Origin of the sequence: Pseudoalteromonas sp. BSi20429 (genome assembly GCF_000238895.1) — a bacterium.
GTDB lineage: Bacteria > Pseudomonadota > Gammaproteobacteria > Enterobacterales > Alteromonadaceae > Pseudoalteromonas > Pseudoalteromonas arctica.
In genome coordinates this window covers 1-57,671 of record NZ_BADV01000004.1, presented here as the reverse complement: position 1 = coordinate 57,671, position 57,671 = coordinate 1, and the positions used below count along the sequence as shown (strand labels likewise).

Sequence of the window (57,671 nt, the reverse complement as noted above, 5' to 3'; positions counted from 1 at the left end):
TGACACAGGCTATGTAATAAACGACGTAACCACCGAAATTTTAGTTAAACAAGCACTCTCGCATGCAGAAGCGGGCGCTGATGTAATTGCCCCTTCGGACATGATGGATGGCCGTATTGCTGCAATTCGTGAAGCACTTGAAGCTGATGGGTTTGTGCATACCCGTATTATGGCCTACTCAGCTAAATATGCATCTAGCTACTATGGCCCATTTAGAGACGCAATAGGTTCTGCTGGGAACTTAAAAGGTGCCGATAAAAAAACCTACCAAATGGACCCAGCAAACTCTGATGAAGCAATACGTGAAGTCGCATTAGACTTACAAGAAGGCGCTGATATGGTCATGGTTAAGCCTGGCATGCCTTATTTAGATATTGTACGTCGTGTTAAAGACGAGTTTGGTGTACCTACTTTCGCATATCAGGTAAGTGGCGAGTATGCAATGCACAAAGCAGCTATTGATAACGGTTGGTTAAGTGAGGAAGCTACTATAATGGAGTCTTTACTTGCATTTAAGCGTGCAGGCGCTGATGGAATATTGACCTATTTTGCTAAGCAAGCCGCACAATACCTAGCTAAAAAGTAAGGTTTTTATAAAAAGGCGGTTAAACCGCCTTTTATTTACATTCGTTTACATTTTTGTATTATTTTCGTCATATTTATTCTCTAAACTGGTGTCCCATTTTGGGATTAATACACGGGAATAATAAAAAAATGTTTAAAACAAAAATAACACCACTCGCACTTGTTATAGCAAGTCTCAGTGCGCCAGCCTCCGCAGATCTAATCATTTCAGAATACATAGAGGGAAGCAGTAATAATAAAGCAATTGAGCTTTATAATAACTCGTCATCTCCACTAACTCTTGATCAGTACTCACTAAGTTTGTATGTAAATGGCAAAACTACAATTCAATCAACTCTTGATTTGTCTGGTACTTTGGCAGCTAACAGTACCTTTGTTGTTGTTAATTCAAGTTCAAATGATGCACTAAAAGAAAAAGCCGATTTAGAACATGGTGTTGCTAACTTTAATGGTGATGATGCATTAGTCCTAATGCAAGGTAGCACTGTAGTCGATAGCTTTGGCCAGCGCGGTGTAGATCCCGGTTCGTTTTGGTCTGAGGGCGCAGTACAAACACAAAATAAAACACTTCGTAGAAAAGATAGTATTACCGCAGGAAGAACAACACCTGACGCAGAGTTTAACCCAAGTGAAGAATGGGTACAGTTTGACCAAGATGACTTTGATGGCTTAGGTTCACATGCAGGTAATGGTGGGACAACACCTGAACCAATTCCAGAACCAGAACCACTTGAACCACTTGTTTGTGGCGCAGAAAAAGTACTAATTAACGCTATACAAGGCGATAGCTCTGCAAGCCCGCTTGTTGATACTTTAGTAGAGTTTGAGGGGATTGTAACCGCAGACTTCCAAGATGATGATCAATTAAAAGGCTTTTTTGTTAGCTCACTTGCTGCTGACATAGATGCAAATCCTCTCACCTCTGAAGGTGTATTTGTTTATTTTGCAGATATTGACGTAAACGTAGGCGACCATGTACGTGTACAAGGTACTGTAGAAGAATATTTTGATGCAACACAAATCGGCAGTGTTAGCCAAGTTGCCATATGTGGCACTGGTTTAGCTGCAGCAGCTACAAAAATCACTTTACCTTTAGCTGATACAACTGATTTAGAAGCTTTTGAAGGTATGTTAGTTACATTAGAACAACCATTAGTAGTAACTAATAACTTTGGCCTTGGTCGATATGGTGAAGTTGAATTAGCAACAGAACGCTTGTATCAAGGTACCCAAGTTGCATTACCTGGAGATGCAGCTAATGCAGTTGAAACTGAAAATCTACTTAAAAAGATTTTACTAGATGATGGCTCTACAGTACAAAACTTAGACCCTACAGCCTACCCAACTCCAGGCTTATCAGCAGAAAATACATTACGTACTGGCGATACAGTTAATACGGTTACGGGGGCACTTGCTTATAGCTTTAGCCTTTACAGAATCCACCCAACGGTAGCACCTTCGTTTATTGCAACAAATGCACGTGAAAATGCGCCTGAACTTAATGCTGAAGCAGATTTACGTGTAGCTAGCTTTAACGTACTTAATTACTTTAATGGTGATGGCCAAGGCGGAGGGTTCCCTACAGCCCGAGGTGCAGATTCAGAAGCTGAATTTACTCGCCAAGAAGCTAAAATTGTAAGTGCCATTAGCGCTATCCAGGCCGATGTTGTTGGTTTAATGGAAATTGAAAATGATGGTTTTGGCGAATTTAGTGCAATTGCAAGCTTAGTAGATGCATTAAATGACGCTGATAGTGCTAACAACTATACATTTGTTGATTTTAACGTAGATCAAATTGGTACCGATGCAATTACTACCGCACTTATCTATCGTGCTAACAAAGTAGAAGAAGTAGGTACTGCTGCTATTACGACTGAGGCTCCATTTGATTTTAGTAACCGTGCTCCAATTGCACAAAGCTTTAAATCATTAGAAACTGATGAAGTATTTACTGTTGCTGTGTCACACCTTAAATCTAAAAGCTGTGGTAGTGCTTCTGGAAACAATGCAGATTCAGGTGATGGACAAGGCTGTTGGAATGAAATACGCACAGAAGGTGCTAATGCATTCGCAAATTGGCTTGATAGCAAACCAACCGGTGTTGACGACGAAGATACTATTTTAGTCGGCGATATGAATGCTTACGCAATGGAAGATCCTATACGTGCATTTGCTGATAAAGGCTACAAAAATGTAGTTGCAGAAATTGATGGTGATACGCTTGGTTATTCTTACAGCTTTTCTGGTCGCGCTGGTAGTTTAGATCATGCAGTAGCTACCCAATCACTACTTAGCAAAATTGTCGCAGCAACAGATTGGCACATCAACGCAGATGAACCTATTTCTCTTGATTACAATGTAGAGTTTAAAAGCGAAGGTCAACAATCTAGTTTGTACTCTGAAAGTGCATACCGCGCATCAGATCACGACCCTGTAATTATTGATATTAAATCTGAAATCACTTTAACACCTGAAGAGCAAACGCCAGTTATTAAAGCTGATCAAGTTTTTGCAGTCGATGAAAACAGCGCAATTGGAACAATTATCGGCACACTCGATTTTAGTGATCCAAATGCCGATGAATCACCAGTTGTTAAATTTATTACATCTGATAATGACAGCGTTTCTATTAACAATCAGGGGCAGCTAATTGTTGCTGGAGAGATTGATTACGAATTTGAAAATCGTATTACTTTAACAGTGCAAGCTCAGGATAGCGTGGGTAACTTATCTAACGTTGAAAAAGTAGCCGTGAAAGTAAATAACTTACGCTCAGATGATGATAATGATGCAGGTTCATTATTATGGTTATCACTTCTTTTAGCACCACTATCAATAGTGCGTCGATTTAAAAAGAAATAACTACGTTAAATCTAAACATTTAAAAGCCGCTCTTGCGGCTTTTTTATTTTATACAAATGTAATTCAGACAAGCTTCATTAAACCCCCCGTAATATGTTCAGACGATCTGTGAATCTTCTAGTAATTAATCAGTAACAACTACATACATTTGAGTTAATTTTACACAACAAAACCTCAGTGAATTATGTATATAAATATTACCTATTGAAAAATATGAACTTTTATTAAGGTTTAAATTTTGCTCTAAGTTATTTAGAAGATACTTACAAAATAAAATCAATATTTACCCTAAACGTAAAAATAAGTCGTGTTTTTATAAAGGAATGAGAATGAAACAACTAACCCAAAATCTGCCTAAATGGCAAAAGAAGTCAGCACCACTACTGGGTCTACTTATTATTTTTTCGACTTGGGGCAATAGCAACCAAGCGATTGCTGCAACCGTTGATGTAGCAATCCCACAAAGTAGCTTATTTGACGTAATTAGCGCCCGCGCTAAAAAGTTAGCAAGCGAAGAATACGTGGCGCCTAAAAACATTGAGCTTGAAGCACTTAACAATATTGATTATCAAGATTACCGTTCAATTCGATTTAAAAAAGACAAAGCAGTATGGAAAGATGAAGGCCTGTACGAGCTGCAATTATTCCATCCTGGTTTTTTATATAAAACACCTGTGACAATAAATACCGTTGATAGCGACTCTAAACGCAGTCGCTTACCTTTCAGTACTGACTTTTACCAATACGATGGCACTGCTGCACCACTACAAGAAGAAATAGCTAAAAGTGTTGCGGATACTCAACTAGGTCATGCTGGATTTCGCTTACATTACCCGTTAAATACTAACGAGTATAAAGACGAAGTAATGGTATTTCAGGGAGCATCGTATTTTAGAGTTGTTGGCCCTCAGCAAGTTTATGGATTATCAGCTAGAGGCCTTGCCATTGATACTGCAGAAAATTCAGGTGAAGAATTTCCAATGTTCAAAGAGTTTTGGTTAGTTAAACCAAAGGCCGACCAAACACAAATTACCATTTTTGCATTATTAGATAGCCCATCTATATCGGGTGCATACAAGTTTAATGTTGACCCTACAACTAATATGCTAGTTGATGTTGATATGCAGATATTTGCACGTAAAGACATTAAAAAGCTCGGCGTAGCTCCATTAACGAGTATGTTTTACCACGGTGAAAACAGTACCAAATTTTTTGATGACTATCGCCCTGAAGTTCATGACTCGGATGGCCTATTAACTCAATCTGCTGATGATAAATGGGTATGGCGCCCTCTTAACAACCCTTCACAGCTAAGTGTAACTTCGTTTTCATACAATAATCCAAAAGGTTTTGGGTTAGCTCAACGAGATCGAGATTTTAATAACTATCTGGACACAGAAGCACATTACCACAACCGCCCTAGTCTATGGATTGAACCACAAGGTGAATGGGGAAATGGCCGTGTAGAGCTTGTAGAGATACCTACTGACACAGAAACTAACGACAATATCGTCAGTTACTGGGTACCAGAAAAGCCAATGAAAGCCGGTGATTCGTTAAAGCTAAGCTACAAAATGACGACCTTTAATGCAGCTTTAACTCAGCACGAAAAAGCGAGAGTACTGCGCACAAGGATCGGTAGCGCCGCTTTACCAGGTGAAGACAACCCTCCACCAAAAAGCCATCGCCAATTTACTGTTGATTTTACTGGGTCAGAAATAAATCAACTCTCTGAACAGTTAAAGCTAGATGCCGACATTCAACTTACAACAGGCGAAGTAACCGACGTGAATGTACAAAAACTGCCTGATTCACGCGGATGGCGTGTAGCCTTTAAAATTGCACCACAGGACGATCAACCCGTTGATATGCGTTTATCGTTAAAACTACGTGATAAAGAAATTAGCGAGGTATGGAGTTATGTTTGGTACCCAAATGACATCAAGTAATAAAGGTAAGGGCACTCCAATGCCATTCAAAACATTAAGAGTTTGGCTATTTGCTATTGCAGCGCTTAGCACATCTGGCTACGGCATATCTATTATGTTTGAGATTTTAAGCTCAAACGGTATGACATTACTTGAGTATGCTCTTTTAGTATTATTCTCAATCACTTTTGCCTGGATTGTAACGGCATTTTGTAGTGGAACAATCGGCTTTGTATTACAGCTATTACGAATTGACCCACTTACGCTAAAGCGTATTAAACCAATTGAGTTCAATAGTGAGGCAATTAACGCCCAAAAAACCGCCGTTGTAATGCCTATTTACAACGAAGACACCCACCGTGTTATCGCGGGCTTTGAAGTTAGTCTGCAATCGTTAAAAGAAACAGGTCAACTTGCAAACTTCGATTTTTATCTATTAAGCGACACGCAAGACCCAGAAATAGCTAAAAACGAGCTAAGTGCATGGCATGCATTGTGTGAACGTTTAGGTGATACGGCTAAAAACGTTTTTTATCGTCGTCGCGAAGATAACAAACACCGTAAAGTAGGTAACCTAACCGACTTTTGTGAGCGCTGGGGCAGCCAGTACGACCATATGATTGTGCTTGATGCAGATAGCGTAATGACCGGGAAATGTATGTTAGAGCTTACTACAAGTATGCTCAACAACCCACAAGCAGGCCTGATCCAAACTATTCCGATCCCTGTTCGTCAAGATACCTTTTTTGGCCGCTTTTTACAGTTTGCGTCAGTGCTATATAGCCCAATGCTCGCTACTGGCTCAGCTTTTTGGCAAACTGATAAAGCCAACTACTGGGGTCATAATGCAATCATTAGAGTTGAAGCATTTATAACGTGCTGTGGCTTGCCAACACTAAAAGGTAATGCACCTTTTGGCGGCGAAATTTTAAGTCATGACTTTGTAGAAGCTTCACTACTTCACAGTGCTGGTTGGGATGTATTGTTGCTATCAGATATTGAAGGTAGCTATGAAGAAGTACCAAGTAACATTCTAGACTACGCTGTACGCGATAGACGCTGGGTGCAAGGTAATATTCAGCACTTAGGTTTACTATCGTCATCCAAATTAAAATTAATGAGTAAGCTACACTTTTTACTCGGTGCCACAGCCTATATTTCATCACTAATTTGGCTCTCAATGCTAGCGCTAAGTACTATTGACGCAGTAACGCGCGCATTAAATAGTGATGTGTACTTTAACCGTGTTTATCAATTATTCCCTACATGGCAAATAGCTAAAACCGATCTGATTGATTCACTCTTGTATTTAACTATTGTTATTTTATTAATGCCTAAACTAATGGGCATAATAGTCACCTTAATACATAGAAACAAACGCTTTGGTGGTTCAATTAAGCTCATACTAGGCTCAATCATTGAAACCGTATTTGCTATTATTGTTGCCCCATTAATGATGGTATTTCATGCTTACTTTGTACTTTGTGTGTTTTTAGGTAAAAAAGTGAAGTGGGATGCGCAACCGCGCGAAGGTCGTATGGTTCCGTGGAAAGAGGCGTTTGGTTATACGTTATTCTCAACTATTGTGGCTATTGCATGGGGTTGTACGGCTTACTACTTCACACCAGTATTCTTTTGGTGGTTATCACCTATATTGCTGGGCTTAGTATTAGGCGCTCCGATTATCCGTTATACCAGTAGCATTAAACTCGGTGTACAACTAAGAAAGTTAGGTATATTTATTTGCCCTAGTGAAGTTGATAACGACTCAACTCTAGAAGCACTTAAAATACATCTAAAAGAAATTTCGGTACCAAAGGAAGGTGCTTATCCACAAACAATACCGGCACTACCACAAGAGCAGTTGGTAACAATGCCTATCCAGTCTTTTAAGAAGCCACGCAGGCTAAAGATGAAAGCGCTAAAAGCTAAGGCTATAAAAAAGTTTAATTAGCGCGTTATAAAATACAAAAACAAAAAAGGAGCGATTAATCGCTCCTTTTTGCTATCTAAATTAAAGATCAAGCATTGCATTTATCGCTAATATTTTCAATTTTGTTAGCTAACTTATTGCAGTACATTTTAGAAATAGCTGATTGCGTTTCATCATCAAGTTGCCAGTTATAAAAATGGAACGTTTTACCATTATCTAACTCCACCTTAAAAATGGTGAAAAGAAAAAACGAACTAAATGATACGCAACTAATTTCCTCGCTATTGATATAACGCTTTGTGCATAAACGCGTATAACAAATGCCTGCTTTATAACAATGTAAAAAACGAAGATGAAGAATATTAAAAGTAGTAATAATCAGTAGAGCTGGCATTACAGTGAGAAAAACAATTTTTAGGTTCACAGAAAATATAATATGAATTAAAAATATTAAGCTGAATGCTAAAACGCATTTTGTAAATTGTAGCCACCAGTTTGGTGCTAATTTAATAGATTTCATGATTGTTACGTCTTATATAGAATTAATAGCAAACGTCTCTGCTGCGGAGACTTCCTTATCTGACTTTAGAGCTCTAGTCTAAAAGTGCTAGTATTCTACATTACGTATATAGATGCATCAACAGAAGTTCTTAAAATTCATGTGGTTACATTTACTTTACAATTAACCTCTTATAAACCAACCAATTAAGTAATTGAGGTAAATAAATTGCTCTCTAGTACCTTTTTATTAATTAGTAACATAGGACTAATTAATAATAAAAAGTAGTTATAAACAACTAAAAAAATAAAACCAAATTATAGGCAATAAAAAACCCGCAACATGTGCGGGTTTTTTTAAAGAGTTAAAGAGCTAATTACTTAGCAGCTTTTTTCTCTTTTTCTGCAGCGATTACTGTATCAGCAACGTTTTGCGGACATGCAGCGTAGTGTGAGAACTCCATAGAGAACTGACCACGACCAGATGTCATTGTACGTAGTGTACCGATGTAACCGAACATTTCTGATAACGGTACGTCAGCTTTAATACGGCTGCCTGTTAAACCAGCTTCTTGGTCTTTCATCATGCCACGACGACGGTTAAGGTCACCGATTACGTCACCAACGTGATCTTCTGGAGTGAACACGTCAACATTCATGATTGGCTCAAGAAGTTGTGCGCCCGCTTTAGGGATCGATTGACGGAAAGCGCCTTTAGCAGCGATTTCGAACGCGATTGCAGATGAATCCACGGCATGGAAACCACCGTCGAAAAGTTCAATTTCAACGTCAAGTACAGGGAAGCCAGCTAGAACACCAGTACCCATCATTGACTTGAAGCCTTTCTCAACTGCAGGCCAGAATTCTTTAGGTACGTTACCACCAACAACAGATGATTTAAACGTGAAACCTGAAGCAACTTCGCCTGGCTTGATGCGGTAGTCGATTTTACCGAACTGACCAGAACCACCAGATTGTTTCTTATGCGTGTAGCTATCTTCAATTTCTTTAGTGATAGTTTCACGGTAAGCAACTTGTGGTTGACCAACAATAAGGTCTACGCCGTAAGTACGCTTAAGAATATCTACTTTGATATCTAAGTGAAGCTCACCCATACCTTTAAGGATAGTCTCGCCTGAATCTTCATCAGTCTCAACTTGGAAAGATGGATCTTCTGCAACCATTTTACCGATAGCAACACCCATTTTCTCATTACCGCCTTTATCTTTAGGCTGTACAGCAATCGAGATTACTGGAGTTGGGAATACCATTGGCTCAAGTGTTACTGGGTGCTTAGGATCACATAGAGTGTGACCAGTTTGCACGTTTTTCATACCTACGATAGCAATGATGTCACCAGCTTGTGCGCTAGTTAATTCGTTACGATCATCTGCTTGCATCTCAACCATACGGCCAACACGCTCAGTTTTACCAGTAAACGAGTTAAGGATAGTGTCACCCTTGTTTAGTTTACCTGAGTAAATACGTACGAATGTTAATGCACCAAAACGGTCATCCATTATTTTGAATGCTAACGCTTTGAAAGGTTCATCTGCAGAAACGATTGCAAATTCGCCATTTTCGTTACCTTCTTCATCCATAAGAGGTTGAGGATCAACTTCTGTAGGAGCTGGTAAGTAATCAACAACAGCGTCAAGAATAAGCTGCATACCTTTGTTCTTAAACGCAGAACCACAGTATGTAGGGAAGAAAGCAAGGTCACGAGTACCTTTACGGATACAACGTTTGATGTCTTCTTCAGAAGGTGCTTCACCTTCCATGTAAGCTTCAAGTAGTTCATCGTCTTGCTCAAGGGCAGTTTCAACAAGCATTTCATAATACTCGTCAGTTTTTTCTACCATGTCTGCAGGAACGTCTGTGATTTCGTAGTTTTCAGGAAGACCAGTGTCATCCCAAACGTATGCTTTTTTAGTTAAAACATCTACAACACCAACAAATTCATCTTCAATACCAATTGGTAAAGTCATGATTAGTGGTACAGCACCAAGTACTTTACGTACTTGCTCAGTTACACGGTAAAAATCAGCACCCATACGGTCTAATTTGTTAACGAAGATAATACGTGCAACTTCTGAGTCATTAGCATAACGCCAGTTAGTTTCTGATTGTGGTTCAACACCACCAGAACCACAGAACACACCAACACCGCCATCAAGTACTTTAAGCGAACGGTAAACTTCAACTGTGAAGTCAACGTGTCCAGGAGTATCGATAACGTTAAAACGGTGATCTTTCCAGAAACAGCTTACAGCCGCAGACTGAATAGTAATACCGCGCTCAGCTTCTTGTTCCATGAAGTCAGTAGTAGATTCACCATCATGAACCTCACCTGTTTTATGGATTTGACCAGTAAGCTTTAGGATACGCTCAGTAGTCGTGGTTTTACCCGCATCAACGTGCGCGAAAATACCAATGTTTCTGTACTTCGATAAATCTGCCATTAATTTTACTCTTAATAAAGTCGATAAATTATTCGGCAGGAGTATAACATCACTTAAAGCGAACATCACCATACAAGCCGCTTAAAATGCAATCAATTCAACATATTTTTTTTATCGTCAGTATCTATTAAATATCAAACATAACAAAATAAACGCAAAGCATTGAAATATATAGAATTTAAGATTTAATCATCAGATACACAAAGTTACTTCGCTATTTTATAGCAACGTTCAGGGCGGCCAATACTGCCATAACTTTGATCCGCTGTTAACTTACCTGATTCAAGTAAATACTCTAAGTAACGGCGTGCTGTAGAGCGACTAACACCGACCAAATCGCCTATTTGCTGAGCGGTAAATTCCGTAGTTGCGTGCTTTATAAAAGCATAGTGTATTTTGCAAAGTAAAATGTGTGCCGAGCAATAAGACAAACAGCAAAGCCATTTTTAGAGATAATTAAATACCTTTATGCTTTCATTGTATTTATAACCTATGCATATAAATAATAAGCTAAATTGAGCTGAACTTATTCATTATCATAATTATAGATATAAATATGTGGATGGATTCTATTAACATCTCATTGTCAAAAAAGCCTAAATTTGGTACATTATTCCTTCAATAGTATTTATAAAAACAACTATAAGACCCTACAATGAAATGGAACTTCCTTCGACTCAGCTCTTGGCTAATTGCACTTACCTTATTAATTTTCTCTCATAGTATTTTTGCGCAGCAATATAAAATAGATAAACCAGCTAATTGGGTTAATACACATATTATTGAGCAACCCAAGCATTCCGACATAACCAAAGTACGTGACGGCACACTTTATTTGTTACTCGATAACCAATCCTATATACCGAGCAGACAAAAACAGCAACGCTATACGCGTTTGGTTATGAAAGCTTTAAATCAAAGTGGTGTTGATTATATAAGCCAGCTTAATCTTGATTTTGATCCAAGTTATGAGTCACTAACACTAAACAGCTTAACGATTATTAGAAATAATGAGCGTATTGATAAGCTTGGCAGCGCGAGAATGACGGTTATACAAGGTGAATCTGAGTTAGCTGATCGTATTTATAATGGTAGCTTATCACTCAACATTATTATTGATGATATGCGCAGTGGCGACATACTTGATTACAGCTACACAGTGGCAGGTAGCAACCCTATATATGCTAATAAATTTAGTACAAGACGCACGCTAAACTGGTCGGTACCCGTAGTGCAACAAAATATGCGTGTACTTTGGGGTAAACAAACGCCTTTACATATTAATACAATAAACGGCACAGCAGATATTCAAGAAACGCTTAACAAATATGGCAAAGATTATTCTATAACTCTTTTTGAAGAACCCTTACTCGAGCAAAATTCTCAAACCCCAACGTGGTACGACCCATATACACAAGTTTACTTTTCTGAGTTTGACGATTGGGGTCAGGTAGTTAACTGGGCATATCCACTTTATCAGTCAGCCATAGAAACCCCAAACAGCATTTTGGATGTAGCTGAAGAAATAAAAGCAAAACACACAAAAACATCAGACAAAATTGCAGCAGCACTGCGCTTTAGCCAAGACGAAGTTCGATATTTAGGGCTTGAAATGGGCACTAACTCGCATCAACCAACGTCAGCTTCAGAAACGCTTTCGCTACGATATGGCGATTGCAAAGATAAAACAGTACTGCTTATCTCGTTATTAAAAGCGATGGATATAGAGGCCTTCCCTGCGCTAGTTGATACAGAGGAAACCAAACGTTTAAAAGAACTTCCACCTTCTGCAAGTGTATTTAATCACGTAATTGTTACGCTTAAACAAAACGGAAAACGCTACTGGCTCGATCCTACGGTTAGCTACCAACGAGGTACTCTCGAATATTTAGCACAGCCTGATTATGGCTATGCCCTAATTATTGATAAAGGTGAAACCACTTTAACTTCAATGGCGCAAAAACCTGTACATACAAATGTATCTGTAGAAGATAACTTTTTTATTGCTGAAAAAGTATCTGAGCCATCACGTTTTGAAACCCAGTACACTTATGCTGAATTTGAAGCTATTAACCGAAGAAGCAGTATAGCCAGCAGTGGTCTAAATAGCGTTGCTAAATCTTATTTCGAGTATTACCAAGGCTTTTTAAATGGTCTATCAATCAATGAAGCAATGACTATTAGTGAACAAGAACAAACGGGTAAACTAATAACCAAAGAATCGTATTTAATTAGTGAATTTTGGGAAAAAACAGACGAAGGCTACGAAGCTAGTTTTTACGCGAATGAAATACAAAATAGCGTTTACGAACCAAAGCAGGTAAATCGCACCGACCCACTCTACTTTGGCTACCCCAATATAATTAACACCACAATAAAACTGTATTTTGCAGAAAAAGGTTGGGGATTTGATAGCGATCAAGAAGAAATTGATAACGACTACTTCAACTTAAAAACAACTACTGAATTTAATGATAATGTTTTAACACTGAGTTATGACTATTACGCAAAACAAGATCATATTAAAGCCGCTCAAATAGATGATTATTTAGCACAGCGTAAAAAGTTAATATCAGCAACCCATTACCCTATTCTAAAATACGCGGAAACGACCGAAACACCTCAAACAGCAGCTGATGTGCTAGATAGCTTTGGTTATAGTTGGCTTAAATATGTGTTGGCTGGCTATATTTTAGTACTCATATTCTTTTTTGCCGATTGGCGATTAGAGTCAGCAAAAAAAGTGAAATTTGAAGATAGTCCATTTTATGCAGTATCTGTAAGTAAGTTTATTATTTACAGTATTTTAAGTTTAGGCATATTTGTTAACTACTGGAGTTATCGTAATTTTAAAGCCATTAAAGAGCGCGATAACTCAAGTATTATGCCTATTGCTCGAGGTATATTTGCATTTTTATGGTATTACCCTTTGTATCTCGCACTTGCAGAGCACAGCCAACAACAGTTAAACAAAAATAGAGTAATGCCTAACTGGACTGCCTTAACACTCTGGCTAATGGTACTCGCCAGCGTCTTTGCTTATCGTATGGACGAATACGCAACCATAGTGATTTGTATAATGCCATTTTTATGGTTGCCTCTAGTTAGTTACATTGAACAAACCGATACAAGTAAAGAAGCCCTACATTACAACTCGTACTGGCGAATTAGACAGTATTTAATCTCGCTTGCGTTTGCACCTCTATTATTTTTAGGCGTACTTCAAGAAGTAAATATTTTACCCAATGCCGCAATTATAAAAGGCGATAGTTTATGGTCTTACCAAGTACACTTTTTAAAACGTAATCGCCTAACACCTGAAAACGAAGAAATACTTTATTTTTATAGCGATGCAGTATTTGATTACCGAGAAGACGGTAACGGAATAACCGAGAACTATATTTTTAGTTACTACAAAAACGATGACGGCAGGCTTGAATCGGATCTTAGTCACTTTAAAGACATAGAAAAAATAGAAACCACCTACGGTAAAACCAAACTTGATAACACAAGCATTAAAGTAATAAAAACTGACGGTAGTGATTTCTTGCTCATTGTAGGGCGTCTAAACAAGCAGGATAAAGTACTAGTGGAGCAGATTAATTTACGTATAACAGCAAATAAAGTGCGTTAGTGGCTTAAAATATCCAATTAAGTACGAATATTTTTAGCCACTAATTAAAGGCTGTTGATCTTTGGGGGTTAAGATTTTATAAGAGACTATTTTATTTGATATCAAAGCAGTCGCTGTCTTGGAAGGCGATAAAATCATTCCTAGCTTGAATTTATTTTAACTTCGAAAGATCAATACTTTTATAATAAAAATTCATATCAAATTATTCAATAAGTATTAAACATCTATTTTTTATTCTTAATTGTTCAGCCAAGATAAGCATTTTTATGAAATGGCAGTGCTAACTAGCCGATTTATATATGAATAAAAAACAAGCGCTACAATAATAAGAATTATTTGCATTTAGGTGTTGACAGATAATTAGATCTAACTGATAATCAATATCAACAAGACGGATTGCATACCACTTGTTAAGGAATGAATTGATTTGTTTCTCGACCCTGAAACAACGTGTGGCGCACGTAAACAGCTATGGTTACTTGTTATGAACCGCAACGCCCCTTGATGTTGATGATGAGTAACCGCCCTACTATTTTACTTGCTACATTGCTCATATCGGTGACGGTAGATATGAAACTAAAAAAGCCCTTACGGGCTTTTTTTATGTCTGTAATTTAATAAAACTAAATCACTTTAATTAAATAACCTGAACTCTGGTTAAATATTAACGACGGTTTTTACGAGCTCTTGCCCGGCGTTGAAGCTTCTCTTCTTCTTTAGCTGCTTTTTTAGCTTCTGCAGCGGCGCGTAAACCAGCAACCATTACTTCTTCTTCCTCACGCATCTGCGGAGTTTCCATAGTAATACGGCCAATAATACCGTCGCGTAATTCGTTGATTAGTATTTCAGACATTTTATATGTGTCTATTTGATTACCACCACGAATACAGCCGCGTTTTTTACCCGCCATTTCAACAAACTCCCAATCACTTTCAGGTAGTTCGGCAATTTTATAACGTGCTTTTAAAAGCTCAGGGTATGCACGCAATAAGTACTCAGCGGTGTAACTTGCTACTTCTTCATACTCAAGCGCCGTATCACGAATGGCACCTGTAGCGCCTAAACGATAACCTGAGTTTTCATTCTCTACTTTTGGCCACAACATACCTGGCGTATCGTAAAGCATAATACCGTCTTCAAGCTTAATGCGTTGTTGTGCTTTGGTTACCGCAGGTTCATTACCTGTTTTTGCAACTATACGTCCAGCCAGTACATTAATTAACGTAGATTTACCCACGTTAGGAATACCCATTATCATGGCTTTAATTTGCTTATCTGCACCCACTTTATGCGGCACTAACTTTTTACAAAGCTCATTTATACGACTTACTTCAGCTGCTTTATCATGTCCAAAAGAAATCGCTTTAACACCATTTTCTTGCTCAAAATAATCTTTCCAGATTTGAGTCATTTTAGGATCAGCTAAATCAGCTTTGTTCAAAATTTTGATGACCGGCTTACCTTCACGCAAGGTTGCCACCATCGGGTTTTCACTACTGTAGGGAATGCGCGCATCAAGCACTTCAATGATCACATCCATTTGTGGCATTATTTCTTTAATTTCATTGCGGGCTTTATTCATATGCCCAGGGAACCACTGGATAGCCATTTTTAACTCCTAACGTATAATTAACCGCTATTTTAACTGGCAATTCATTTAATTGCGCTATACTGACGCAAATTTTTTCAGATTAGTTGTTATGGCTCTTAAATCCACCATTATGAAAGTGCAGTTATCGCTTAGCGATATGGACCGCCACGTTTATCAAGATTTTAATTTAACCTTGGCTCAACACCCTTCAGAAACAGATCAGCGGTTGATGATTCGCTTACTCGCTTTTGCGCTAAATAGCTGTGATGGTTTAGAATTTACTAAAGGATTAAGCGCTGATGATGAGCCTGAACTTTGGCATGTAAGCTATAGTGAAGAAATAGAACTATGGATTGAACTTGGCTTACCAGATGAAAAACGCCTTAAAAAAGCCTGTAATAAATCTAAAAAAGTGGTGCTATATACTTATGGTGAAAACAATCAAGCAATTTGGTGGCAAAAACACCAACCTAAATTGTATGAATTTAAAAATCTAAGTGTTTTTAGCCTTGATTATGCAGCAACACAAGCACTTGCTGCTTTGGTTGATCGTGGAATTAAGCTCGCCATTACCATTCAAGATGGTGAAGTATGGGTAAATACCGATACAACCAATATTGAAATAAAACCGCTGCAATTAATGTAATTACGGTAGTTATACCAATTGCATTAAATTAGTTATCTATTATAGCGACAAGGAAATAAGTCGATAGCAAGGCGAAAATTATGACATATAGTTGTTCTATATAAATAATTTTTAACGCAGGTAGCGGGTTATTTAATACGCTAGAATGATCATGTCTTTAATAAAATTGGTATTAGGGAGCATATGAAAGTTAAACACGTTATTGTTTTACATGGCTTGTATATGTCTGGCTTTGTTATGCGCCCACTTTGTTCACGACTTGAAGAATCGGGTATGACGGTATTAAACATTACCTATAATACGCTCGACCCTCACCGCGATACCATATTTGCACAAATTGATGAGTGTATTTCTAACGAACCTGCAGCGCTTGTATGCCACTCAATGGGAGGGCTGATTGCACGTGCTTACCTAGAGGCAAACTCTCCTGCTAGCCAGAATATTACGAAGGTAATTACACTGGGTACTCCACATAAAGGCAGCCATATAGCGCAAAAAATGAAGCAAAAAGGCTTTGAATCATTTTTAAAAAATAGTGTTGAATTTTTACTCACTAAAAATGGTAATTGGCCTTTTAAAGCTAAGCTTTACAGTATTGCGGGCGATTTACCTATTGGGCTTATGCCCTTAATAGTCAAAGGTAGCCAGTCAGATGGCACTGTATTACTAGATGAAACCAAACTTAAAGGTATGGCCGAACATAAAGTGTTTCATTTAAGCCATACCAGTATGATTTACTCGCGCCAAGTACTCGATTACATTTTAAAGTGCTTAAACGGGAAAGATTAATCCTCAGCATTGGCTGCTATTTTATAACTAATTAAAAATACCACTGCCAATATAAGCGGAATCGGCGCCGCAATGTAGCCAAAAAAATCTGAGTTCGCAAAGCTTGCACCCGCTAAGTGCGCTACTAACCCAAGTACAAATGCGATGACTGCAATTCCTACCACTATTAACTCTGCTTTATTTTGTTTCGCTGTTTTTGCATGCATGTTATCTCTCCTAATTATTTCGACAACATTATTATGCGCCGTTAGGGTGGATGATTTTTGACCTGCATCAATAAAAAAATAGCTAAGTTATTACCTTGAATAAAGTTTGTTTTAGATCATGATTTATATACTTTTGAGGTTTATTTACTTTTGAGGGGTAGTATTTTTATTAATCAGACCCACTTCTATTAATAGTCTAAAGTGAATATAGGTATCAAAAACAGATAATAGGTTAAAACTATTAATTAGATACATTTAAACGATTTTACTAATTTATCGAAATTAGTAATACTTATCACAAGTTCACAAACAAACGGTTATTCAGGAGCAAGTTATGTCACATGTAAACGCAATTGGTCTAAACAGCGCAAAAAGCGAAGACATCATAAAGTCACTCAATACATTATTGAGTAGCTACCAGATTCAATACATGAATGCGCGTGGCTTTCACTGGAATATTAAAGGCCGTAACTTTTTTGAACTACACGTTAAGTTTGAAGAAATTTATAACTTACTACTTCTAAAAGTAGATGAAGTTGCAGAACGTATTTTAACGTTAGATGGCGCACCTCTACATGCATTTTCTGATTACCTTGAAGTAAGTAAAATCAAAGAAGCTAAAGGTATTAGTGATGGCGTTACAGCCGTAGAAAACCTACTTGCTGGTTACAGCACATTAATTCACATGCAGCGTGATATTTTAAGCCAAGCTGGTGATGCAGACGATGAAGGTACAGCCTCACTAATGAGCGATTACATCTCAGAGCAAGAAAAATTGGTTTGGATGCTAAAGGCTTACTTAGACTAAACCAGCAAAAAAAAAGCCCTCAATGAAGAGGGCCACAAATAGGGATAAATCGTTAAATAATCAAGCGATTCGGTTACTATATTAGTCTCCTCCCAATACTAAACAACGCCCCTGTTACCAGTGGCGTTGTTTTTGGTTTAAGTGGGCACAATGCTCATATATTGGGATAAACAATGTATAAGCATTACTGCTCTTATTATTTTTTCCAATAAAAAAGCCCCAGCGATACTGAGGCTTTGTGAACGTAACTAATTAAGTAACTATATTAGTGTCGTTATTGTTGGTTAGAATTTACTTCTAAAACCTATGTAGAATGATTGACCAATTGGGTCGTACGTACCAGCATCAGTTTCAGTACCAGTACTTGAACCGCTCACACCCGATAAAATGCGTGGTGGCTCTTTATCAAATAAGTTACTTGCACCAGCGTAAAGCTCTGTTGAATCGCTGATATGGTAACTTGCTTGAACATCATGATACGTTACTGAACCAATCCCTACTCCACCTGGAGCAATACCAAAACCACTTAAGAATTGATCATCAAAGTCTGCAGCGCCAATGTAAGTTAAGCTCCAGTTAAAATCAAAGTCGTTAAGTTTATAACCAAAGTTCCAGTTAGCTTTATGCTCTGATGCACCAATTTCTCCAGCAAACTCATCTTTATCAGCGCCTGGAAGTGGAATGCTATAACCATCGATTAGGTAAGTATAAGCAAGGCGAGTTCTAAACGCACCAGGACCAATATCAGCAGAGTACGTTAGTGTTAAATCAACACCTTCTGTACCTAAGCCACCACTGTTAGATACACCACTGTCGATAAATTCTAGTGAACCAGCACTATTATTACCTGATGGCGCACTACGACGAGTTACAAAGTCACAAAAGCTTGTATCGCCGCCGCCATAACATTGGTCAAGAATAAACTGACGAGGTGTTGATACGATTGCATCTGTAATTTCGATATCAAAGTAATCAAGCGTAATATCTAGTCCTGATATTAGGTTTTCTGGTGTAAATACTAAACCTACTGTTACAGAGTCACCAACTTCTTCTTTTAAATCTTGGTTACCACGGTTAAAGCCACTAATGCCTTGTAAGTCAGACTGGTTAAGCGTGAACTCACCATTTGAAGCGATATTAGTTGTAACACCACCATCTGTTCTACAAGCATCGCCAGCAGCACCACCACCACTATTAGTAACACCTAAACATGGATCGTTTAAACCACTTGGGAAAGTTTGTGAAGGCGGAGAAAATAGTTCATCGATATTTGGAGCCCGTGTTGAACGAGCACGAGTAGCACGTAAACGTAAGCTATCCATTACTTCCCAATCAACACCCACATTCCAACTTTCAGTGCTACCTACAGTTGAATAATCAGATAAACGAACTGCTGCATTCATCGTTACAGAATCAAGCACTGGGATATTTGCTTCTACATAATACTCAGTTACATCAAACGAGCCTTCTGTTGCTGGGATTGCATTACCCGCATTAAGACCTGCTTGCTGTAGTGCATCAAATTCACTGCGTGAAAATTCTTCGCGGTATTCAAAACCAGCTGCAATACCTACCGTACCTGCTGGTAAATCAAATAAATCACCTGAAATATTACCACCAATGATTTCTTGCTCAACCGACGTTGAAAGCGAACTAGGTGCACTTACAAAATCAATAGCACCTTGCGATAACGAATTAAAACCATAAATGTCTACTGGTGCACAATTAAAGCCACGTGCTGTCGCATCGATACAGATAGCCTCATCAGTAATACCATCACCATCTAAATCTTGGCTATCGATCACAGCTTCTAAACCTTGACGGAAGCTTTGTACATTAACTAGACCGCCTGAAACTTGTTGCTCTTTTGTTTTACCGTATACATAGTAAGTATCGTAAAACCAACCATCGGCTATTTCACCTTGAAAACCAAGTGCTAAACGGAATGTATCACGCTCTGCTCGTGCTCCACGATTACCGATATCACTTAAACGTTTTGCAAAGAAGATATCTCGTGCGCCATCACCGTCGGTATCGGTTGCTGCGTTATATATATCGTCTGGAACAAACGCGTTACGTAGAAGCTCACCGTTTACATTAAATTCAATTGGTACCTGGCCATTTGCATAAATGTCGTCAGAGGCAAAAGGAAATGGCTCTAATTCAGAAACGGTTGTTGTTGCAGCGTAAGTGCCTTCATAAAAAAAGCTATGCTTGTCGCTTAACTCGTAGCTACCATTTGAGGCAAATAAGTAACGTTCTGTAGGTATTGCTATTGTACGTACACCGCTTCGGTTAAAACCATTTGCAGCTACGCCATCGCCGCCATTAGTACTAAATGAGTTTTGTAGGTTATTTGCATCATTAAACGTAAATGTTTCATCCCCAGCGCTAAAACGACCTTGTGGTGGAAATGAAGATAAAAACGGGCTTACTGCATCAAATACAGAACCTGGATTTGCTACTGGATCATCTTCGAAGAAAATACCTGAAAATTGGTCTACCGCTGAGCGATCACGGTCACGTGAGAAAACAGCGCCTTGATCAGAGTAACCAAGGTGAAACATTGCGTGTCCTTTACCATCTGAGCTTGATAAGCCTGAGGTAAAGTTAAATTGGCGTGACTCATCATCACCTTCACTCGATTCACCGTACTGACCATCAAACTCAACGCCTTCAAAGTCATCTTTTAGTACAAAGTTAACTACACCAGCAACAGCGTCAGAGCCATAAACAGATGAAGCACCACCTGTCATAATTTCAACACGTTCAATAAATTGGCTCGGAATAGTGTTTAAATCGACAGCAGAGCTACCTGGTACACCTGATACATAACGACGACCGTTAACTAATACCAATGTACGGTTAGAACCTAAATTACGTAAATCTACAGTCGCAACACCTGCACTCGCTGTACTAAAGTTTGAGTTAGTACGACTGATTGCCGGTGAACCAAATGCTGGATTATCTAGTAGTAAATCTTGAATATTTAATGAACCAGATGCGTCGATTGCTGTGCTATCTACAACTTGAATAGGCGCTGATGACATCGCCTCAGCTGAACGAATGCGAGAGCCTGTAACTTGTACACGTTCTATTTTAGTAATTTCGTCATCTTCTGCAGCCACACCTTGAAATGAAATGCTTGCAAGTATCGCGCTGCTTAGCGCAACTGTTAACGACGATTTTTTAAATAATCGCGCGCTACCTTTGTTAGTTAATGTCATATAATTCCCCTGAATTGTTATTTTTGTAACTAAATAGTTACTTCGCGGATTACAGTAAGGGGATTTATTTAAACACTCTACGTACGTTATTTATTAGGCGTAATCTTTGGTATGAATAGCTAGTTTTATGGGACGAATTAGTACGTCACAATTATTTTATAAATATATTGTACTTTTCATAACAGTTTTTCCGCTAAGCACGGTCTTTATTATTATATACAGCAAGAGATATAAAATAATGGTCGCTTCTTTTCATGCATTAACTTTTGTTAGTAACACTAAGTTTGCAACATTTTTAACAAAGCGCGTGCAAGAGCACCGACACTTTGAATCTCAATCTTTTATTCAGGCAAACAGATTAGATCAGATAGATACAGATCAATACAACGTACTGTTTTACGAACTAACTAATCTGGCAGACCCTATGCAAATAGTGCATTTAACAGAGCTAGCTAAAAAGCTTAAGTTAGTCATTATTGCCCAGTCGGGTCATTTTGCGAGTTTTGCTTTTGAAGTTGGCGCTGTTGATTTTTTAATAGTAGATTCAACTGCACCACGTATCGATAAATGCTTTGATAAACTGATTCACCTTTGCCCGATTGCAAGCGCGGCCGAACGTCAATATCAACAAAGCACACAAACCGAAAAACCATCATCACATATCGTAGTTAAAGATGTAGGTAAGGTAAGGCTAATTGATATAAAAGATATTATTTGGATTAATGGTGCGGGCAATTATGTAGAGCTGCATTTTACCCAAGGTAGTACACCGGTATTACACCGCGAAACCATGAAAAATATTGAACAGCAGCTAGAGCCAGAAGGGTTTATTCGTATTCATCGCTCAACGCTGGTAAGAAAACAAGCTATCTGCGAACTGATGCCTACTGACAGTGGCGATTATAAAGTCAGACTTAAAAACGATATGTGCTTAAACCTTTCAAGGCGCTATAAAGGGTGTTTAGAGAGTATTATAAGCCCTCTTCAGTAGCGGTTTATAATACTCATATTAATTACCAGTTCTGTTTTATATAACTATCACTTGGATGCACTAATAAATAGCTTTCAGTATCTTTATAAAAATTAACTTCTACATCGCTATTTTTCCATACTTTTTCAAACATGTTTTTAGCTATGATATTAATGTTTATATAGTCAACTCGTTGATAGCCACGTTCTTTTACACCCGCAAAATAGGCCTCTAACGAATCAAGACTATCTAAAGTTAACAGTTCAAACTCTTTTAAGTTAACAATCACAAACTTAATCGTATTTTCAGGGTGAGTGCTCAATTCTTGAATAACACCATTAGTTAATGATGTTATACCTTCATTGTTAAAGCTCCCCTTCAATTTTAAATACATATGAGGGGGCTGTGAACAAATCTGAAATTCGCCATGTGCTCCAAACATAAATTACCTTATATATATCAACTTCTATATATAGAGTAATACAATTTTCCGATTTTGCAGTTAATTTAACAGCGCAATAAAAAAGGCCATTTCGAGGGCTTTTTCTTCTAAGCTTTTAAAACGACCTGATGCACCGCCATGACCTGCATCCATATCGGTTTTAAATACTAAAATATTACTGTCTGTTTTAAGTTCACGCATTTTTGCAACCCACTTCATAGGCTCCCAATACTGTACTTGTGAGTCATGAAGACCGGTAGTAACGAGTATGTTCGGGTAGTTTTGTGCGCTAATATTGTCATAAGGCGAGTAAGCTTCTATCACATCATAAAATTGAGGCTCATTTGGATTACCCCATTCATCGTATTCATTTGTTGTGAGCGGAATACTCTCATCAAGCATTGTGGTTAATACGTCTAAAAATGGTACATGACAGCCAACACCGCAATATAACTCTGGTGCCTGGTTTACAACCGCTCCCATTAATAAGCCACCGGCACTGCCGCCTGAGGCAAACACCTTATTGCTATCACAATAACCTTGATCAACAAGCGCTTTTGTCACATCAATAAAGTCACTAAAGCTATTTTGTTTATGCTCTTTTTTACCTTGCTCATACCATTCGCGACCTAGCATTTCAGAGCCTCGAACATGCGCAATAACATAAACAAAGCCACGATCGAGCAAGCTCAGTGACGAACTAGAAAAACTAGGATCAATCGTATAGCCATAGGCGCCATAGCCGTATTGAAATAACGGATTTGTGCCATCTTTTTTAAAGCTGTCTTTTCGATAAACAACAGATACAGGTACTTTAACTCCGTCGCGAGCAGTTACCATTAATCGCTCCGACTGATAGTCATCGGCATTAAAACTACCGAGTACTTTTTGCTGTTTAAGTAGTGTTTTTTTGCCAGTTGCTAAATCAACATCATATAAAGAGCCTGGTGTTGTTAAACTTGAGTAATAAATACGCGCAGTGCGAGTGTCTGGCTCTGGGTTCATTGCTATTGCAGCATAATAACAAGGATCGGCAAACTCAAGTGCCATACGATCCCCTAGCCTATTAACAACTACAAATCGAGCTTGCCCTTGCTCGCGTTCACTCAATACTAAAAAGTCATTAAATAACTCTACACCTTCAAGTAGTACATTTTCTCTGTGAGCTGTATGCTCAAACCATTGTGTTTTATCAGCAATCGTTTCGTTTGTTGCCGTCATTAATCTAAAGTTTTTAGCTTGCCAGTTAGTCACAATATAAAATGTGTCACCTAGCTTATCTACGTCAAACTCGTGGCCATCTTCACGCGGCATTAATGCTTTAAATTCGTCAGTGGGCTTATTAGCATCAAGCACCCATGTATCGTTGGTCTCTGTCGATGCTAAATCAATAATAATTAAGCCTTCGTCGCGGCTTTTACCAAGCCCCATAAAAAAGCTGCTGTCTTGCTCTTCGTAAACCATTACGTCTTGGCTTTGCTCGCTGCCAAGCTCATGCCTAAATACTTGGTATCCTAGTAGCGTTTTTAAATCTTTTTTTACATAAAAAACAGTTTTATTGTCGTTAGCCCAAACAACCTGCCCTTCTGTATTTTCAAGTACATCAGGTAGCATTTCACCGGTCGTTAAGCTTTTAAAGCGAACATTATAAATACGACGACCTTCAGTATCTTCAGAGTAAGCCATAAGCTGCTCGCATGGGCTTAGTGCGACTTCTCCTAGCTCAAAAAACTCAAATCCCTCAGCTAATATATTCACATCGAGTAAAAGCTCTTTATTATCAGCCCTTATGCTCGTGCTTCTATAATGGCGAGAGTACTCATCATCACCACGAACTTCTGAGTGATACCAGTATTTCCCGTCTTTAACGGGTACCGAGTTATCGTCTTTTACAATGCGTGCTTTTAACTCTTCAAAAAGTGTATTTTGGAGTGGCTTCATTGCAGCTAACTGTTCATCGCAATACGCATTTTCAGCATGTAAATGAGCAAGTACTTGCTCATCCTGACGATCGTCATCACGCATCCAATAGTAATTATCAGTGCGTATTTTATTATGAGTACTTAATGTATGGGCTTGCTGTTTAGCAATCGGGAAATTAGGTAATAAACTTAAAGAATAGTCAGGACGAGACACAACAAAACCAATTAAAAAAATAACGTGATTTACAGTTTATCATAAAAATAAAAAAGCCCATCCAATAGTTGGATGGGCTAAAACGGTAAACGCTTCATTACTAAAACCGCTATACCTTTGGGAAGATAATTCACTAACAGCCTTATATTTGCTGCCAAGCCATAGCCCAACTTTGTCCAATACCGGGCTCGAACATAAACTTTTTATCGTCACTCGCGCGGCAAAACTCATTAAATGGCCAAGGCCTACATTGATAAACATGCCCTGTTTTTGGCTGCAATACCTTTGTACCCGCATTATAGTTTTCACAATTTTCAGGGTACACGTAATCATAAGTATCAAGGTTATTAACAACACGCTCATCGCATTTTGCAATACAATGAAAATCGACATGCGCTTTACATATACCACTGCTTTGCAAAGCAAAAATTTCATTGTTTCTATAGGCTACAATTAAACCTTGTTCGGTCATTTTACCTGCGCTAACAAGGGGTACATGCACGTTAATATGCTCGGCAACTAAACGTGGCCATGCGTGAGGTTCACCTTGTTCAAGCGAGGTGATTTTGTAATCAAATGATAAACTAACTAGCTCTCCTTGCATGTCATAAAAGGTTACACTCACCACATCGCCAATAAACAATTGGGTATGATGATTTAAGCAACCTATTGTTGACCACTTTCCACAGGCCAACGACGTATGCATAAACACGGCAACACCTTAAGAGTTACAAAATCTTATCCATACACTATGGATACACAAAAAATACACTGAGGGCAAGTGATACATAACAACACGTTATGCAGTAGTCCCGCTACCATAGCTTTATAAAAAGCCTTAGACCGGAAACTTTGCGCCCTAATCTTTCGATTAGTTTGCCAGCAATGCGGCGATTATAATTCGGCCCCGCATAACAATCAAACAAAAGAATGTAACCAAAAATAAAAACCAACCCTTTAAGGTTGGTTTAATGTGTTTTTAACTAAATAAATAAGTTAAAGGTTCTTTTGCCCACGTAAATATCAGCAACACCAATAAAGATATAAATATTAGCCACGCAGGCCAAGACGCTTTTGTTACTTTAGCCTCAGAGTCATCCGCTTTTAACTCTTTTGAGCCTGTGATCATCGCCTTAACTAGCGGCTTACCTTTTATTCTATAAACAATAATAGCTAATACATGTAAACCAATAGCATAAAGTAAAATGTCAAAATTCAGCTCATGTAGCCAATTTGCAAAATCAATCGTATCGCTAGACACATACTGAGCAAGCGGGCCGTCAGTTAAAATGCCATCACTACTCATTAACCCGGTAATAAGCTGCGTAATTATAATTATAAAAAATACCATTACCATACAACTGCCAGGTGCTGAATGACCTAGCGAGTCGCTTGGTGTCTTTAGTGCCTTTAAAATAGCACGAGGAGAGTGCAGCAACCCACTTAATCTCGCGGTTTTACTTCCGATAATGCCCCATATTAAACGCGTTACGATGAGTGCTAAAGTAAAGAACCCAGCAACAAAATGAAGCTCAATCATGCCCTCTTCAATACTAAAATAAAGCACCGCAATACTTACAACCAAAAACCAATGAAAGCATCTAATAAACCCATCCCACACTTTTAACGTCGTCATTGCGCCTATCCTTAAAAAAACAGTATTATCTAATTCGTTAACTACTTTAACATCATAATATTAAGGTATCCTTATGAGCCATTCTACAAGCCGTGCGAGTAAATATCATGCAACCAGTTAAAAAAGCTATTTTAAAAGGCTTTTTAGATATGCTACCTCTGTGTTTAGCCGTTGTTCCTTGGGGTATTTTATGTGGTTCTTTAGCGATTCAAAATGGCTTTAGTGCACTAGAAACCCAAGCAATGTCGTTATTAGTCTTTGCAGGCTCTGCACAGCTTGTTGCAATTGAACTTATGGCGGGCAACACACCATTGCTCACAATTTTATTCACAACATTTATTATTAGCTCTCGGCACTTTTTATACGGTTTAGCTGTGCGTCATAAGGTAATTGACCAACCTATGCGTTGGCGCTTACCAGTAAGTTTTGTATTAACCGATGAGCTATTTGCATTTTCTCACCATAGAAAAGCGTACAGAACAAAAACACGTTTAATATACGCATTGAGCGCTGGTTTTAGCTTTTATATTGCATGGAATATTTGGACGTTAATTGGCATTGTAGCAGGCACAATGCTGCCCGATTTAACTAATTTAGGGCTCGACTTTGCCATTGCTGCCACGTTTATAGCTTTGGTTATTCCGGGCATTAAAAATTTGGCCTCACTCGTTACGGTAATTGTAGCTGGCATTAGCGCAACGCTTTTAAAAAGCACAGGATTTGAGTTATGGCTTGTTTGCTCAGCGCTGCTGGCAATGGCCGCAGGTTACAGCACAGCAAGACTAACCACTAAAAAGGAATTAACGCCATGATGACGACTATTTTACTCATGGCGTGCATTACATTTTTTACGCGTTATTTATTTTTACACCGTGCTTTACCGTTTAAAGTAGGCCCTAAAATGCAGCAATTTTTAAGCTTTAGTGCACCGGCAGTGCTTACAGCAATTTGGGTGCCTATCGTGTTTTTGAATGAAGATGGCATTAACTTAAACTGGCAAAACCCTTATTTAAGCGCAGCAATAGTCGCCATTATTGTTGCCTACAAAACACATAATATTTATTACACTACGCTTGCCGGTATGGGGCTATTTCTAATTTTAAATTAGTGCGATCTTTATACTTTATGAAATATTGTACTCAGGTTAAAATGCGGCTAACAACAATAAAAAAGACGCCAATATGCACAAATTTCATCAATTAAGCGCAACAAGCTTACAGGGTCAGCCTATCAACTTTAATGATTTTGAAGGGAAGGTTGTGCTTATTGTTAATACCGCAAGTAAATGTGGATTTACCTACCAGTACGAGTCGCTGCAAGCTTTGCACAATAAGTATGCCAGCCAAGGTTTAGTTATTCTGGGATTTCCGTGCAATCAATTTGGTCAGCAAGAACCCGGCGACGCAACACAAATAGAGCAAGGGTGCTTAATTAATTTTGGTGTGCGTTTTTTAATGGCGGCCAAAGTAGATGTAAACGGTGAGCATGCTCACCCAATCTTTCGTTATTTAAAATCGGCTTTACCTGGTTTTTTAACACGTAAAATAAAGTGGAATTTTACTAAATTTTTAATTGCCGCAGATGGTACACCAATTAAACGTTATGCACCTTTTACTAAACCCGAAAAGCTAGAACTTACAATTCAAAAAGCATTAGCACAGGCTAAAAGTACGCTTTGAAAAGTAATAAAGAGGCGCAAGGCCTCTTTATTGCCAATACTATTGAAACTTAAACATACGCATAACTGCACATTTAAACTCTCAATATTAATTGGTATTTTATTTATACTAGTGAAATTTAATCGGTGTAATCGCTTAAATCGTCTTCGCCTAGATTTTTACGCAAGCGTTTTTGCTCAAGGTAGTCTTCCAACTTCTTTTTAACCTTTTGCTTGTTCTTATCGTGTTGATTACGTCCGAGCATTTCGTACTCGTCTTCAACAAAATCGTCATCTAGCGCATCGTAACTAAATGTCTTACCCACAACCCACTCCATAAAGTGTTTGAGACCAACCAAGGATTTTATTATCGCAATAGCCGGTAAAATTAAAAATGTTTAATGCCAAAGTGCTCTGCAAATTAACATCAAAATAAAGCCACGCGACTACTGTAAATAGTCTTCATGTCAGTAATGTGAATAAATAGCGCTAAATTTGAATTGAGGAAAGTGAGAGTTTTTTATCGTATCGATAAATAAAATTTATTAATTTTTATTAGTTAGCCAATTTGACTAAAAAATAGCTATTTATTAATTATTTTGACTTGCTAAAAAATAAAGAAAAACACTTAATCAATTGTTTTTTATGGAAAAATAAAACTGGCATCAAACTTGTTATTAATTAATCGTCATCAACAAAAAGTAGAGAACAAACATGAAAAAATTACTATTAGTTAGCGCATTAATTTGTACGCCAGCCGCTATGGCTCATAACGACAACGATTCTGCAATTTCATTTAGTAACGATGAATGTAACGTCGAATTTAAAAACGATGTACGTATTAAACCAAACGAATTAGAAATTTTTACTGCCAATAATAAAACTATGCAATTTAATACCCATGGTGACTTAACCGTAAATGGCGAGCTTGTAGCGCTTAATAGCTCACAACGCGAAGCACTGAATAAGTACTCTGACAGCTTACGCACTCAATTACCTGAAGTAGCTAACATAGCGCTTGAGGGTGTTAAAATTGCCGGTGTGGCATTAGAAGAAGTAGGCAATGCATTTAATATTGACGGTCTTGATAATATGTCTGAGCTTATGGACGACATTAAAATTGAGGTAGAAAACACATTTTACCAGCAAGGTACATTTGTAATGGGCCAACAAAGTTTTAATCAATTTGGCGAAAACTTTGAACAACAATTTGAGCAGCAGATAGAAACAGCGGTTGAATCAGCAGTAATGCAATCAATGGGCAGTATTTTAGTGGCTTTAGGTTCTGAGTTACTTGGTTCAGGCGGCGATATGGATGCCTTTGAACAACGCATGGAAAATATGGGTGCACAAATAGAAGAAAAAGTAGAGCTACATGCAAGCGCACTTGAAGAGAGAGCTAACTCTTTATGTGAAAACTTTGCTGATATTGCAAAACAAGAAGAGCAATTAGTAATGCAAGTGCCAGAGCTTAAAGGTTACCAGTTATTTAGCTTTAAACACAATTAGTACAGCAAACGTTATTTAACATCCCTTTGGCAGCACTTAAGTTTACTTAAATGCTGCTTTTTTGTGTTTCCCAAACTTATACCAACCTGCATAAATCTTTGATCAATTTAACGAATTAAATTGCACTATAACTTCGTTAAAATTTTTTTATTTAGAACAACTAGATACAAAAACTTTTGCCTAGTTCTAGCGTAATTTTCTTAACGTTAAATAGACCCCATATATAAGCAGATTGGTATTACTTTTTAGCTAATAAAGTGAGCTTACCCAGAGTAATAATGGCTTGCTCTATCTGCTCGCTCCACGGCACACCATAACTTAACCTTACGCAGCTTTTATACTTATTAGAGGCTGAAAAAATAAGCCCAGGGGTAATACTAATACCAACCTCAAGAGCAAGTAAAAATAATTTTTGACTATCGTATTCGCCTCCTAAATCTAGCCACATTACACAGCCTCCTTTTGGATCGCTTATACGTGTATTTTTTGGCATAGCTTGTTGTAAACACCATCGCATACGCTCTTTGTTATCGCGCAGGCGCTGCCTGAGTACCTTTAAGTTACGGTCGTACTCGCCGCTGGCAATAAATTCTGATAACGCCCATTGGTTTATTAACGAAGCGGAGCAACTTAGTGCTCGTTTATATCGCCGTGCTTGTGTTGCAAATTTACCGGCAACGACCCAACCCACACGATAGCTAGGCGCTGCCGTTTTGGAAAAAGATGAGCAACTGATCACTAATCCTTTTTTAGAGTACGCTAAAGCAGGTGTGCCTCGTTTTGCCGTAAAATATAAATCGCCGTATACGTCATCTTCAATAAGCACTACGTCGTGGCTTTCGAGTAACTCCACCAGCTGCTGCCTGTTTGTATCTGGCATAAAGCTGCCTACAGGGTTGCTAATTGCTGTCGAGAATAAACACGCTTTTATGTCATGCTCATTCAAAGCGCGCTCCAAATCACTTAACCAAATGCCATTATCTGGGCACAGTGGTATTTCGAGCGCTTTAAGCCCTAAGCTTTCTATTAGCTCTATAATCCCGTGATAACAAGGTGTCTCAATAGCCACTACATCGCCTGGCTTTGTTACACACTTAAGCGCAATAGCCATGGCCTCTTGCGCACCATTGGTGATCACAAGCTCGTCCATATCAATGCCAATACCAAAATCTAAATAGCGATGCACTAATTGCTTTTTCAGCGGTACAAACCCATCTGTTGGGCCATAGTTTATGGCTTTACTGCCCGCAATTGTCATTACGCGGCGCATGTTTCTGGCGAGTGCTTTATCGGTAGGTGCTGCGGCAATTGGGTTAGCGATACCAAAAGGGACTACGTTCGCTTGATGAATCGCGCTGTACACCTGCTCTATTAAGGCTTGTTTATTTACCACAACAGGTTCGCGACTTAATTTAACTCGCTTAGGTAAATTGTGCGCCATGCTAACGACTTTTAAAAAATATCCTGATTTTTCACGCGCCTCTACCAACCCTTGATCTTCAAGTGACTGGTAAGCCTGTTTTACAGTGGGGATACTTATGCTTAAGTTATCTGCCATTTTACGCAGTGATGGAAGTTTTTCGCCGGGGAGTAAAACTTGTTGAGCGCTCATATCTCTAATCAACTGAATAACTTGCTGATATAAAAACTCATGCCCTTGGCTATTTTTTTGTCTTATCATCACACACCAAATCTGTATAGGTTACATTTTTACTTTTCTGTATATGGTAAGTATACAGATAGGTCTTAAAATAGCCATTCAATCGGGCTTTGGAGACTAACCATGAAAAGTGCAGCGCTATACATTACAACTGTTTTAATTTGGGGCTCAACTTGGTTAGCCATAGAGTTTCAGTTAGGTGATATTGCGGTAGAGTTATCGTTATTTTATCGCTTTGCTATTGCAGCGCTTTTAATGTGGTTATATGTAGCGTACAAAAAACCCGACATGCGATTTAAGTTACTGGATCATGGCTTTTTTGTTTTATTAGCCATTTGTAATTTTGGATTAAATTATTTAATGCTTTACTGGGCACAAAATCACCTTACCTCAGCCATGACCTCTATTGCCTTTTCAATGCTGCTGGTTATGAACATAGTCAATACTCGGTTATTTTTTGGTAAGCCAATCTCAAAACGAATTTATACAGGTGCTGTACTCGCTGTATTAGGTATTACGTGTCTGTTTTGGCCACAGTTACAGCAGTTCGACTTGAGTAACGGTGCGTTGGTCGGGTTACTACTTGCCCTCGGTGGCACCTTTGTGGCTTCATTAGGAAATATGGTAAGCGTTCGTAATTCTCGTAAACAAATTGGTGTATTGCAAGGCAATGCATGGGGTATGTTATACAGCGCTATAGGCTTGGCTTTATATGTATTAATGAACGATGTGCAATTTAGTTTAAACGCTCCACCAAGTTACTGGTTATCACTACTTTATCTATCAATATTTGGCACTGTAATCGCTTTTGGTTGCTACTTTGCTCTACTTAGAAATATAGGCCCTGAAAAAGCCAGCTACGTTATTGTTTTATTCCCACTAGTGGCAGTAACACTGAGTAGCTTTTTTGAAGGCTTTGAATGGCACGCAAATACCTTTGCAGGATTTAGCCTAGTGCTATTAGGTAACGCCATTGTGCTTACCCCAACAAAACGAATTAACGCCTTTTTAGCTAATAGAGCAATGGCTAAAAGTGGCTCCGTCCCCAGTTAGACGCGTTATTAACGCAACTAACGTAAAAGCGCCTACCCTACTGTAGGCGCTTTTTTATTGGCATATGAAAAAGTAAAGCCTGCCCATGTACACTAATAACGGCAGGAGTTTTACCTACCAGTTCACCATCTGCTTCAATCAATAACCCTTCAGTTTTTATGGAAGCTGTATTTAAGCGACTGTAGTTAAGGTTTTTTATATGCTGATGGCGCTTAAAAAATAACTTCATAAAGCTTATTACATTATAAAAAAGCCCACCCGATCGCATTTGATAACACTCAAGCAGCCCATCAGTTAAATCTGCTTTTGGCGCTATTTCTAGACCACCACCAAAGTACTTATGATTAGCAAATACGGTAATTAAATTTTTATACTGCCTAACATCGTTATTAAACGTACCTTGTAACTGCTGAGCTTGATAATAAAATAGCTCTTTAATGCTCGTCCAACTGTAATCAAAAGATGAAAAACTAGCTTTAGCATTAATCGCTTTAACTACATGAGCATCAAACCCTACCCCTGCAGTATTAATAAAATAGCGACTATTAATTTTTCCTACATCAATTGCTGTCAGTGTATTAAATAATGCCTTTCGCCAATCATCTTCTTTGCAACTAAACCCTCTCGAGAAATCATTACCTGTACCGCAAGGCAATAATGCTAACGTACAGCTACTCCCTATTAACGCATTAACCGCCAAGCTCAATGTACCGTCTCCGCCAAGTACAACTACTTTGGTAAATTTACTCAGTAGCAACCTTATTTGAGCGCAGTCATTGTTAAAGTTTCCTGTTGTAGTAAACATACAATAAGAAAAACTGCGTTTTTTACAGATGCTTTTAAGCCACATTAGTGATTTTTCATTCTGTTTTTTTGTACTTGGTTTAATAATTATTAGTAGTGACAAGCTTTTGTTTCCAACAATGTATTTAAGAACGAATAAAAAAGAGTTTAATTGAGTTTTTTTAATCTGAATAACTAGTCAAAAAAGGTTGTGTAAAATGCATATAAATAAATAAAAACACACAAAAATACCAGCATTGGTGAGAATGACGCCGATTTTATTTTAACTATTTATGCAAAAAACATAATAAAAAACACTGAACCGCACGTTAATAAAATAAATAAGGATTAGTTTAACTAATCCGTCAGGCTCAATTTTTTATCGTTGTCTTTTTAATCAAACAACGTGCAAAATGCACGCGATTTCAACATATACAACCCGGAGCAAAATAATGAAACCAATTAACACATTAAATCAAACAGCAGCAGCTCAAGTAGCAGTCAAACCAACTAACCGTAAAGCAAGAATGTTAGCTAAACTTAACACTATTGGTAAAAGACTAGCACTTAGCGGCGCAGCTCAATATAAATAATCACCCAACCATGATTATTTTTCGGTGCAGCGAACACTCAACCACTAAATGAAGTCACTTATTTAGCTCCCCCTTGTTTGCTGCAACCTATTTATTTTATTAAAAATTGCCTTAATTTCCCCTTATTTACAAAAAAAACCTCATTTACGTATGTTTTTTAGGCAAACAGTCATTTTGCTATTTACACAGCGGTATCACCTAAGTATTATTCTGCGTCACGGAGAGATGGCAGAGTGGTCGAATGCACCGGTCTTGAAAACCGGCATGGGTTTATAGCCCATCTAGGGTTCAAATCCCTATCTCTCCACCATATTTTAATTGGTGGTTTTTTTACTTCCATCAATACAAACGGTTATGCGTTGGAGAGGTGTCCGAGTGGCCGAAGGAGCTCCCCTGCTAAGGGAGTATAGAGTTTGTAGCTCTATCGAGGGTTCGAATCCCTCCCTCTCCACCATACTTAATTTAAACCACTTGATTGTGGTTTTTTTGTGCCTAAAATTTAACACCGATACTAAATTGGGAGGGTGAGAACCCTCGACAGGGTTCGACAAAATGTCTGGAACATTTTGGGCCGCTGCAAGCGTCGCGCAGCGATTGATTACATGGATGTAAGCAAATCTATCCCTCTCTCTGGACCATACTTAATTTAAACCACTTAATTGTGGTTTTTTTGTACCTAAAAATTATAAAAACTAAACAAATTGTGCCTAGTTATAACTTAGGGCATTATTAACACAACTTTAGCCACTTTAGGTTTAGCTATGATCCGGTTCATATTGCTATCAGTTTGCGCGGCAGCACCATTTTTTACCTTGGCACAAAGTACAACAGTGTATAAGTGTGTAATTAAGGGCGTTCCTACCTTTAGCCAAACGCCTTGCGCTAAAGATGCACAAGTTATTACTCTTAAAGATATAAACGTAATTGAAGCATACAAAAGCTCTACGCCCGGTAAAGGTATTACCGACACCTCTGTGGATGACTACTTAGAAGTTCAACAAATAGAACGTGAAATAAAGCGCCTTGAGCTATCTATTGCACAAAGCCAAAAAGAATACGCAGCTAAAAAACAGCAGATAGATTACATGACTCAAGATAAAGCCAATCGTTTAGGCGCTTCGTCTATTGCTGATGCTATCGCAACTAAAACAAATTCGTTAAAGCAAGCTTACGACGCATCAATTAATCAAACGCAGCAAAAAATAGAGTCATTAAAACAAAGAAAGCAGCAGCTTAGCCAAAACCCTTAAGCGCTCGTTTTACTATCGAGATAAACTGCGCAACGTCTTCTTGAGTATTATAAATATGTGGCGATACTCGTATCCCAAATTTACGGGCATCTACACTGACTTTCGCTTTATTAAGCTCTGTAAGTACATGGTCTTGCTGCTTGTTAAAAAACAAAATAACAGTCCCGCTGCATTTATCACTACTCATAGGTGATGCAACATATTTGCCTAGTTGCTCATGAATAAGCGTAAGCATAGCTAAGTTATGATCCCTTACCTTGTGAGCAGTTAGCTCTGCAAAGTAAGCAATGCTATTTGCGGCAATAATATAAGGTGCTACAGAGGGAGTGCCCCCCCAAAACTTGAGCGCACTGGCGTTATATTCAAAATGGTTAATATCGAACTCAAATGGATTTTGATGCGAAAACCACCCCACATCTTTAGGCTCGCAATACTCTATTTGATTTTTGTTAACCCATAAATAAGCTGCACCTGGGCCACCACATAGCCATTTAACGCTCGAGCCAATCATAAAGTCAGCATCGAGTATGCTTAAATCAAGCGGTATAACACCCGCTGACTGAGCAACATCAACTATTGATAAACTATTGGTTAATTTACTTATAGCTACAATATCGTACACAGGCGCCTGTACACCTGTATTTGAATACACATGACTTATAAAAACTAAATCGATGTCGGCGGTTATATAACGCTGCCAAACACTAATATCAGTTAGGTTTTCGTGCTCTGGTATAAACATAATTTGTGCGCACTCTGGTAATGCTTTTTGCATTGCAAAACCCATGCTCGGAAAATCACTTTGCGCCATTAGCACTTTACAATTTTTTTGCTGTAGCCGTGGATGCGACATAAGCAACTTTGTTAAGCCACTTGATAAATTAACCTGAGGACAAAACTGCGAACTAGGCGCATTAAATAACTTACCAAGCGCGGTGGTAAATTGCTCAACTGCGGGCAGCCATTGTTGCCAAGGTTCTTTATTTGAGCTCTCCCACGGTAAAAAGTAGTGCTGAGCTAAATATTGCTGCGTATTTTTAAGAGGACGCCCTACCGAGTGGTTTAGTAAATAACAGCCATCAGCCATACAAAAATCATTTTTAAGCATGCTATTTAACCCATTTTTTAAGTGTATTTAGATCGTCAAAACGTGTTTTTATATCGTCGCGTTTGGCACTGGCCCGCCTATCTCTTAATTTTTCGAGCGAATCAAGTAACACATGAAGCGGCGGACCACTTGCTGTTACCTTGCTCATATGCTGCTGTTGCATATTTTTTGAGGGCTGAGCAATAAACTTTTCAACCAGTTGATTATGATGACCGACTGCGGTGTCACCATGTAATTTACACACTTGGATAAATAACGTTGCGTGGCTTTTAAACCAATCTGTATTTTTATATTGCTCTGCTTGTAAAAAGTCATCCATAAAGCTTTGCATACGCATGGCTTCTCGTAGGATTTGTTGATCCTCTGGCATCATATATAAAAACTTATCCACCAGCATTTGCGAGTAACTAGGCTCATTTGCGCTACAAAGCCCTAGTAACATATCAATCACGTTAATACCTGCAAAGTCACCAGCATTTGCACCTCTGTAAACCTCTTTACCTACACGGTACGGTTTATAATAAGGGCGAACGCAGTTAAAAAAGCGATCTGCATCGAGCTCAGAATAAAGTGCATTGTTTGACTCAATTACATCTATAAGCGCTTGTTTAGCTACTTTTAATAACTCACCACACAAGGGATGTGAAATACCTAACGGCAATATTTTTAATAATGCATCACTTGCCCGTTTGTAGGCCAAAATGCCTTGAGTGTTATAATCAAGAAATAGCTTTTCATCAGGTAAATTAGTAAATCGTTTATAAATACCGTTAAGTGCTTTGTTATGAGTAGTTAAGTGGGCGGTAGCAAAGCGAGGGGTTACGCCAATCGATGCGCCAATATGCATAGCAAGCGCTGAAGCATCTATTAGTGGGGAGCTGGTTTCTCTGCTTGGTTCGGTAATTTCATGGCGTCTACACGCCGCCATAAACAATCCTACGTTACCGAGTAAGTCAAAAGCGCTATCAAAGCCTTGATCTGTGTTTCCCTCGGCTAATAAATTGCTAATTAATACGTTGCCTTCTTTTTCTAATTGTTGCTTTAAGGCCTCGCCTACCCCTTCTACATTGGCTTTATCGGTTTGCTGCCAATAAAGCTGCTCTAATTCACTATTTAAAGTGACAAACTCTGTTCGTATCCAGTGATCGAAAATAGCGGTATGTGTGTTCATTGGTGTGCTCTATTATTTTTATAGTTAAATGCTAACAGAGTTCAATGAGGGTAAAACGCCAAAAAAATTAGTAAAAACTGCAATACTTAGCAATAATCACTACAAATATAAAAATAATTAATAAAAGCCGACAGCTATGTTAGATAAAAAAGATCAGCAATTACTCATTGCACTGCAAAGCCAAGCTCGTATGTCGGTTTCAGATTTGGCCAGCAGTATCAACCTATCGGATACACCTTGCCTAAGGCGTATAAAAAAGTTAGAGCAAGAAAATATTATTACCGGCTACCACGCCGCCATAAATCCTAAAGCACTTAACCTTAATGTGTTGGTATATGCGTTTGTACGATTAAGCCAAAACTCGGTAAGTGCTGCAGAGCAATTTGAGCAACATGTAGAAAAATTACCACATGTATTAGAGTGTTGTGTAATATCAGGAAGCTATGATTATTTATTAAAAATCATTGCACATGATCTTGAGAGCTACGAAACATTTGTAAAACATCAACTAGGTAGTTTAAGTTGTATTGCAAATATAGAATCAACAGTCGTGTTAAAGCAGTCATTTAGCAAAAAACAGTTACCATTATAAAAATAACCAAAATAACTTACTGTTAGCTATACTGATATTTCAAAACGATAATAATAATTGCTTGGACCTTATGTGAAAAATTTTAACTCTAAAAATCATTCCATTATTTTTTACATCATGTTTGCTTTAGCATATTTTTTAGTCGGCATAGCACTCACTAAACTTGCTTTTAACTCGCAAATAATTCCAATTTGGTTACCTGCCGGTATAGCTCTAGTCGGTTGTTATATTTGGTGGTGGCGCTTTATCCCGCCTTTATTCGTAGCTGCAATTGCGTTTAACCTAAATATTTTTGATAGTTCAGCTCATGAGCTAGTCCTGGTCGGCAACTCATTCAACGAGGCTATGTATATCGCCTTTGGTGTTGTTATACAGGCAATGGTCGGCGCAGCTTTTTTAAAGTATTGGCTTGGTCACCCGCTGCGTTTTAAAAAGCGCAAGAATATAATTTACTTTATTTTAGTCATAGCCATATTGGTCAGCTTAATTTCAGCTAACTTTGGCGTATTCGCACTGAGTCAATTTAACTCGATTTACAGTATTGATAATCATTGGAATAATGTTATTTACTGGTGGCTTGGCGATACATTAGGGGTGTTAATTGCAACTCCATTTTTACTTTCTTTATTACCACAAAAGTCTAATCAACATACTATATCGGCATTTCCGACAATTGCAGTATGCTCAGTTTTATTTTTATCCGTCGCGGTAACAACACAATTATACGATCAGGAAAATCGTATAAGCACTATTAAAATTGCCGAACGTGAAGTCCACGTTATAGAAAACAGCCTTTATAGATATACAAATCGTAGTATTATTGCAGTGCAGAGCTTAGCAAGTCAGGTCCAATCATCCCCCATGCTGAGCCAGCAAGATTTTTATTCTTATGCTAGTCAGTTACTAACTCAATACGAGTTTATTAACGCTTTATCGTGGAATGCAAAAATACCTCAAGATCAACGCGAAGTCTTTGCTCAAGAAATATCAAACATTTACCATTTAGATATTGATATAGTTGGCGAACCTCTTGAAATTAACGATCCCCTTGTTATAGTAAAATACATAGCTCCTTTTAATGGTAATCAAAAAGCGATTGGCTTTAATGTATTTTCAAACCCTGATCGAAAAAACTCTCTGCTTAACCCCGCTATAAAGTACATGCCAGTCGGAACTAAAATAATTCAGTTGGTGCAAACCAAACAACCTAAACCAGCCTATTTATTATTTGCCCCTGTGTACTCCCAATATAACGATGAAAAAACAATTAAAGGCTATGCCACTGGTATATTTTTAGTGCGTAGTATTATTGAGCAGGCCATTTCTAAAGAACAGTCTGATATGTTTTCGATTGGTATATACGAAGATACAAACACACCGCCGTTTTATAGTAATTACTCTCAAGATGTTCAGCAAGCCAAAGGCAGCCGTTTAATGTCGTTTGACGTGGACTTTGCAGGGCAAAAATGGATTGTAAAACTAGCCCTTAAAGAAAGCTTTTTAACACAACATAATAGTCAACTAACTCTATTATTGCTCATACTTCAAGTTGCCGTATGTTCTTTAATTTTAATGGTTTTACTGCTGTTTAATCAGCAACAGATTGCACTTACACGTCAAGTTGCAGAGCGTACACACTCACTCGCACAAGCAAAGCAGCAGTCTGATTTAGCTAATCAGGCTAAAAGCCAATTTTTAGCGAATATGAGCCACGAAATACGTACACCATTAAACGCCGTTATTGGTTTTTCTTCACTTGCTCGAGAAACAGACAGTGCAAGTACACTCATTGGCTATTTAGATAAAATAAACTCATCATCTAAAAGTTTATTAAACTTAATTAATGACATTCTTGATATATCAAAAATAGAATCCCAAAAGTTAGTTATTGAATCTATTGCATTCGACCTAGGTGCCTTAATAACACGCATAGACAATATGTTTGAACAAAGCGCAGTTAACAAAGGTATTAACTGGCAAGTTAACTCAAAGCTACCTTTAAATACCTGGTTTATTGGTGATCCTATGCGAATTGAGCAGGTATTACTTAATTTATGTAGTAACGCGATTAAATTTACAAGCCAAGGCAGCGTTGCTTTAAACATAGAAACAGAGTTTACTGCCGCCAATAAAGTACAGCTTGTTATAAACGTTAGTGATACCGGAATAGGTATAAAACCAAGCCAGCATAAAAAATTATTTAACGCATTTACCCAAGCTGATAGTTCTACCTCAAGGCAGTTTGGCGGTACAGGACTTGGCTTAACCATAGCTAAAGAGCTAAGCCAGCTAATGGGGGGAGAAATAACACTTAAAAGTGAAATAGATAAAGGCTCTACTTTTACATTTTCCATGCGATTAGAAACAACAGAGCCTAAAAAAGAACATGTTATTACATTTGATAATACTAATATTACTTCGCTAGACATTTTGGTCGCAGAGGATAACCCAGTAAATCAAATGGTTATTAAAGCGATGCTTGGCTCGTTAGGGATTGTGCCGTATATAGTAGAAAACGGTGAGTTGGCGGTCGATATAGTGAAAAAACAACATTTTGATTTAGTCCTTATGGATTGCCAAATGCCTATAATGGATGGCTATAGAGCAACGGCCCTGATCCGCCAGTTTAAAACCGAACAAGAACTCCCGATTATTGCTTTAACTGCCGACGTAATGCCAGAGGATAAAGCACATGCACAAGCAGTTGGATTTAATCAACATCTTGCAAAACCGCTTGAACTCATTAAGCTAACCGAGTGTCTTGTCCAATATGCAGAAGTTAATGAACAATAGTGGTTTAATTTTAAGAATAGTTTTAAGAGTATTTTTGGGTTTTGTTTTAAGTGTTTTTTCTCATACAGCTGTCGCTCAAAACTGTATATCGCAGGCGAGCGACTTTAAATTTATAACAAAAAGTAAGCAACAAGGCTTATTACGCTTTGAAAATGAGCACAACCACCAGCGCTTTAATTACCACGCCCTTTTGCCATTTAACGATTACTTAGATTTTGCATATAAACATATAAATAAAGCCAATCCACGTGCAAATATGCCATGCCCTGTTATTACACAAACGTATCAGCAATTAGTAACACAAGGTACGCGAAAACCTGACCCTACTATTGCAGATATTATTGCCCCTTTTGAGCTCACGCATTCAAACAGTAATAAAGTTGCACTACTAATCCACGGGCTAACTGATTCACCCTTTACGTATCACGATTTAGCACAAGTGTATTATCAGCAAGGCTATACTGTGCGTACTATTTTATTACCAGGACATGGAAGCGCCGCAAGTGCCTTACTCAATGTAGACGTTACCCAATGGCAACAAGCAATAAAATACGGTATTGAACGCTCCGTACAAGACTTTGATGAGGTGATACTCGCAGGTTACTCTACCGGTGCAGCGTTACTTATTGATTACGCAACCAAACACACTGTATCCCCTAAAATTAAAGCGCTTATGCTTTATTCGCCAGGCTCCGAGCCACATAATAAGTACGGCTGGATAGCAAAGTGGATTGATGCCATACCCTTTGTTAATTGGATTGATAAAGACGCCGATGTAGACTTTGCTAAGTATGAGTCATTTCCTTTAAATGCAGCTGCCGCTTCGTACGATGCAATGTCACTTGCAAGCGTAAGTAGCTTAAACAAACGCCCTGCACTTAAATTACCTATTTTTAGTGTACTTAGCGATATTGATACCACGATAGATACGCGTGCCACGCTAAAATTATTAAGTGCATTACACCAAGGTAATTCAATCAAATATAAGCCATTCGATACTTTAGTACTTTATGGAAGTACTGATATTTTACCGCCAGACTTTGCTAGTGACTACACAGTAAATAATCCGCAATGCACAACACCTCAATGTAAAAAGGTTCATGGTATATCGCATATTGCTGTTGTTAACTCACCGCAAAATCCACATTATGGAATTAACGCCACTTATCGCAATTGTGGCAGCTTTATTAACGACGAGCCCCTATATAAAACATGTAAAACAACTAAAAACCCACAACTAGGAGAGCGTACAAGCGCCAACTTAAAACACTATCCGGCTTTACAGCGCTTAACTTATAATCCTCATTTTACCGAGCTTAAAATGCAAATTAGTACGTTTATTAAAAACGTAGAACAGCTTAGAACAACTACAAGGTAAGTAGTCATGGGAACGTTTTCGCACCAATGGTTTAGCAGTATTAATAAGATTGATCAGGCGCAGTGGCAACGTTTATTTGGTGATGAACCATTTACTCAACATGCTTTTTTATATGCCCTTGAACAAAGCCAATGCGTAACACAAAAAAGTGGTTGGCAGCCCCATCACCTCGCTATTTTTGAAGATGATACGCTCGTTGCACTTGCACCTGGGTATTTAAAAAGTCATTCATACGGCGAGTATGTATTTGACTGGGCATGGGCTGAGGCATACGAAAAACACGGTTTAGAATATTATCCCAAGTGGCTATCTGGCATTCCTTTTAGCCCTATTGAAGGCAAGCGCATTACTATCGAGCACGCTAATCCAAATGCGGTATATCAATACATTACAGAGCAACTTAGCTTACACAGTGCTCAGCAAGGATGGTCGGGATGGCATGTTAACTTTTGCGATCAAGCTCAAGCAACATCATTAACTGAGCAACACGCCATGTTAAGAGTGGGTGTGCAATTTCAGTGGTTTAATAAAGGTTATGAATCCTTTGACGACTTTTTGCAGATGCTTAGCTCACGAAAACGTAAGTCACTTAAAAAAGAGCGAGCTAAAATAGCGCAACAGAACATTGATATTGAATGGCTGCAAGGAACGCAAATTACGCCCGAGATAATGCAATTGTTTTGTGAGTTTTATCAGCGTACCTACTTAAAGCGCTCTGGTCATTTGGGCTATTTAAATATGGAGTTTTTTACGCTTTTACATGCCTTAATGGCTAACAGTCTCGTTATTATGCTGGCCAAAAAAGACGATAACGTGATTGCTGCAACACTTAGTTTAGTAGGTAAAAATACGCTTTATGGGCGCTATTGGGGAGCAAGTGAAGAAGTAGATTCGCTGCACTTTGAATTGTGTTATTACCAAGGTATTGAGTTTGCAATAAAGCATAAACTCAACTGTTTTCATTCGGGTGCACAAGGTGAGCACAAAATAGCACGCGGATTTGAACCCGTGCTTACCTACTCTGCTCACCATATTGTTGATGGCGACTTCAGTAATGCAATAAGCGACTACTTAAAGCGTGAACGCGGCCATATTGATATATATAAAGAGCAATGTAGCTCATTACTGCCGTTTAAAAACGAGTAACTGATTATTTGCAGGCATGGCTGTATCGCTAATAAGCGTAAGCCCTGCTTGCTTAGCTAGTTGTTCAACTGCTTCAAAATCTCTTATTCCACTTAACGGATCGCGCTCTGTTAAAAAGGCACTAAAGTCATCATTACTTGGGCTGGTAAATTCACCTTGGTATTTGAATGGCCCATAAATACACAACATACCGTCGCTATTTAAGTGGCGTTTAACACCGTCAAAAAAACGCTCAACTAATTGCCAACTTACAATATGAAATGTGTTTGCAGTATAAATGGCGTCAGCTTTATCTATTGGCCACTCATTATTTAAATCAAGCTCAAGTGGTGCATGTAAATTAGTTGAATTAGCTTCGCGGTGCCATAAATTAATCCCTTCGTGGTTTATAGCACGATCACTTGTATGCCATTGTAAATGTGGTAATTGCTCTGCAAAAAAAACACTATGCTGGCCGGTTCCTGAGCCAACTTCGAGTACTGTTTTAGTATTTTTTAATACGTCCTTTAATTGCTCTAAAATAGGGGTTTTATTGTTTTCACAGGCTTGTGAAAATGGCTTTGTCATTACTGTGCACCAAAATTGTAGATTAATGCACAACAGTAAAGCAAATTTAGCTTATTTTGTCGTGATGAAAAAAAGATAATTTTTAAACACTATAACTATCATATAGTTGAGTTAATTTATTATGATTGGTACGTAATATGCTTTTATATAACTAACCCACTAAAGGGTTTAACTTATATTAAATTTCAAAGGATAAAATTATGCATATACCCCCTTATACCGCTGTAGACGCAGCTATTGCTATAACCGAAAAAACCACCGACGATCATAGTTACGCCGTTGATATGAGAGCTACAGTAATCGATTTACTTTCGCACCCTAAACATAATCAACAGGCGATGAACAAACATGAAACAGATCAGATATTTATTCTTGGCTACAATTAAAACTCAAATTAGTATCGCAAATAATTTTTATAATAACTGTTTACACTGAAACCGATTAAATGTAATGATAACTATTATCGTTAACTTAAGTCGGTTTTTTTATGTCTTCAAATTATGCCCAGCATCGTTACCATCAAGAACTCTCTTGCCATTGCTTAAGACCTGGCCTGCATGCACCCATGCTCGTTGCCGATTACATAGAAACCGCCCTTAACGTCGCCAAAAAATTTGAGCAACAACGTAATCCCTTGCTTCAAGAGTTTTATCTTAGACGCACACACCATGAAATTATGAACAAAATGTGCGACCCTCTTATACATAATGCTATTCGTAAACAATGTTTAGAGCAGTTATACAAACCTTTATTAGCACTAAAACGGTTTTATAAAGTGCATAACAATACTGCACAATTTTTAATACTTGAGCGTGAAGCTCGTATTCTTAGTCACGAATTCAACCCTTTTTAAGGAGCACACTTATGAGCAACTTTAGAACAGAATCAGACAGCATGGGCGAGCTACAAGTACCTATTGATGCGCTCTATCAGGCGCAAACACAGCGAGCGGTTAATAATTTTGCCATTAGTGGCTTACCTATGCCAAAGCAATTTATAACTGCACTGGCTTATATAAAACAAGCCGCTGCACAAAGTAACTGTGAGCTAGGCCATTTAAGCAAAGCTAAAGCCGATGCAATTGAGCAAGCTTGCCAAAGTATTATTGATGGTGAACATGTTGAGCATTTTCCCGTTGATATTTTTCAAACAGGTTCTGGCACAAGCTCAAATATGAATGCCAATGAAGTTATTGCAACGCTTGCTAGCCGGATAGGCAATGAAAGCATTCACCCTAATGATGATGTAAACATGGGGCAAAGCTCTAACGATGTAGTCCCTACTGCTATCGCACTCAGTAGCGCAATAAATGTAGTGTACGAATTACTTCCTTCGCTTGAAAATTTATCGCAAAGCCTGGAAAAGAAAAAAGCTGAAGTAGGCCATATAGTTAAAACGGGCCGTACGCATTTAATGGATGCAATGCCTGTAACGTTTGATCAAACACTCAGTGCATGGCAGTCACAAGTTAATCATGCCGCAGCAGGAATTAGACATAGCTTAGAGCGTGTATGCGAACTTGCACAAGGCGGTACAGCTGTTGGAACAGGAATAAATGCCGACCCTAAGTTTGCAGCCAAATTTGCAGAAAATCTGAGTGCCAATGTAGGCATTAGATTTACGCCCAGTAGTAACTTTTTTTATAATATAGGTTCACAAGACGCCATCGTCGCACTTTCTGGGCAATTAAAAGTACTCGCTGTCGCACAAATGAAAATAGCCAACGACCTACGCTGGATGAACTCAGGACCACTTGCAGGTTTAGGTGAAATAGAGCTTGAAGCGCTTCAACCAGGCTCATCTATTATGCCAGGTAAGGTAAACCCAGTAATACCAGAAGCCGCAGCCATGGTAAGCGCACAAGTTATTGGCAACGACGCCACGATTACCGTAGCAGGGCAAGCGGGTAATTTTGAGCTAAACGTTATGCTGCCAGTCATTGCGTATAATATTTTACAAAGCATAGAATTACTTGCCAATAGCGCGCAGGCATTGGGCGATAAAGCCATTGCCAGCTTTAAGGTAAATCAGCCTAATATAGATAAAGCGCTCGCTAAAAATCCAATTTTAGTGACGGCACTTAATCCGGTGATCGGTTATGAAAAAGCAGCAAAAATAGCAAAGCAGGCTTATAAAGAAGCTCGCCCAATTATTGATGTAGCTGAGCAGGAAACTGATTTACCGCGCGAAGAACTTGAAAAATTACTCAATCCAACCAAGCTAACGCAGGGCGGACTTTAGTAGAACAATATTTTTCACGTCTTTAATTACTTGATAATATAGTTTTTATTGCCGTAAAAAATGCACCGTGTATGATAGTGATGAATATTTCATCACTATCAAGGTTTTTTATGCGTACCCCATTATTAGCCATACTTTTACCACTGTGTTTAACTGCATGTTTGGATAAAGAACCAGCTAAAACACAGCAAGTAACAATCGCCTCAGAGGCTGAAGCACCTAAGCAAGAGCTACAAAAGCTAAAAGAGAACACTCAATTACAAGAAAATACTAAAAAGAACGTAGTTGCTGAAAAAATACCAAAAGCTGATTTAAAAAACATTTCAATAGACGATATAAAAGTAGCCAAAACTGAATTAAATACACTAATTGCAGATAAACAGTGTGATACAAGCACCCAATGTAGAGTAAATGCTGTAGGTAGTCGCGCATGTGGCGGGCCAAGCAGCTTTGTCGTGTATTCAACAAACACTGCGTCTGAGGATCAAGTAACAGCCCTTAGCGATAAAATCACAAAGCTTGAAAGTAGCTATAATTCACAAAAAGGGATAATGAGTATTTGTCAGCATTTAACAACGCCAAGCACGCAGTGTGTTGAAAATAAATGTGTTAAACTTGAAGGCTCAGCGGTAAGTGCATTTTAAGGATAACGTTATGAGTTGTTTACCATCAACAGTTAAGCTATCAATTATAAGCATGGCTAGCAGCATTTTGTTACTAAGTGGCTGTGCTAGCATTGTAACGTCAGGTAATGAACAAAGTAAAAACTTGTCTGACTTGAACTATGATCTGAATAACATGGTGAGTAATAATAGCTGCACCGCTAGCTTTCAGTGCAAAGTCCTTGAAGTTGGCGCCCGCGCGTGCGGTGGACCGAGTAAATACGCGGTTTATTCAACGCTGAACACCTCTCAAGAAGAAGCTGAACAGCTTGCTCAACAAATAACAAAACAAGAAAACATACAAAATAAAGCACAAGGCTTAACTGATTGTTCTCCAGTACTTGAAGTGCAATCGCTGTGTATTAATCAGCAGTGCCAGTCGTTTGATATAAAATAAATCAAATTTAACCTCAGCGTTAACTTAAATACGGAATTAACGCTGAGATCACAACGACCAATACCACGCAAATACCCGCTTTTATAATGTACTTCATAGGCATTGTTTTAAGCACCCAATACGCATAAATAAAGCGTACAAAATAACTCGCCGCAGTACCAAACAACGCAAAAATAATTAAGTAAGCAATTAAAATAATATTCATAAAAATCTAATTAAATTATTTCACTTTTTTATTTTTAGTGTGCGCTATTAATAAATCAGCTACTTGCTGCTTTACGGCTCGCTTATCATCGCTTTGTACATCAAACCGATTGGCAAGTTGTGCTATTTCATCATCATTTAAATTAAACGATAAACGTTGACGCGTTTTTTTAGATTTTACGTCTAAGCCAAGTATTTTGCGGATCATGTCTGATGGAGTTAGCTCTTGATCGATCGCTTGTTTTTTTATCAGCTTTTGAACTTCGCTGCTTAGATCAAATGCCATTTGTGTGGCACGTACAGCTTGTTCCTGACGTAACCACTTGTCTTTAGCATCACTCACTTAGCATCTCCAGGAAACAAGTCTACAATGTCTGTCATTGGGCGCGTCAGTGTTAGCGATACTTCTGTTTCGCCGCCATCCCAAATTTCGATATTTAAACCAAAGCCTTCATTATCCGACGCTAAGCAAATCATTTCACATGGCTCGCCACCTTCTTGCTCATAACGAGGCAAAGCTTGGTTGCGGTAATCTTTATTATGGAAATAACACACATAAGGCGACTCGCTTTGTTGATAGCTTTTAGCTAAAAACTGCATAAAGCGCTCTGGTGTATTTTGCACTGTAATGTGGGTTAACGACTCTTCATCAAAAATACGCGCAAACTCATCAAGGCTAAAAATTTCTTCAACTTCGTTTCGTTGAATTTTAATAGAAAAGTTTGCCCACTCTTCACCGTCATCTTGCTCAATTTGTAAAAATACAACTTGGCCGCTGTTTGTCTCAAGTACAAATTCAGTATCGCTACTATGCTGATATTGGTAAGTCTGAATATCAGTAACACGTAGCGTTTCACCTTTTAACCATGCCGGATAAGCAAATGAGTCGATAACGCTAAACATGTCGCCTTTTTTAAGCTCGCTTGGATGATTAAGCTGACGCTCTGGCTCTTTTTTAGATTTGAAAAAATTAAACATAGGAAGGCTGCCTTCTAAGCAAAAAAGGTAACTGAGCAAAACTCGGTTACCTTTTTAAAGTATAAACGTAATGGTTAGCTATTTTGCTTCGCTTTGATGCGAGCTAAAATATCAGCACTTTTTGGACTTGTGTCGCCAATGCCTGCTTCAGCCATTTTTGCTTTTAAGTCATCGCCATTTACGTCTGACTCAAGTTGCTTTGCAGCACCTAGCTGGTCGCTACGATCTTGTTGACGCTGTTTAATGCGTTCAAGCGATTGACGAGCCGATGTCATAGACGAGCTGTTTGTATTAAGCGTGCTGTTAACAGCCATTGTTGCTTGCTGTACGCTTTCAGTGGTTTTAACCATTGTAAGCTGACGTTGGTTCTCTTTAATTGATTTTTCAGCATCTTTAACTTGCTGCTTAAGCGCAACAATGTGATTGCTAAAGCCAGATAATACTTGCTCGTTTTCAGCTTTTTCAGCTTCAAAGTCACCAATTTTTTCTGCAATTTCTAATGCCAGCGCCTCGTTGCCCTTTTCAAGAGCTTGGCCTGCATACGCTTCGTGTTCCGCGATTGATGCATCTACAGCGCTAATTTTACGCTTAGTTTGCATTTCTTTAGCCATTACTTCTGTAAGGCTTTTTTTAGCACGGTGAAGTGCATTTTGCGCATCTGCAATTTCTTGCTCAAAAATACGGATGCCATTTTTGTCTACAATTGCTTCGCCTGCTTCACGAGCGCCGCCACGTACGGCTGTAAATAATTTTTTTAAAATACTCATAATCTTAACTCCACTAACTAGCTATTAATCGTTTAAATACAAGGTCACGGCTTCTAGTGCATCGATAGCGTTATCGGCTAATGTCACTAGTTCGTGGGTAACGTCATCCAATGATGAATTTACCGACAGTGCACCAAAAATCGCGTATTTGTTATCGATTTTAGCAAATGCACTCAGTGGAATTGGCACGTTTAAACGTAGTAATGTTTCGTTTAACTCGTTGCGTAATTCACTCTTAACTTCATCTTCGTCAAACAAGTAGCTAATACATAACAACTGCTCTTGCGTTTGTGTAACAAAAATTGGAAGTTCATCATTTCCATCAACAATGACTTGTAAAACATCTTGCTCGCCTGGGTTGGCAATCAAGAAAGACTCAAAGTTAGCGCCTTCAGTTTCAAAAGAAGCTAATTTTATTGAAAGTTCATTTAATTCCATGTCTCTGCCTTTTGTCGTTTGACATATTATGTCTGAGTTAAGATTCTCATGGCCGACATATTATGTCAACCATGTTTTATTAGTTTTTATACAATTCGCTTTCAATTTGCCATGCAGTTCGGTAGTAATCGTACAACTGACCAGACCCTAACCTATTGACCTCAATACTTTTAACTTGTTCAAAGTAGTGGTTAGGAAATACAAAACTTGCCAATAAATATTCTTTACTAATCCATCTTGATGGCACAGGCATAGCCGTCGCATCATTAATACGGCCACTGGCCGACTGCCCCATTTTAGTCGCTATAGTCCAGCCCCACTGCCCAAAAGAAGGTATGTTTTGCTGATACTGCTCAACATAGCCAAACCCAGCAGCTTTAACTGTTTTAGCAATGCTTAAAAACGCTTTTTTAGCGTGATAAGGTGAGGTTGATTGAACCGCCATTGCGCCATCGGGTGCTAATAGCTGCCGTACATGATTATAAAAGTAGTCACTGTACATTTTATTTAGATCAGGATGATTAGGGTCAGGTAAATCAATTAAAATAGTGTCGAACTGCTTAGATTGGTCAAGTAGCTTTTCTACTTCTAAAAATGCATCACCCACAATTATGTTGGCTCGCGAATCATGCATCGATTTATTGTTTAGCTGTAGTAATAGCTTATTGATGTGCTCTGGCGGCGTAAAGTCACCGTCTTTATGACCAAATAAATTGAGTAGTTGCGCGTCTAAATCTATTAGCGTTACTTCGCTTACAGGCCATTTTAAAACATCTCTAAGTGCAAGCCCGTCACCACCACCAATTATTAATACACGGTCGTGTCTGTTAGAGGCAAGCATTGCAGGGTAAACCAGCATTGAATGATATATTTGCTCATCAATACTTGAGAACTGTAAACGCCCATTTAAATATAAATCGGTAATTGGCTGAGGTTGGTTTTTGCTTAATCTTTCGGTTAAAACTACGTGTTGGTATTTAGTTGCTTGCGAATAAATTACTTTATCTTTGTATAAAACATTACTTAGATTGTTCATCCAGCTACTGCCAAATACTAAAATAAAGCCAAATAATGCCAGTAATACTATATGGCAAACTAAAAGTGCCTTAGCAAAGCGCACATGGGTATGGTAGCGCCATAAAAACGCGAGTCCTGCGATGATATTAAATAACGCCGTCCACGCTGCAGCTTGCATTATAGGCATTGAGAGCATGATACTTACCCAAATGGCTGCACCAATACCAGCACCAATATAATCGGCACCATAAATAGTCCCTGCGTTGTTTTCTAAAAAACGGCCATAAACGTGCTGACGAATGCGCGCTATAAGCGGTATTTCCATACCAATAAATAAGCCCAGTATTAAACCAAAAACATAAGGTAGAAAACGTGACCACTCTTGTAGCTTTTGAAATACGTAACCATTAAGTACAACATCAGGGGGTAAATTAAAAATGCTCGAAAATAAATGAGGAAGAGAATAACTAACTGCTATTACACCCGCTATCGCTAAAATGCAGCCCATGCCAACCAAAGCAATAATGCTTTCTAGCCAAGCAAAAGCGGTAAATGCATCTTTGAACCAGCGCGCTAAAAAAGCGCCTAAGCCCATTGCTACAATCATAGTGCCAATCATGGCGTAAATAGCGCTCTCTACTGAGCCAAGTACACGGCCCGCATAATGAGACAGTAAGTATTCATAAATAAGGCCGCACCCAGCAAGCACGGCCATAACAGTAATAAGTAGTATATCGTGCCCAAGTAAGCGAGACTTACTTGGGGGGGTGTTGGTTGATGACACTGATTATGCGCCTAGTAATGTTGCCATAGTGATACCTACAGCAAATGATACTGCTGCAGAAATAGTAGCTACACCTACATTTTTTTGACGATTAACTTCATCGGAAATATCGCAACCAGATAAAATTATTTTAATTGTCACTAAGTGCAAAATAATAAATGCAACAAGGCTCACTACTGCGCTAATAGCCCAGTATAGTAAACTCGCATTAATATTATCAGCCGCGTAAGGTGCAACACCCGTTGCTGCTGTAATAGCTAATGCACTACCTATTAAAAATCCAGCGTAACGAATACCCACAGCTAAGTTACCATCAACAATTGCTTGTTGTAGGCAGTCGCCACTTTTGTTTGTACGCTTAAATAACTGCACTCGGTATTGGCTAACAAGTAGTAATACAACACTACCTATAATAAAGGCGGCAATTACAATTGGAAGACCATGCCAGCCGTCAGTAGCCACCCATAAAAGAGCTGAGCGAATAACGATAGCAACACTGACAACATGGCCAAAATCAATTATTGAAGCTGTAACGTTACCTTTAACGATTTCGTCGTGCAGGCTTACTTTACGAAGAGCTACTTTATCTTGAAAAAAGTGACCCAACTTAATCAGTACAATTGCTAATGCGCCATAAGCTAACATTTGCAGTGCTTCTTGTTGCAGTGTTGCAGCAAAAGCTCCGCTACTTACACCCGTTAATACAATCGCCAGTGCCACTAAGCCAGCGGCAAAGCTAATACCAAAAGCAAAGTTATCACGCTCTGTTATTTCATCATTTGCATGTAAGTTTGAAACCCAGCCTTTTATATATTTAAGGCTTACAAATAATAAAACTATAATTGCAAAATCAATCGCCAGCGCTTGCAGTGACCACATAGTTATTCCATTAAATTCATACATATTATTCTAACTCCAACTTTATTCTTTTACTTACCACGGCTCACGCCACGAGAGGTTCTGCTACCGCTATCACGCACCGATCCTGAGCTATTGCTATAACTGCTCGAACGAGAATAACTACTGCGGCTTTTTGCTGGCGTATAACTACTACGGCTTAAACCTGATGCACCTGTTTTTTTACTCGCATAAGGACTGGTAAACTGCTTACCTTGGCGTTGGTATGTTTGGCGCGTGCGTGTTTCTAAAGCGCTTTGGGTTTTAATTTGTTTAGGGCTTGAATAACGCGAACGGCCATAGTCATTGTAATAGCTATACTTTCGGCGCTTACTCCAGCTTCCGTATTCAACACGATCAAATACATCACCTAAAATACGGTACATTCCGTACCATTGCCAAAAGCTAATACCGTTACTATTTGATTGCCAGTTACCATAGTTAGGGTTACCTACCATTTGGTTACCAACACCCTCACCTTCAGCTTGCTTACTAATTGCGCCTACACGCGCTAAAGTGCCTTTGGACATATCAGCTAGCATATTAATAGGATCGGTTAACGCATCAGAAAATAGCGTAGGTTTAGATGCATCACGCAACAAATCAATGCTATGTAACGTATCTTCGTAAGGAGGAATTAAGTAAGTTCCTTTAATATCTTTAAGTCGCTGTGTTAAGCCACTATAAAGTGCGCCTTGGCGCGTTGCATCAAGGGTAATTACATCAACAACTTTTGTAAGCTCTGGTTGTTGTTTTTTAAGAAGCTCGCCATATTCTTTAAGTAACACAGCATTGCGTACACTTCCATTATCGAGTGCAGTACCAAGCTGAGACAGCTCCGTATCTACCTTTTTAATAGACTCTTGAATTGTTTGTTGCAGCTGCTCTTCTTTCGATTGACAACCCATAAGCACTGCGAACAAACAAAACAGGCTTATAAGTTTCCAAGCTTTAATATTCGACATTCATGTCACCTGATTTACTAAATTAACTCAGGTAGTTTTACACAGGTCACTTATTAAACCAAGAATGAAATTGCAACAAAGTAAGTCAGTACAAAATTAAATAAACAGCTATATTTAGTATATGAATTTAAAAGCATTCTTAATGTTAGATTTTTAGTGCTAAAAAGGGCGAAGTAAGTAACTTTTTTTGTAATTATGGATTGTCTGATTACATAATAATAACTAAAGCATAATTAAATGATGGTTAAGGGTTAAATTTGATGCTTCATAGTATTCGGTATAAATTTATTATAATAACAACGGTTTTAATTATATTTAGCGCAAATTTAGTTTTTTTCCTCGCGATTAATGAGCACGAAGATTTGTATCGTCAATCTGTTAAACAAAACTTAGATGCAATGTCTTCAAACATTTCCGATAGTTTATTACGCGTTATGTCTGAGCAAGTTGACTTGTTCTCCATAACCACCGAATTGCTCGGTTTTGATCGATACGAACATATTAAGTTTGTTAATGTATTTGATGCTGACTGGCAGTTAATTCAGTCATACGTCCACCCTAACTATCTATATCTAGAGAACTTCAAACCTGAACTCGTCAGTATTCAACCAAAAGATTTACCTTACGCGGTTACAATAACCAATGAAGGACTAGTTGCCTTAAAGGCAATTGGGGAGGAACAGTTTCCTATTGGGTATTTACTCATTGTACAAGACTTTAAAAAACCATTAGATGAAAGCAAGGTTAGCCTTTTTTACAGTGCAGCACCCTTTGTAGTTTTAATTATTGCACTCACCATTATTATTTCGTTTTGGATATATCAGCGTTTATTAAGCCCACTTTTAAAGCTCTCAGAATTCACACAGAAAGTAGAAAAATCAACAAATTATAAGCTTCAATATCAAGTAACTGGACACGATGAAGTATCTCAACTTGGTAATGACATTAATACATTACTACAAACAATTGACTCCCAAGTTCAAACTAATCATAAACACACCGCACAGCTTTTAGTACAAACACATTCAATGGAGCGCCTCGCTAACTACGATATATTAACAGGCCTACCTAACCGCATGTTTTTTATGGAGCTGCTTAAACTTGAGTTAGCAAGTAGTAAAAGTAACGACCAAGACATTGCAATTATGTTTTTTGACGTTGATAGCTTTAAAGGGGTTAACGATACACTTGGCCATGAAACCGGGGATATGCTTTTACAAGCCGTCGCAAATAAAGTGAAAAGCCATCTGCGAAGTAGCGACATAATTGCGCGATTAGGCGGCGATGAGTTTTTAATTATGCTACCTAATATCACTGAGCAGTCTATCGTTATAGATATCGCCGAAAGTATCATTGAGGGTATGAAAGAGCCATTCACTATAAACGAATGGGACGTACCAGCAGGTATTAGTATTGGTATAGCGAGTGCCAAAGAAGCTAAATTTGATATAAATACGTTCATTAGTAATGCTGATATTGCAATGTACACATCAAAAGAAAAAGGCAAAGGTGCATATACCGTTTTCCATCATAAGATGCTTGAAGATAACAAAAGAAAAGCGCAAGTCGCTAACTTAATAACTCATGCAATAACGCAAAATGAATTTGAGTTATTTTACCAGCTTAAAATGTCGAGTACAGGAGAAGCCAAAGGTTTAGAAGCCTTAATAAGATGGCAAAGTGAAAAGCTAGGCTTTGTTTCTCCTGGTGAGTTTATACCTATTGCGGAACAAGCAGGTAAAATAAAAGCGATTACTCAATGGGTTATCACACAAGTATTTAAAGATATGCAAATGCTAAAACAACTTATGGGGAACAATGTACTCGTCTCCATGAACCTTTCAAGCCATGACTTAAAGGATCATAACTTCATTCATACTGTAAAAAGTAAACTACTTGAACATAGCGTAAATATTTCAAATATTCAGTTTGAAATAACAGAATCAAGCTATTTAGAAAATTTTGAGAACGCTAATGAATTTTTTAATCAAGTTAAAGCTATGGGCGGCTCGATTGCATTAGATGATTTTGGCACTGGTTACTCTTCATTGAGTTATCTTACTAAAATTGAAATTGATACATTAAAAATAGATCGAATGTTTGTAAATCAATATGCAAGCTCAGCAAAAGACACTGCGGTATTACAAGCAATACTCGATTTAGGCCAGCGCCTTGGTTTGAAAATATGTAGCGAAGGGATTGAAACAGCCGATCAAGCTAACTACCTAGTATCACATGGTAGTGATGAAATGCAGGGCTATTATTTTGCAAAGCCAGTGTGCATTGCACAACTACCACAAGCAATTGAACGAGCAGAAACATTATTTAAAGAACTAACAATAACTACAAAATAACTCAGTGCAATTGATGCTTTTTCTAACTAAGCGGCTTACTTTTAATTTAGTGAAATTATGGTGAGCTCTTTAGGTATAGTGATCCCTGCAGGAAGGTAAGCTACTGAGTCCTCAACGGTTAGTAAGTATTCTATAACCTCTTCTGTAGACTCAAATTCAACAGGTGGTTTGCTGCGCCCAGTGAATCGCATTTGGGCCCAATATGCTTGTATTCTAGATTCAGTAAGACCTACCATCCTAGTATTAAAATTTATTCTAAGCGGATTGCCGACAAATAGGTTAACAGCTTTAAATTGTCTGCTCATAGCTCCACCCATATAAATATGGCGAATTTGTTGCTTACTAAAAGATAAGTTTTGGTCTGTGGTATTTACTACAATAATGACGTTCGAGGACTTTGTATTTTCTGCATAAACTGAAATGCTAATACCAAATAGGCTACTAGCGACTACAAAGAGCATCATTGTTTTTTTAATGTTATTAATAGGTTTAAAAAATATCATTAAAACACCCAATCCAAACCAATAAGATAAAGATTAGTTTTTTTATCAAAATCAGAGTCATCAGGAGTAACAAAAAACGAGTCTTTTACATCGTCGCCTTCTAGCGTTGAAAATTCAGCTTTTAAGGCAAGATTTGGCAACACATCCCAGCGTACACCAACTGTCCAACTCTTAATTGAATCAGGCGTAGATTCATCAAAAATACGATTGTACCCATATGCAAGTTGATCTAAGTCGCTATTAATACCTAACGGAATTTCATTCTCAGCAGAACGAGTTTCAACGTCGCTATCTGCAAATGTTAAGTGATAAGTAAAAGGGGCATAATTAACACCGGCAGTTAAATAATAGCTTTGAATTATAGGCACTATTCCTAGGTCAGTTTTTATGCGGATCCACTCACCTCTAAAAAAATAATCTAAATTATCGTAAATCACACCAAATTGGTCTGCATGTGCTCGACCTTTTGTTTTTACCGAGCTAGCGCTTTTTGTAAAGTTAAGACTATCGAGTACGTTTTCTAGCTGTCTTATCTCATCAATATCAAGCTTGATATTCCCATTATAACGAGAAACCCTAAACTCTAAGTTTTCAATATTAATCTTACCAATAAATCCTAAAAGGTTATCAACTTCAAAGCCCGTTCTTAAGGCGCCAATACCTATATCACCCGACTCTTCACCATAGTAACCTTCAAAGCTCACATCAAAATTTTCTGCACCAAATTTATAAACAGCATCTATGCCATTAAACGTTTTAAATAAATAAGTATCATAAACTTGTTGAGGTGGATTGATCCATGGGTACGCAAAACCAACATCCGAAAAGTCACTCATGGTAAAAAAAGGTGTGCGTAATTTTCCGAGTTTTATTTGAATATTATCCGTCGGTCTATATGTTAAATATAACCACTCTAACCCTGAGTTATCGGAAGCTGTTGTGTTATTGCTTCTTAACAAAACTTGAGCTGTTGCAGACCACTTATCATCAAACTGATACTCGCCTTGGAATCCAATTAAACTAGATGGAGAAAATTTAAGACTGTCTTCATATCCCTTATATTCGACATTTTTTTCGTCTAAGTAGCCACCAATAACTCGAGCATAACCAGAAAATTCAAACTCATTAGAAAAAACAGAAAAATGAGTAAGCATAGTGGTAAAAAGTAAGCACCAAGATATTTTATATCGCATCAGAGAAAATTAAATCCTTTGTTGAATTATGCAAAATACAGTGAAGATTAATTATGCTAACGATGAAATAATTCATCTGTTCGGATAATCAATTATGTAATTATTTTAAGTAGCGCATTTTACCGCTATCTAAGTTTAGTTAGCAAAGTCATAACTAGGATTAATCATTATAGTCAATGAATTACATGTTGGAACAATATATGTACTCTATAAAAACATTAAGCATCTAGGTAATACTATTTACATGGAAAAGCACCTCACCCCCCTTGAATATTACTGAGATAGAGCTTAATTATACTTATATAGATGCTTATCAACTAAGTAGGGGATCAAACTGATTCTTAATTTATGTCGTTCACTAGGATTGAGTGTTTGATAAGGCGTAACTGATTTAATTATAATCCGATATATGAAAAATCCTCCCAAACTTCACTTTTTTGCAGACGTAAAAAAGCCCGAATCGTTAAATTTGGGCTTTCTACAATGTGAAGCTTGTGTAATGTCATAGTGCCCACAGCAGTGGAGAGTCACAGTGAAAATGCTATTGTATTCGCCGACTGAGATATTAAGGGGTTTTGTTGTGATTTCAACGTCGGGAGTCGCTATGCTCGGCCGACCTACGTGCTAGGTGTTGATGTGAGTGTGTGTTAATTGTGCG

Annotated in this window: 51 protein-coding genes, 2 tRNA genes, 1 pseudogene and 1 riboswitch (1 of these 55 running past the window's edge); of the genes and pseudogenes, 28 read left to right on the top strand and 26 right to left on the bottom strand. The window is 38.2% G+C overall.

Annotated elements, in window-relative coordinates:
- The 4 genes from hemB to mdoH form a co-directional block, all read left to right on the top strand.
- Window positions 1-586, top strand: the 3' portion of a protein-coding gene (gene hemB / locus P20429_RS18805) for a porphobilinogen synthase (protein ID WP_007579839.1). The gene continues 425 nt to the left of window position 1, outside the view; the window shows 586 of its 1,011 coding nt (coding positions 426-1,011); its start codon lies off the left edge, out of view; the stop codon is at window positions 584-586.
- A 128-nt stretch (window positions 587-714) separates the two neighbouring features.
- Window positions 715-3,447, top strand: a complete 2,733-nt coding sequence (locus tag P20429_RS18810) for an ExeM/NucH family extracellular endonuclease (RefSeq protein WP_007579837.1) — start codon at window positions 715-717, stop codon at window positions 3,445-3,447.
- A gap of 329 nt (window positions 3,448-3,776) precedes the next feature.
- Window positions 3,777-5,396 carry a glucan biosynthesis protein gene (locus P20429_RS18815; RefSeq protein WP_007579835.1) on the top strand — a complete coding sequence of 540 codons (1,620 nt, stop codon included), beginning with the start codon at window positions 3,777-3,779 and terminating at the stop codon, window positions 5,394-5,396.
- Window positions 5,368-7,329: a glucans biosynthesis glucosyltransferase MdoH gene (gene mdoH, locus P20429_RS18820; RefSeq protein ID WP_007579832.1), complete on the top strand. Its 1,962-nt coding sequence runs from the start codon at window positions 5,368-5,370 to the stop codon at window positions 7,327-7,329. The genes P20429_RS18815 and mdoH overlap by 29 nt, the downstream gene beginning before the upstream one ends.
- An 854-nt stretch (window positions 7,330-8,183) precedes the next feature.
- On the opposite strand, the gene fusA is transcribed toward mdoH, so the two are convergent.
- Together fusA and P20429_RS19080 are read right to left on the bottom strand one after the other, a co-directional pair.
- Window positions 8,184-10,268, bottom strand: coding sequence for an elongation factor G (gene fusA / locus P20429_RS18825; protein ID WP_007579829.1), 2,085 nt, complete (start codon window positions 10,266-10,268; stop codon window positions 8,184-8,186).
- Between the two features lie 206 nt (window positions 10,269-10,474).
- Window positions 10,475-10,678 (bottom strand): annotated as a pseudogene (locus tag P20429_RS19080) (HTH domain-containing protein); the annotation flags it as partial.
- 245 nt (window positions 10,679-10,923) lie between these two features.
- Between P20429_RS19080 and P20429_RS18830 the strand changes: the two are divergent.
- On the top strand, window positions 10,924-13,902 hold the full coding sequence (locus P20429_RS18830) for a DUF3857 domain-containing transglutaminase family protein (RefSeq protein WP_007579824.1): 2,979 nt from the start codon (window positions 10,924-10,926) through the stop codon (window positions 13,900-13,902).
- A gap of 280 nt (window positions 13,903-14,182) precedes the next feature.
- Here the strand turns inward: P20429_RS18830 and P20429_RS21005 are convergent, their stop codons facing one another.
- Window positions 14,183-14,329 carry a hypothetical protein gene (locus P20429_RS21005; protein ID WP_370493900.1) on the bottom strand — a complete coding sequence of 49 codons (147 nt, stop codon included), beginning with the start codon at window positions 14,327-14,329 and terminating at the stop codon, window positions 14,183-14,185.
- Between the two features lie 237 nt (window positions 14,330-14,566).
- On the bottom strand, window positions 14,567-15,511 hold the full coding sequence (ylqF, locus tag P20429_RS18835) for a ribosome biogenesis GTPase YlqF (RefSeq protein ID WP_007579822.1): 945 nt from the start codon (window positions 15,509-15,511) through the stop codon (window positions 14,567-14,569).
- Window positions 15,512-15,602: 91 nt separating this feature from the next.
- Between ylqF and P20429_RS18840 the strand changes: the two genes are divergently transcribed.
- Window positions 15,603-16,139, top strand: a complete 537-nt coding sequence (locus tag P20429_RS18840; protein ID WP_033026171.1) for a YaeQ family protein — start codon at window positions 15,603-15,605, stop codon at window positions 16,137-16,139.
- 183 nt (window positions 16,140-16,322) lie between these two features.
- Complete coding sequence (locus P20429_RS18845) at window positions 16,323-16,928, top strand: alpha/beta fold hydrolase (RefSeq protein ID WP_007579818.1); 606 nt, start codon at window positions 16,323-16,325, stop codon at window positions 16,926-16,928.
- Here the strand turns inward: P20429_RS18845 and P20429_RS18850 are convergent.
- On the bottom strand, window positions 16,925-17,134 hold the full coding sequence (locus tag P20429_RS18850; protein WP_007579816.1) for a hypothetical protein: 210 nt from the start codon (window positions 17,132-17,134) through the stop codon (window positions 16,925-16,927). The genes P20429_RS18845 and P20429_RS18850 overlap by 4 nt on opposite strands.
- Window positions 17,135-17,468: 334 nt before the next feature.
- Between P20429_RS18850 and P20429_RS18855 the strand changes: the two genes are divergently transcribed.
- On the top strand, window positions 17,469-17,942 hold the full coding sequence (locus tag P20429_RS18855; RefSeq protein ID WP_004334993.1) for a Dps family protein: 474 nt from the start codon (window positions 17,469-17,471) through the stop codon (window positions 17,940-17,942).
- A gap of 284 nt (window positions 17,943-18,226) precedes the next feature.
- On the opposite strand, the gene P20429_RS18860 is transcribed toward P20429_RS18855, so the two are convergent.
- The gene (locus P20429_RS18860; RefSeq protein ID WP_007579812.1) at window positions 18,227-21,169 is read right to left on the bottom strand and encodes a TonB-dependent receptor domain-containing protein; all 2,943 of its coding nucleotides are present in this window, start codon (window positions 21,167-21,169) and stop codon (window positions 18,227-18,229) included.
- A gap of 238 nt (window positions 21,170-21,407) precedes the next feature.
- Here P20429_RS18860 and P20429_RS18865 point away from each other — a divergent pair, with 238 nt between their 5' ends.
- Window positions 21,408-22,160, top strand: a complete 753-nt coding sequence (locus P20429_RS18865; protein ID WP_007579810.1) for a LytTR family DNA-binding domain-containing protein — start codon at window positions 21,408-21,410, stop codon at window positions 22,158-22,160.
- Between the two features lie 22 nt (window positions 22,161-22,182).
- On the opposite strand, the gene P20429_RS18870 is transcribed toward P20429_RS18865, so the two are convergent.
- The 4 genes from P20429_RS18870 to P20429_RS18885 form a co-directional block, all read right to left on the bottom strand.
- A complete protein-coding gene (locus tag P20429_RS18870) occupies window positions 22,183-22,581 on the bottom strand; it encodes a hypothetical protein (RefSeq protein WP_007579808.1) in 399 nt (132 codons plus the stop codon).
- Window positions 22,582-22,641: 60 nt separating this feature from the next.
- The gene (locus tag P20429_RS18875) at window positions 22,642-24,717 is read right to left on the bottom strand and encodes a S9 family peptidase (protein WP_007579807.1); all 2,076 of its coding nucleotides are present in this window, start codon (window positions 24,715-24,717) and stop codon (window positions 22,642-22,644) included.
- Window positions 24,718-24,859: 142 nt separating this feature from the next.
- The gene (locus tag P20429_RS18880) at window positions 24,860-25,423 is read right to left on the bottom strand and encodes a hypothetical protein (protein WP_024589489.1); all 564 of its coding nucleotides are present in this window, start codon (window positions 25,421-25,423) and stop codon (window positions 24,860-24,862) included.
- A 96-nt stretch (window positions 25,424-25,519) separates the two neighbouring features.
- Window positions 25,520-25,608: riboswitch (cyclic di-GMP riboswitch) on the bottom strand.
- An 88-nt stretch (window positions 25,609-25,696) separates the two neighbouring features.
- A complete protein-coding gene (locus P20429_RS18885) occupies window positions 25,697-26,353 on the bottom strand; it encodes a cytochrome b/b6 domain-containing protein (protein ID WP_007579804.1) in 657 nt (218 codons plus the stop codon).
- 107 nt (window positions 26,354-26,460) lie between these two features.
- Between P20429_RS18885 and P20429_RS18890 the strand changes: the two genes are divergently transcribed.
- From P20429_RS18890 to P20429_RS18900, 3 genes are all read left to right on the top strand, one after another.
- On the top strand, window positions 26,461-27,165 hold the full coding sequence (locus P20429_RS18890; RefSeq protein WP_007579803.1) for an AzlC family ABC transporter permease: 705 nt from the start codon (window positions 26,461-26,463) through the stop codon (window positions 27,163-27,165).
- A complete protein-coding gene (locus tag P20429_RS18895; protein WP_004335020.1) occupies window positions 27,162-27,461 on the top strand; it encodes an AzlD domain-containing protein in 300 nt (99 codons plus the stop codon). The genes P20429_RS18890 and P20429_RS18895 overlap by 4 nt, the downstream gene beginning before the upstream one ends.
- A gap of 73 nt (window positions 27,462-27,534) precedes the next feature.
- Entirely contained in the window at window positions 27,535-28,032 is a 498-nt protein-coding gene (locus P20429_RS18900; protein WP_007579802.1) for a glutathione peroxidase, read from the top strand.
- Window positions 28,033-28,150: 118 nt separating this feature from the next.
- On the opposite strand, the gene P20429_RS18905 is transcribed toward P20429_RS18900, so the two are convergent.
- A complete protein-coding gene (locus tag P20429_RS18905; protein WP_007579801.1) occupies window positions 28,151-28,336 on the bottom strand; it encodes a PA3496 family putative envelope integrity protein in 186 nt (61 codons plus the stop codon).
- Window positions 28,337-28,724: 388 nt separating this feature from the next.
- On the opposite strand from P20429_RS18905, the gene P20429_RS18910 reads away from it, so the two are divergent.
- Window positions 28,725-29,519 (top strand): YggN family protein, encoded by a 795-nt coding sequence (locus tag P20429_RS18910; protein WP_007579800.1) that lies wholly within the window; start codon window positions 28,725-28,727, stop codon window positions 29,517-29,519.
- Window positions 29,520-29,757: 238 nt separating this feature from the next.
- On the opposite strand, the gene P20429_RS18915 is transcribed toward P20429_RS18910, so the two are convergent.
- A complete protein-coding gene (locus tag P20429_RS18915) occupies window positions 29,758-31,200 on the bottom strand; it encodes a PLP-dependent aminotransferase family protein (RefSeq protein WP_007579799.1) in 1,443 nt (480 codons plus the stop codon).
- 102 nt (window positions 31,201-31,302) lie between these two features.
- Between P20429_RS18915 and P20429_RS18920 the strand changes: the two genes are divergently transcribed.
- Entirely contained in the window at window positions 31,303-32,232 is a 930-nt protein-coding gene (locus P20429_RS18920; protein ID WP_007579798.1) for a DMT family transporter, read from the top strand.
- Between the two features lie 37 nt (window positions 32,233-32,269).
- Here P20429_RS18920 and P20429_RS18925 read toward each other — a convergent pair whose 3' ends face one another.
- Window positions 32,270-33,139, bottom strand: coding sequence for a diacylglycerol kinase family protein (locus P20429_RS18925; protein WP_033026167.1), 870 nt, complete (start codon window positions 33,137-33,139; stop codon window positions 32,270-32,272).
- Window positions 33,140-33,467: 328 nt separating this feature from the next.
- Between P20429_RS18925 and P20429_RS20670 the strand changes: the two genes are divergently transcribed.
- The 4 genes from P20429_RS20670 (at window position 33,468) to P20429_RS18940 (ending at window position 34,858) form a co-directional block, all read left to right on the top strand.
- Window positions 33,468-33,608: a hypothetical protein gene (locus P20429_RS20670; protein ID WP_004335040.1), complete on the top strand. Its 141-nt coding sequence runs from the start codon at window positions 33,468-33,470 to the stop codon at window positions 33,606-33,608.
- Between the two features lie 219 nt (window positions 33,609-33,827).
- Window positions 33,828-33,918: transfer RNA gene (locus tag P20429_RS18930), tRNA-Ser, on the top strand.
- Window positions 33,919-33,969: 51 nt separating this feature from the next.
- Window positions 33,970-34,062 (top strand) — tRNA-Ser (locus P20429_RS18935).
- Window positions 34,063-34,369: 307 nt separating this feature from the next.
- Window positions 34,370-34,858 carry a DUF4124 domain-containing protein gene (locus P20429_RS18940; protein WP_007579794.1) on the top strand — a complete coding sequence of 163 codons (489 nt, stop codon included), beginning with the start codon at window positions 34,370-34,372 and terminating at the stop codon, window positions 34,856-34,858.
- Here the strand turns inward: P20429_RS18940 and P20429_RS18945 are convergent.
- On the bottom strand, window positions 34,842-35,966 hold the full coding sequence (locus P20429_RS18945) for an aminotransferase class V-fold PLP-dependent enzyme (RefSeq protein ID WP_007579792.1): 1,125 nt from the start codon (window positions 35,964-35,966) through the stop codon (window positions 34,842-34,844). The genes P20429_RS18940 and P20429_RS18945 overlap by 17 nt on opposite strands.
- A 1-nt stretch (window position 35,967) precedes the next feature.
- Window positions 35,968-37,137 (bottom strand): monodechloroaminopyrrolnitrin synthase PrnB family protein, encoded by a 1,170-nt coding sequence (locus P20429_RS18950; protein ID WP_007579790.1) that lies wholly within the window; start codon window positions 37,135-37,137, stop codon window positions 35,968-35,970.
- Window positions 37,138-37,273: 136 nt separating this feature from the next.
- Between P20429_RS18950 and P20429_RS18955 the strand changes: the two genes are divergently transcribed.
- The 4 genes from P20429_RS18955 (at window position 37,274) to P20429_RS18970 (ending at window position 43,046) form a co-directional block, all read left to right on the top strand.
- Window positions 37,274-37,729 (top strand): Lrp/AsnC family transcriptional regulator, encoded by a 456-nt coding sequence (locus tag P20429_RS18955; RefSeq protein WP_007579788.1) that lies wholly within the window; start codon window positions 37,274-37,276, stop codon window positions 37,727-37,729.
- Window positions 37,730-37,801: 72 nt separating this feature from the next.
- Window positions 37,802-40,522 (top strand): ATP-binding protein, encoded by a 2,721-nt coding sequence (locus P20429_RS18960; protein ID WP_033026164.1) that lies wholly within the window; start codon window positions 37,802-37,804, stop codon window positions 40,520-40,522.
- Window positions 40,512-41,900 carry a carboxylesterase gene (locus P20429_RS18965; protein WP_033026161.1) on the top strand — a complete coding sequence of 463 codons (1,389 nt, stop codon included), beginning with the start codon at window positions 40,512-40,514 and terminating at the stop codon, window positions 41,898-41,900. Before P20429_RS18960 ends, P20429_RS18965 begins: the two co-directional genes overlap by 11 nt.
- A 6-nt stretch (window positions 41,901-41,906) precedes the next feature.
- Window positions 41,907-43,046: a GNAT family N-acetyltransferase gene (locus tag P20429_RS18970; protein ID WP_007579782.1), complete on the top strand. Its 1,140-nt coding sequence runs from the start codon at window positions 41,907-41,909 to the stop codon at window positions 43,044-43,046.
- Here the strand turns inward: P20429_RS18970 and P20429_RS18975 are convergent.
- On the bottom strand, window positions 43,023-43,613 hold the full coding sequence (locus P20429_RS18975) for a DUF938 domain-containing protein (protein ID WP_007579781.1): 591 nt from the start codon (window positions 43,611-43,613) through the stop codon (window positions 43,023-43,025). The two genes, P20429_RS18970 and P20429_RS18975, sit on opposite strands and share 24 nt — an antisense overlap.
- Window positions 43,614-43,813: 200 nt before the next feature.
- Between P20429_RS18975 and P20429_RS18980 the strand changes: the two genes are divergently transcribed.
- The 5 genes from P20429_RS18980 (at window position 43,814) to P20429_RS19000 (ending at window position 46,913) form a co-directional block, all read left to right on the top strand.
- Window positions 43,814-43,999, top strand: coding sequence for a hypothetical protein (locus P20429_RS18980; protein ID WP_007579779.1), 186 nt, complete (start codon window positions 43,814-43,816; stop codon window positions 43,997-43,999).
- 101 nt (window positions 44,000-44,100) lie between these two features.
- A complete protein-coding gene (locus tag P20429_RS18985) occupies window positions 44,101-44,466 on the top strand; it encodes a hypothetical protein (protein WP_231609258.1) in 366 nt (121 codons plus the stop codon).
- Window positions 44,467-44,477: 11 nt separating this feature from the next.
- Window positions 44,478-45,854, top strand: coding sequence for a lyase family protein (locus P20429_RS18990; RefSeq protein ID WP_007579776.1), 1,377 nt, complete (start codon window positions 44,478-44,480; stop codon window positions 45,852-45,854).
- 110 nt (window positions 45,855-45,964) lie between these two features.
- The gene (locus P20429_RS18995; RefSeq protein WP_007579774.1) at window positions 45,965-46,498 is read left to right on the top strand and encodes a hypothetical protein; all 534 of its coding nucleotides are present in this window, start codon (window positions 45,965-45,967) and stop codon (window positions 46,496-46,498) included.
- A gap of 10 nt (window positions 46,499-46,508) precedes the next feature.
- Window positions 46,509-46,913, top strand: coding sequence for a hypothetical protein (locus P20429_RS19000; RefSeq protein ID WP_007579772.1), 405 nt, complete (start codon window positions 46,509-46,511; stop codon window positions 46,911-46,913).
- 19 nt (window positions 46,914-46,932) lie between these two features.
- On the opposite strand, the gene P20429_RS19005 is transcribed toward P20429_RS19000, so the two are convergent.
- The 8 genes from P20429_RS19005 to P20429_RS19040 all read right to left on the bottom strand — a co-directional run bounded on the left by P20429_RS19005 (window position 46,933) and on the right by P20429_RS19040 (window position 52,963).
- Window positions 46,933-47,118, bottom strand: a complete 186-nt coding sequence (locus tag P20429_RS19005) for a hypothetical protein (protein ID WP_007579770.1) — start codon at window positions 47,116-47,118, stop codon at window positions 46,933-46,935.
- A 15-nt stretch (window positions 47,119-47,133) separates the two neighbouring features.
- On the bottom strand, window positions 47,134-47,460 hold the full coding sequence (locus P20429_RS19010; RefSeq protein WP_007579767.1) for a hypothetical protein: 327 nt from the start codon (window positions 47,458-47,460) through the stop codon (window positions 47,134-47,136).
- The gene (locus P20429_RS19015; RefSeq protein WP_007579766.1) at window positions 47,457-48,095 is read right to left on the bottom strand and encodes a hypothetical protein; all 639 of its coding nucleotides are present in this window, start codon (window positions 48,093-48,095) and stop codon (window positions 47,457-47,459) included. The genes P20429_RS19010 and P20429_RS19015 overlap by 4 nt, the downstream gene beginning before the upstream one ends.
- 74 nt (window positions 48,096-48,169) lie before the next feature.
- A complete protein-coding gene (locus P20429_RS19020; RefSeq protein WP_004335088.1) occupies window positions 48,170-48,862 on the bottom strand; it encodes a PspA/IM30 family protein in 693 nt (230 codons plus the stop codon).
- Between the two features lie 24 nt (window positions 48,863-48,886).
- Window positions 48,887-49,300 (bottom strand): YjfI family protein, encoded by a 414-nt coding sequence (locus P20429_RS19025; protein ID WP_004335098.1) that lies wholly within the window; start codon window positions 49,298-49,300, stop codon window positions 48,887-48,889.
- Window positions 49,301-49,379: 79 nt separating this feature from the next.
- Complete coding sequence (locus P20429_RS19030) at window positions 49,380-51,101, bottom strand: polyamine aminopropyltransferase (protein ID WP_007579763.1); 1,722 nt, start codon at window positions 51,099-51,101, stop codon at window positions 49,380-49,382.
- Between the two features lie 3 nt (window positions 51,102-51,104).
- Window positions 51,105-52,004 (bottom strand): DUF350 domain-containing protein, encoded by a 900-nt coding sequence (locus P20429_RS19035; RefSeq protein ID WP_024609365.1) that lies wholly within the window; start codon window positions 52,002-52,004, stop codon window positions 51,105-51,107.
- 26 nt (window positions 52,005-52,030) lie between these two features.
- Complete coding sequence (locus P20429_RS19040; protein ID WP_007579759.1) at window positions 52,031-52,963, bottom strand: hypothetical protein; 933 nt, start codon at window positions 52,961-52,963, stop codon at window positions 52,031-52,033.
- Window positions 52,964-53,325: 362 nt separating this feature from the next.
- Here P20429_RS19040 and P20429_RS19045 point away from each other — a divergent pair, with 362 nt between their 5' ends.
- Window positions 53,326-55,317, top strand: coding sequence for a bifunctional diguanylate cyclase/phosphodiesterase (locus P20429_RS19045; protein ID WP_007579757.1), 1,992 nt, complete (start codon window positions 53,326-53,328; stop codon window positions 55,315-55,317).
- 41 nt (window positions 55,318-55,358) lie between these two features.
- Here P20429_RS19045 and P20429_RS19050 read toward each other — a convergent pair whose 3' ends face one another.
- Window positions 55,359-55,820: a hypothetical protein gene (locus P20429_RS19050; protein ID WP_007579756.1), complete on the bottom strand. Its 462-nt coding sequence runs from the start codon at window positions 55,818-55,820 to the stop codon at window positions 55,359-55,361.
- Window positions 55,820-57,013, bottom strand: a complete 1,194-nt coding sequence (locus P20429_RS19055; protein ID WP_007579754.1) for a porin — start codon at window positions 57,011-57,013, stop codon at window positions 55,820-55,822. The genes P20429_RS19050 and P20429_RS19055 overlap by 1 nt, the downstream gene beginning before the upstream one ends.
- Window positions 57,014-57,671 lie beyond the last annotated feature (658 nt).

Bases quoted from the DNA above. Each gene is read 5' to 3' on its own strand.
- P20429_RS18810 (WP_007579837.1), top strand. From the start codon at position 715: ATGTTTAAAACAAAAATAACACCACTCGCACTTGTTATAGCAAGTCTC.
- P20429_RS18815 (WP_007579835.1), top strand. From the start codon at position 3,777: ATGAAACAACTAACCCAAAATCTGCCTAAATGGCAAAAGAAGTCAGCA.
- mdoH (WP_007579832.1), top strand. From the start codon at position 5,368: ATGTTTGGTACCCAAATGACATCAAGTAATAAAGGTAAGGGCACTCCA.
- fusA (WP_007579829.1), bottom strand. From the start codon at position 10,268: ATGGCAGATTTATCGAAGTACAGAAACATTGGTATTTTCGCGCACGTT.
- P20429_RS18830 (WP_007579824.1), top strand. From the start codon at position 10,924: ATGAAATGGAACTTCCTTCGACTCAGCTCTTGGCTAATTGCACTTACC.
- ylqF (WP_007579822.1), bottom strand. From the start codon at position 15,511: ATGGCTATCCAGTGGTTCCCTGGGCATATGAATAAAGCCCGCAATGAA.
- P20429_RS18840 (WP_033026171.1), top strand. From the start codon at position 15,603: ATGGCTCTTAAATCCACCATTATGAAAGTGCAGTTATCGCTTAGCGAT.
- P20429_RS18845 (WP_007579818.1), top strand. From the start codon at position 16,323: ATGAAAGTTAAACACGTTATTGTTTTACATGGCTTGTATATGTCTGGC.
- P20429_RS18850 (WP_007579816.1), bottom strand. From the start codon at position 17,134: ATGCATGCAAAAACAGCGAAACAAAATAAAGCAGAGTTAATAGTGGTA.
- P20429_RS18855 (WP_004334993.1), top strand. From the start codon at position 17,469: ATGTCACATGTAAACGCAATTGGTCTAAACAGCGCAAAAAGCGAAGAC.
- P20429_RS18860 (WP_007579812.1), bottom strand. From the start codon at position 21,169: ATGACATTAACTAACAAAGGTAGCGCGCGATTATTTAAAAAATCGTCG.
- P20429_RS18865 (WP_007579810.1), top strand. From the start codon at position 21,408: ATGGTCGCTTCTTTTCATGCATTAACTTTTGTTAGTAACACTAAGTTT.
- P20429_RS18870 (WP_007579808.1), bottom strand. From the start codon at position 22,581: ATGTTTGGAGCACATGGCGAATTTCAGATTTGTTCACAGCCCCCTCAT.
- P20429_RS18880 (WP_024589489.1), bottom strand. From the start codon at position 25,423: ATGCATACGTCGTTGGCCTGTGGAAAGTGGTCAACAATAGGTTGCTTA.
- P20429_RS18885 (WP_007579804.1), bottom strand. From the start codon at position 26,353: ATGACGACGTTAAAAGTGTGGGATGGGTTTATTAGATGCTTTCATTGG.
- P20429_RS18890 (WP_007579803.1), top strand. From the start codon at position 26,461: ATGCAACCAGTTAAAAAAGCTATTTTAAAAGGCTTTTTAGATATGCTA.
- P20429_RS18895 (WP_004335020.1), top strand. From the start codon at position 27,162: ATGATGACGACTATTTTACTCATGGCGTGCATTACATTTTTTACGCGT.
- P20429_RS18900 (WP_007579802.1), top strand. From the start codon at position 27,535: ATGCACAAATTTCATCAATTAAGCGCAACAAGCTTACAGGGTCAGCCT.
- P20429_RS18910 (WP_007579800.1), top strand. From the start codon at position 28,725: ATGAAAAAATTACTATTAGTTAGCGCATTAATTTGTACGCCAGCCGCT.
- P20429_RS18915 (WP_007579799.1), bottom strand. From the start codon at position 31,200: ATGATAAGACAAAAAAATAGCCAAGGGCATGAGTTTTTATATCAGCAA.
- P20429_RS18920 (WP_007579798.1), top strand. From the start codon at position 31,303: ATGAAAAGTGCAGCGCTATACATTACAACTGTTTTAATTTGGGGCTCA.
- P20429_RS20670 (WP_004335040.1), top strand. From the start codon at position 33,468: ATGAAACCAATTAACACATTAAATCAAACAGCAGCAGCTCAAGTAGCA.
- P20429_RS18940 (WP_007579794.1), top strand. From the start codon at position 34,370: ATGATCCGGTTCATATTGCTATCAGTTTGCGCGGCAGCACCATTTTTT.
- P20429_RS18945 (WP_007579792.1), bottom strand. From the start codon at position 35,966: ATGCTTAAAAATGATTTTTGTATGGCTGATGGCTGTTATTTACTAAAC.
- P20429_RS18950 (WP_007579790.1), bottom strand. From the start codon at position 37,137: ATGAACACACATACCGCTATTTTCGATCACTGGATACGAACAGAGTTT.
- P20429_RS18955 (WP_007579788.1), top strand. From the start codon at position 37,274: ATGTTAGATAAAAAAGATCAGCAATTACTCATTGCACTGCAAAGCCAA.
- P20429_RS18965 (WP_033026161.1), top strand. From the start codon at position 40,512: ATGAACAATAGTGGTTTAATTTTAAGAATAGTTTTAAGAGTATTTTTG.
- P20429_RS18970 (WP_007579782.1), top strand. From the start codon at position 41,907: ATGGGAACGTTTTCGCACCAATGGTTTAGCAGTATTAATAAGATTGAT.
- P20429_RS18975 (WP_007579781.1), bottom strand. From the start codon at position 43,613: ATGACAAAGCCATTTTCACAAGCCTGTGAAAACAATAAAACCCCTATT.
- P20429_RS18980 (WP_007579779.1), top strand. From the start codon at position 43,814: ATGCATATACCCCCTTATACCGCTGTAGACGCAGCTATTGCTATAACC.
- P20429_RS18985 (WP_231609258.1), top strand. From the start codon at position 44,101: ATGTCTTCAAATTATGCCCAGCATCGTTACCATCAAGAACTCTCTTGC.
- P20429_RS18990 (WP_007579776.1), top strand. From the start codon at position 44,478: ATGAGCAACTTTAGAACAGAATCAGACAGCATGGGCGAGCTACAAGTA.
- P20429_RS18995 (WP_007579774.1), top strand. From the start codon at position 45,965: ATGCGTACCCCATTATTAGCCATACTTTTACCACTGTGTTTAACTGCA.
- P20429_RS19000 (WP_007579772.1), top strand. From the start codon at position 46,509: ATGAGTTGTTTACCATCAACAGTTAAGCTATCAATTATAAGCATGGCT.
- P20429_RS19005 (WP_007579770.1), bottom strand. From the start codon at position 47,118: ATGAATATTATTTTAATTGCTTACTTAATTATTTTTGCGTTGTTTGGT.
- P20429_RS19015 (WP_007579766.1), bottom strand. From the start codon at position 48,095: ATGTTTAATTTTTTCAAATCTAAAAAAGAGCCAGAGCGTCAGCTTAAT.
- P20429_RS19020 (WP_004335088.1), bottom strand. From the start codon at position 48,862: ATGAGTATTTTAAAAAAATTATTTACAGCCGTACGTGGCGGCGCTCGT.
- P20429_RS19025 (WP_004335098.1), bottom strand. From the start codon at position 49,300: ATGGAATTAAATGAACTTTCAATAAAATTAGCTTCTTTTGAAACTGAA.
- P20429_RS19035 (WP_024609365.1), bottom strand. From the start codon at position 52,004: ATGTATGAATTTAATGGAATAACTATGTGGTCACTGCAAGCGCTGGCG.
- P20429_RS19040 (WP_007579759.1), bottom strand. From the start codon at position 52,963: ATGTCGAATATTAAAGCTTGGAAACTTATAAGCCTGTTTTGTTTGTTC.
- P20429_RS19050 (WP_007579756.1), bottom strand. From the start codon at position 55,820: ATGATATTTTTTAAACCTATTAATAACATTAAAAAAACAATGATGCTC.
- P20429_RS19055 (WP_007579754.1), bottom strand. From the start codon at position 57,013: ATGCGATATAAAATATCTTGGTGCTTACTTTTTACCACTATGCTTACT.